The sequence below is a fragment of the Nocardia aurea genome, assembly GCF_003123685.1.
Taxonomy (GTDB): Bacteria; Actinomycetota; Actinomycetes; order Mycobacteriales; family Mycobacteriaceae; genus Nocardia; species Nocardia aurea.
Genome location: NZ_QCYJ01000020.1, coordinates 1 through 57,671 on the forward strand (window position 1 = coordinate 1; position 57,671 = coordinate 57,671).

The window sequence follows — 57,671 nt, forward strand, 5'->3', positions numbered from 1 at the left end:
AGATTCGACAAACTCGCCGTCCGCTACCTCGCCACGATCCACATCGCGGCCATCAACCAGTGGCTACGCTGACCGACTTTCAAAACACGACCTAGGCGACGAAGTCTCGGATCTGGCTGATCACCCCGACCGCGCCGAGCAGTGAGACGTGGCCGATGCAGCCGGTGATGGTGTTGGTCGCGCCGTCGAGAAGGACGCTGTTGTTCGGCGTGATGATCTCGTCGCAGGGCGACCACCAGGTGCCGTACTTCACGTCACCGGGGGTCTCGTCGCCGTTGTTCAACTGCTGGAGCATATTCGAACCGGGGCGCATGTCCTCGCAGCCGTCGTCGTAGCAGCCGAGGGCGACGGTGGTGCCGTGGTTGGGCCCGCCGATGGAGACCCAGTCGTCGACATAGCGGGCGCCGTCGAGGAATTTCAGGTACCAGCGAGTGTTCAGGCCGCCCATCGAGTGGCTGATGATGTCGATCTTCTCCGCGCCGGTGGAGGCTCGCAGCGCGTCGGCCTCGGCTTTGACCTCCTCGGCGGTCAGCCTGTTCGATTGCGCGGTATTGTAACTGAAGGCTCGCAATTCGTTGGCGCCGTATCCCGCGGCTCTGAAGCGGGAGATCATGAAGTCCCAATTCGAGTCGGATCCCTGCCATCCGTGCACGAAGAGGATCGGATTTCGGGCCGGCGCGGCGGCGGCTCGCTGTGGCGTGAACATCAGGACAGCCGCGGCCGTCGCGACGAAAGTGATTGCGATGATGCCGATTCGGCGCATCGTTGATCGAATTGGCATGCTCGGGTCTCCTTGTCCGTCCGCCGTCTGGGACGGACGCAGAGCCACGGTAACAAACACCGCCTTGTGTCTCATATGCCTTCCGCCGTCCGATTGTTCAACTTTTCGAACTGCGATAATCAACGTATCGATAGCGTTGAGACAGAACACATCTGGCCGCTAACCGGCCGCGATCAGCGGGCTACATCGAGGGCAGCGGACCCGATCGCACCGCAGTCGACGACGGCTGTATCGAGCCGGTACTGCGGGAACTCAGCCGACGTCGCGACGCAACCAGGTCACCTCGGCGCCGATCGGATCCACGCCGGAACGGTATAGCTCGAGGTCTTCGTCCCACGGGGTGCCGAGGGCGCGATCGATTTCGGCGGCCAGATCGTAGGTGGTGTACTTTCCGAGTTCGCGTGATGCCTGGAGCATGGCGCGCAACCGCATCTCACCGAGCGTGACGTCACCGCACGCCGAGGTGGAACCGTGCCAGAGACCGAGGGCGGGGACGAAACTGTAGCGCTCGCCGTCGATCCCGTCGCTCGGATCTTCGGTGACCTCGAAACGCAGCACCGGCCACGACCGCAAGGATTGAGCAATGCGCGCGGCGGTCCCGACGGGGCCGATCCAATCGCTGGTTGCGCGCAGTTGGCCGTCGGCCGGCTGAGTGGTCCACCGCAACTTCGCGGGGGACCCGAGGGCCGAGGTCAGCGCCCACTCCACATGCGGGCACAGCGCGGCAGGCGACGAGTGGATCCACACCACACCCGCCGACACGTCCGCGAACTGACTCGATGCGCGCACCCTGATACCTCCAGCTTCGACGAGGACCGTCTTCCCCAACGAACCCGTCTACAGCTGGCGTTGCCTGAGTGTACTGGAGTGCCCGATGTTACGCGTGTTACTTCGCGAGCGTGTTGCCTTCGTGTGTCGACTCGGCGATGATCGCGTCACTGAGGGTCGGCCACGCGGTTCGCGCCCAGTCGCCGAAATTCTCGTCCGCCAGGGCGATACTCGCCACCCCAATCACCGGATCGACCCAGAGAAATGTTCCGGATTGACCGAAATGGCCATAGGTTCGAGGGGAATTCGCCGCACCGGTCCAGTGCGGTGACTTGCCGTCGCGGATCTCGAAGCCCAGGCCCCAGTCGTTCGGGCGCTGCGATCCGTAACCGGGCAGCACGCCGTTGACCCCGGGGAATTGCACCGATATCGCCTCGGCGTGGGTCTGCTCGGAGATCAGCCGTGGCGAGAGCAATTCCGACGCGAACCGGACGAGGTCGGCGACGGTGGAACGGCAGGCGTGACCGGCCGGACCCGCAAGCACCGAACCCGTCATCCCGAGCGGGGCGAAGACCGCCTCGCGCAGATATTCGTCGAACGCGATGCCGGTCTGCTCGGTGAGGAACCCGGCGAGGACTTCATAGCCCGCGCTGGAGTAGATCCGTTTGGCGCCGGGCGCGGCGAGGACTTCGGTGGTGTCGAAGGCGATGCCGGAGGTGTGCGCGAGCAGGTGACGGACGGTCGCGCCGGGCGGTCCGGCGGGCTGGTCCAGTTCGATCGCGCCCTCTTCGACCGCGACCAGCACCGCGTAGGCAACCAGCGGTTTGGTCACCGAGGCGAGGGGGAAGACGCGGTCGATGTCACCTTCGGTCGTCACGCCGGACGTGGTGAGCACTCCCGCCGCCGCGTGGCGCACCGGCCATTCCCTGATCTGCTCGAGTGAACGCACCCTGCGAGCCTACGCAGTGCGCGAGGGGGTGTTTCGTCGCGGGCGGCGCACACGGCCCCGGCGGACATTCGCGCACGGAACGAACAGATTCCCGCGAGTTCGGCTGGAGAATGTCCGCGTGGACCGGGCAGGCCAACACCCGGTACCGCCGGTACCATCGACTCATCATGACTGAACAGCCCACGATCCACGGTGATGTGGCGGCCGGTTTCGGCCCCGTCGCCGACGCTTTCCGCCGCAATTTCGCCCAGCACGGCGAAATCGGCGCGGCCGTGGCCGTTTACGCGGGTGATCGTCCGGTCGTCGACCTGTGGGCGGGATACCGTGACCGGCGGCGGACGCTGCCGTGGGAGCGCGACACCATCGTGCCGGTGTTCTCCTCGACCAAGGGGATGGCGGCGTTCGTCGTCGCGTCGGCGGTATCGAAGGGGCTGCTGGATTACGAGGAGCCGGTCGCGACCTACTGGCCCGAGTTCGCGGCGCAGGGCAAGGACGCGGTGACCGTTCGGCAACTGATCGACCACCAGGCGGGGCTGTCCGGTCTCGACACGGTGGTGCGACTCGCGCAGATCGCCGATCTCGACGGTCTCGCACCGATTCTGGCCGCACAGAAACCCGCGTGGAAGCCCGGCACCCGCCACGGCTACCACGCCATCACGCTCGGGTTGTACCAGGGTGAACTGGTACGGCGCGTCGATCCGGGACACCGCACACTCGGCCGGATCTTCGCCGAGGATTTCGCCGGACCGCTCGGCCTCGACTTCTTCATCGGCCTGCCCGCCGCCGAACCGATGGAGCGCATCGCCACGCTGGCCGCGGCGCGCGGCCTGGATCTGCTGCGCTACGAACGCGATATCCCGCTGCGGATCGGCGCGGAGATCTACGCCAAACGCGGCTATTCGCACGCGGCGCTGACCAATCCGCGCTGCGGCGCGCCCGCGCGGGCGACGCGGCGCGAATTCCTCGAGGTCGAACTGCCCGGATCGAACGGTGTCGGCAATGCCCGTGCCCTGGCCAGGGTCTACGGCGCCGCGGCCGCGAGCACCGGCGCGCTCCCCGTCGACGACGCGCTGCTGGAGCGGCTGGCGGCCGCCGACACCGCCGACGACGTTCCCGCCGACGACCTGGTGCTGAAGACCAAGAGCCGTTACCACCTGGGTTTCCGTAAATCACGCGGCACGTTCCGATTCGGCTCGGACAAACGCGCCTACGGCACCACCGGCCTCGGCGGCTCCTTCGGTTTCGCCGATCCTGCGACGGGACTCGGCTTCGGCTATTCGATGAACCGGCTCGGCATGGCGGTCCTCGACGACGTCCGCAGTCGCAATCTGCGCGAGGCGCTGCTGCGCTGCCACATCTGAGCCCGGAACGAAAGCGTCATCCACGCGAGCGCCGGGATCCACCGACCAAGGAACAGATCCCGACGCTCGCGCGGGCGACGCCGCCGGTGCCCCGCGATCTCGTCGCCGAGATCGCGGCCCGGCTCGCCGCGCGAACTACCAGTCGGCTTCGGTGTAACGGATGATGCCGCGAATGTTCTTGCCGTCCAGCATGTCCTTGTAGCCCTGGTTGATCTCCTCGAGCGAGTAGCTGCGGGTGACCATGTCGTCGAGATTCAACTGCCCCGCCTTGTACAGCGCGAGCAGACGCGGCGCGTCCTGCCTGGCGTTGCCGCCGCCGAAGATGCAGCCCTTGATCGTCTTCTGCAACATCGACAGCAGGAAGCTGTTGAGTTTGACGTCGCTCTCGTCCATGCGCCCCATCGAGGTGACGACCAGCGTCCCGGCCTTGCCGGTGAGGATCAGTCCCTCTTCGATGTATTCGCCGTGCATCTCGCCCATGGTCAGGATGACGTTCTCCGCCATCCGGCCCTCGGTGGCCTCGAGCAGCGGCATGATCGCCTCGGCCATGGAGGCGTAGGCGTGGGTGGCGCCGAATTTCTGTGCCTGCTCGCGCTTCCACGGATTCGGGTCGATGGCGACGACCTTGGACGCGCCCGCGAGCACCGCGCCCTGCAACGCGCTCATGCCGACGCCGCCGATGCCGACGATGACGGCGGTCTCACCCGGCTGCACCTGCGCGACATGGGTGGACGACCCGAAACCGGTCGGCACGCCGCAGCCGACGAGGCAGGCGACCTCGAACGGGATCGTCGGATCGATCTTGACGACCGAGGTGTGGTGCACCGTCATATACGGCGCGAACGTGCCGAGCAGGCACATCGGGATGACGTTCTGACCGCGCGCCTGGATCCGGTAGGTGCCGTCGCTGATCGCCTGTCCCATCAGCAGACCCGCGCCGAGGTCGCACAGCGCCATATTGCCGCTCACGCACGCCGGACAGCGTCCGCAGGCGGGGATGAACGACAGGATCACGTGATCACCGACCTGCAGGTCGGCCGGGCAGTTCGGTCCCAGTTTGGTGATCACGCCCGCGCCCTCGTGGCCGCCCATGACCGGGTAGCCGGGCATCGGTGTCGCGCCGGTGACGATGTGATGATCGGAATGGCACATACCGGCGGTTTCCATCCGGATCTGCACCTCGCCCGTGACGGGATCGCCGACCTCGATCTCCTCCACCGACCACGGCTCTTCGATCCCCCACAGGATCGCGCCCTTCGTCTTCATTCCTGTCGACCCTCTCGAATGCACGTGCTTATATGTGACTGCACCCACAGTACGAGAAAAGTGGAACGCGTTCTAGTAGTGACACGGAAATTCCGCGACAACGCCTTCAGGTCGAAGGGAACACGTTCCAGAAACGCCCTTTCAGCCCCGCACGTCGTGCACGTGATGGATCACGTCGTGCACGAAATACCGGGCCAGCGATTCGACCGTGAAAGCCGAGCCGTCACCGCGTCGCACATGCCGCCCACGATCGGCCGGGGGCACCGATTCGATGGCGTGCGCGACGATCTCGGCCGCGTCGACCAATTCCCGCGCCACCGTCGCCGGATCCTGCTCGCCGTAGCGATCAGCGATCGCGGTGGCGTCCTGATCCCAATCCGAGAACACCGGAACACCGTCGGCGGCCTCCGCGGCACTCACCCCGCGCGCGTCGAACGCGGGCACGCGCGGATCGGACGCGACCGCGCGGGCGGCGATCGCCGTGCGGTAGGCGAAGATCCGGCACACATCGCGCACGTGCGCGGCGTACTCCAGCGGCGACCACACCGAATCGGTCGGCCGCAGTGCCGCTTCGGGGCGGGTCAGCGTCGCCGCCAGCCGTCCCGCGTACTCGCGAGCGAGCGGCGGCACCGCGCCGAAGGCGGTGTCGGCCGCCGCGAATCCACATTCGGGACAGGTCTCGTCGAGCACCCAGGTCCAGTTCTTGACATCGGGAACGATCGGCATGAACCAATGCTAGGTTTGACTGTATCTATTCGGCCACAGATATTCAGCCAACCAGCGCCGAGATCCGGACGCTCATTCCATGAGCTCGCGCGCCTTCTCGAACAGTTCCAACGTGACCGCGTGCAGGAAGTCGCCGACCTGCTTGGGCGCCTTGCCCGCGAAGGCACGCGCGTGCGTCCCCTCGAGCACGATGCCGAGTTTGAAGCACGCCAGCACCGTGTACCAGGGGACCGCGCTCAGGTCCCGATCGGAGAACCGGCCGTAGTGCTCGATCATCTCCTCCGGCGTCGGCAGTCCGCCCGCCGCGCCGAGTCTGCCGACCAGCGCCGAACCCGTAGTTCCCGGCACCGGCCGGGTGGCGAGCTGCCAACCGAGATCGAGCAGCGGGTCGCCGATGGTCGACATCTCCCAGTCGACCAGCGCGGCGACCTCGGGGCCGTCGTAGGTGAACATGATGTTGGCCAGATGGCAGTCGCCGTGCAGGATTCCCGGCGTCCACCGCGCGGGCCGGTTGCGCTCGAGCCACTCGCCCACCTGCGTCACGCCGGGGATCTCCGGGCCGGGATAGCCCGCGTTGGCCGAATAGGATTCGAGTTCGCCCAGCCAGCGCGGCACCTGCCGCTCCAGGAACCCGTCGGGCTTTCCGTAGTCCGACAGACCGATCGCCCGATAGTCGATGGCGCCGAGCCGTGCGATGGCCTCCACCGCCGACAGCCCCATCTGCCGCCTGATCTCCGGATCGCCCGCGTGCAGTTCGGGCAGTTCGTTCTGCGGGTTGAAGCCGACGATCGGCTCCATCAGATAGAAGACCGCGCCGATCACCGATTCGTCGGCGCACGCGGCGATCACCCTGGGCGCGCGGACCTCGGTGCCGTCCAGCGCGCGCAACAGCACCGATTCCCTGCGGATGACATCGTTGCTCTTGGCCCGCAGATGTCGGGGTCCGCGACGCAGTACATACGAGCGACCGCCGCGGTCGAACCGGAGCATGATGTTCTGGGTGCCGCCGCCCAGCGAGGTCACCCCCTCGAAATCACCGGCGGGCAACTCCTGCTCATCCATCCACTTCCCGACGAGCGAGAAGTCGACGACCTCGCGATCCACTTCCACCGGCTGCGCAACAGACATGTCCCTTATTGTGCACGACACCTCCACCTAAACTGAAGGCATCCGACAACAGTTGCCCATGACCGGTCAGGCGTAGGGTTTTGCACACCATGCGCACGTTGCTCATCGACAACTACGACTCGTTCACCTATAACCTGTTCCAGCTGATCAGCGAGGTGAACGGGATCGAGCCGACGGTCGTGCGCAACGACGAGGTTCGCGATATCGCCCGGCTGGACCTGGCCGCTCACGACAACATCGTCATCTCCCCCGGGCCCGGCCGCCCCGACATCGCGCGCGATATCGGCATCTCCGCGGCTCTGATCGCCGAGGCGGACCTGCCGTTGCTCGGCGTCTGCCTCGGCCACCAGGGCATCGTCATCGGCGCGGGCGGCATCGTCGATCTCGCAGCCGCCGCCCGGCACGGATACCTGGACCGGATCTCACACAACGGACGCGACCTCTTCGCCGGACTCCCCCAGGATTTCACCGCCGTGCGCTACCACTCGCTGTGCGCCAGGCGGCCGCTGCCCGACGCCCTGGAGGTCACCGCGGCGACCGCCGACGGCGTCGTCATGGGCGTGCGGCACCGCGCACGTCCGCAATGGGGCGTGCAGTTCCATCCGGAATCCATCGCGGGCGAATACGGGGCGGCCCTGCTGCGCAACTTCGCCGAACTCACCGCACGCCATCACGGTGATCTGCGCTCGGCCCGGGTGACGGCCCGGGAGTCCGAACGCCTGGTCGAGGCCGTGGCGCGATCCGGACCGGCGAGCCGGTCCGGGCGCGCGGTACCCGACGCGGCCCGATTCGTCCGCGACGGCGCCGGAACCGGTGGCGCGCGACCGGAACGACTCGACGACACCACGGTCCGGGTGGGCGAACTGGGCCGCCCCTGGCAGCTGCGGCACCGGGTGATCGAGCGGGCGATCGATACCGAGGCCGCCTTCGTCCGGCTCTACGGTGATTCCGCCACGGCGTTCTGGCTCGACAGCGAACACGTCGAGCCGGGACTCGACCGCTTCTCCTTCCTCGGCGACGCGAGCGGACCGCTCGCCGAGGTGGTCCGCTACCGGGTCGAGACCGCCGAGGTGATCGTGGAGACTTCCGGGGGCGGCCGACGGGTCTTCGCGGGCGACGTCCTGGAATACCTCGCCACCGAATTGCGCTGGCGCTGCGCCGATATCCCCGACCTTCCCTTCGATTTCGCCTGCGGTTACGTCGGCTATCTGGGCTACGAGGTGAAGGCCGACTGCGGCGCGGCGGCGGCGCACCGCTCGTCCACCCCGGACGCGCAGTGGATCTTCGCCGACCGGCTCGTCGTCGTCGACCACGTCACCGGACACACCCACCTGCTCGCCCTCACCGACACGGCGGCCGAGAGCACGCGGGCGGCGCTGGATTGGCTGCGCGATACCGGCGAAGTGCTGGAATCGCTTCCCACATGGGTGAATCCGACCACCATCGAGGTCACCGCCGATACCGGAGCGGTCGCCGGACTCTTCGCGCGCGGAAGTGACAGGTACCTGGCCGATATCGCGGTGTGCATGGACAAATTGCGCGTCGGCGAATCCTACGAGATCTGCCTCACCGACAGCCTGACCTTCCCTGCCGACGAATCCGACGACTCCGACGGACTCGACTTCTACCGTGCCCTTCGTCGCTGCAATCCCGCACCGTACGCGGCCTATCTGCGCTTCGACGATCTCGAAATCGCGTGCTCCTCACCGGAACGCTTCCTCAAGGTCGACCGCGCCCGCACCGTGGAGAGCAAACCGATCAAGGGCACCGCGCCGCGCGGGAGCACCCCGGCCGAGGACGAACGGTTGCGCCGGGAACTCGCCGACAGTCCCAAGACCCGCGCCGAGAACCTGATGATCGTCGACCTGCTGCGCAACGACCTCGGCAGGGTCTGCCGCATCGGCAGCGTGCACGTCCCGGAACTGATGGCCACCGAGACCTATACGACACTGCACCAACTGGTCTCGACCGTGCGCGGAACATTGCGTCCCGATGTCGACGTGATCGACTGCGTGCGCGCCTGCTTCCCCGGCGGCTCGATGACAGGCGCTCCCAAGCTGCGCACCATGGAGATCATCGACGAACTCGAAACCGAAGCCAGGGGGGTCTATTCGGGCACCATCGGTTTCCTCGGGCTCGGCGGCACGGCCGACCTCAATATCGTCATCCGCACGGCGGTACGCCACGACGGACAGTGGCGGATCGGGGCGGGCGGAGCCATCGTGCTCGACTCCGATCCCGCCGAGGAGTACCGCGAGATGCTGCTCAAGGCGGCAGCCACCTATCGCGCCGACACCGCACGGCGGGCAGGACCCGAACTCACCGACGCCGCTTCGGCGCGGCGGGCGGGGGCGGCTCGGCCTGCCCCGATTTCGCGCCGATCCCGGTGACCCTGCCCAGGATCGACACGCCGGGCAGCCGCGCGAGCGCGCCGAAGACGTCCTCGCCGAGCGCGATCACCGCTTCCAGCCGGGGCAGCAACCGGTCGTAGGCGGCGAACGCGGGATCGGCCAGGGCCAGGGTGCGATCGAGGCGGTCGATGGTGGAGTTGAGACGGTCGACGGCGATCGTGAGATTGTCGATGAGACCGGGCAGTTGCGCGGCCAACTGCGCGGAGGCGGGCGGTAGACGCACCGCCGCGTCGAAGGCGTGGCCCGCGGTGAGCTGCGCGGATTCCAGCGCCTGACCGGCCGCCGACTGCGCGGCTTCGACTGCGGCCGTCGCGGCGGCGAGCAGGTCGGCGGGGCGTATCCGAGCACCCGGCGCTCTCGCGGTGGTCCCTTCGTCGTCCGGCCCTTTCGGCGTGGTCATGGACAACACTGTGCCCGAGTTCGGCGGGAACTTCCGGACCGTGCGCTGTGTGTCGCGCACGGATCTGCCTGCGGTTTCACCGCGGGGCACGGGTGCCGGTCGCTCGGCCCGCACGGGGGTCGCGGCGGCGACGGCGGCCGAGCCGTCGGGCGTGTCGGAGGGGCGTGGCAATATTCGAGCACGATGAAACTCAGCAAGGGCGCGAACGCGCCGGTACCGACATCTCTTCTAGCCGTGGTTGTTTCATGGCGATCCGAGCATGTCGTCGACGCGCACGCACTGTTGCTGGCGGAATCGGGCACCGTGCGCTCGGATCGCGATCTCGTCTTCTTCAACGCGCCCCGCCACGTCTCCCAGGCGGTGACGATCGATCAGGAACCGGCGCCCGGCACGGCACGGCTGAGCGTGTCGCTGCCGCGTACCGAATCCGAGGTGGCGCGGATCGTGGTGAGCGGTTCCCTCGACGACGGGACCTTCGGGGAGGTCGGAGACCTGGCGGTGACGGTGTTCGACGCCCGGGGGCCGGTGGCGCGTTTCGACATCGAGGATCCCGACGCGGTCGACGCGATGATGTTCGGTGAGTTCTACCGTCGCGACGAGCAATGGCGTTTCCGCGCGATCGGTCAGGGGTGGACCACCGGCCTGGCCGGGATGGTCACCGAGTTCGGTGTCACCGTCGACGACAGCGACGGGCAGGCCGGATCGAAACGCGGGTCGAATCCGTTCGCCAGTCCCGGCCGGACCGACTCCTATCCCGCTGCCCGGTGGACCGACCCGCCCTCGCCCGGCGCGCCGACCGCCGCGCGCGCCCAGCACTCCCGGTCCCCCGAGGGCTCGTCGGACCGGGTCCCGACCGGGGTCTCCGCCGCATCCGGGGTCGATCCCGCCACGACCGACGACCCTCGCGTCTCCAGCGACGCGCACCGCGGTCCGGTGCCGCCGACACACGCGGCGACCCGTCCACACCCGTATCACCGCGCGGTCGATCTCACCCGCCGCTCCACCGAGCGTCTGCCCGCTCCCCCGCCACCGCCGCCCGACCCGGAACGGGCCGACTGGCATCGCGATCCCCAGGACGGGACGCGCATGCGCTGGTGGGACGGCACGCAGTGGTCGACGGCCACCCACCCGAGACGGCCCGTCGACGCAAGACACTGCACACGGTGCGGAAACCCGTTGCGCCGCAAACTGTTCGGTGGACACTCCGGGTGCGATCGGTGCGCCGTCGAAATCGAGGAATTCCTGACCCACTGGGGCACGAGGGCACGGCGGACGCTCACCGCCTCCGGCCCTACCGGCCCCGAATGGTCGCAGCTGTGGGCGACGCTGCGGTATCAGCGCATCGACGAGAACATCGGCCGGACGATGCTGCGGGACCCCGGTCTCGGCTATGTCGAGCGACTGGCGACCTTCGCCTTCGCCGACGGGGAGATCGCCCAGCCGGAATTGGACGCCTTCGAAGCCGCCGTCGACGAGTTGAGGTTGACCGGTCCGCTGATCGAGGATCTGCGCAGGCGGATGCACCGCGGGCGGGCGCTGTCGCGATTGCGCGAAGGAGAACTGCCGGTGGTGCGCACGCCCGGACTGCACCTGGACCCGGAGGAACGGGTGCATCTCGACCTGCCCGCCACCCACGTGCGCCACCTGGCTCGCGGCCCGAAGGTCACCACCGGACGACTGATCGCGAGCAATAAGAAACTCCGGTTCGTCGGCGCGGGCGCGGGCACCGAAATGCCGTGGAACCGGGTGGTTTCGGTGCATGTCGAACATGACTCGGTGATCATCGCGGCGACCTCGGCGCGCGGCGGCGCGATCTTCGACGTCGCCGACCCCGACTACGTGGCCGCCGCCCTGGAGGGTGCGCTGCGGGTGGCGAAACGCCTGGTCCTGACCCCGGGCCAACGCGATTCGCGCAGTATCCCGCAGGAGGTGAAAGCCGAGGTCTGGCAGCGCGACGGCGGCAAATGCGTGGAATGCGGCAGCGGGCACTACCTGGAGTTCGACCACATCATCCCGCTCAGCCGGGGCGGAGCGACCAGCGCGTCGAATCTGCAGATCTTGTGCCGGTCGTGCAACCGCACCAAGGGCGCGCGGATCTGAGGTCAGCGCGCGTACGGATTCCCCTCGTTCGCGGCGACGTACCGCGCGAAGGTCACGGTGCCGTCACGATGGTCCGGGCAGGTGTTCACCCCGCGACGGAACGCGCTCGCGACTCGGCCCGGCAGGGGCAGCCGGACGGTACGTCGCGGGACACCGTGGGCGGCGCGCCATACCCGGACCGCCTCCTCGAGCGTGAGCACCTCCGGGCCGCCGAAATCGGCGGCCCTGCCCACCGGTTCGCCGTCGGCGAGTTCCGCGACCCGGGCCGCCACCTCGGGAGTGGCGACGGGTTGGAATCGGAAATCCAGGGGTAGCGGGGCGATAGGCAGTTTCGCGGCCAAGCTCAGCGCGGCGGCGAGCAGTTCGTGGAATTGCGTCGCCCGCAGGATCGTGTGCGGCACACCGCTGTCGACGATCAACTTCTCGCAGGCCAGTTTGCTGCGGTAGTACGGGAAGGGAATGTCATCGATCCCGACTATCGACGTGTAGAGCAGGTGCCGCGCCTGCCCAGCGACCCCCAGCAGTTGTTCGGTCTGCCGCGGATCGGGACTGCGCAGGCTGCGGGAATCGGTGGCCGCGTGCACGATCACCTCGGCACCGGCCACGGCCTCGGCAAGGCCCGCACCGGTGCTCAGATCGCCGACGTGCGTTCCGGCGCCCGCGCGACGCGACAGCACCCGCACCTCGTGGCCGCGTGCCCGAAGATTGTCGACGATATGCCTACCGAGAGCTCCGGTGCCGCCGGTGACCAGGACAGTGCTCATCACCCACACTTACCGCAGGCCGCGACCACGGACGAGGTCGGCACGCGGACATTGGGGGAACAATCCGCCATCGACGTCATAGGTTTCGGTCGGCACGCGGACATTCGGGAGACAATCCACCATCGATATCACGGGTTGCGGTCGCCACGCGGATATGCGGGCGGCAATCCGCGACGTCACGGGTTTCTGTCGGCCGCGGCCACGCACCTGCCGCGCCCGGTCGGCCGCGGCAACCGTCGGCCGGGTTCGGGCTCAGCCCGAGACCAGCCCCGCCGTGCGCCCCAGATCGGCGAGCATCGCGTCGAACAGGAATTCCGGATTCGACAGCGGGATCGGATAGTTGCCGAATACCTCGAGGGTCACGTGCCCGTACAGGCGCGCCCAGATCTGGATCATCAGGTAGGTGACGCCCAGATCCAGTTTCTCGGCGGGAAATTTCTGCCCGGCTTCGGACAAGGCCCCCAACAGTTCGGTCTGGAACAGGACGAGATCCTCGCGCAGTTCCCCCGGGATGACGTCGGTCGGCGGCGTCACGATGTCGTAGGTCGCGAGCAGCCGGCCCGCCGCGGCCAGGAACACCCGGCCGAACGGCTCGTCGAAACGCCGCATCAGTGCCGTCCGCCCGGTGCCGGGCGAGGCGAATACCAGGGTGTATTCCGAGGTATGGGCCAGCGCCCAGCGCCGGAAACCCCGGCAGATGGCGAAGAACTGGACCGCGCCGTCGTCGGGCAGGGTGGCGATCTCGGCGGTCAACTCGTCGGCGAGATCGGCACAGAACTCGAGTCGCAGACTTTCCAGCAGGTCGTCGCGGCTCTTGTAATACCGATACAGCGCGGGCGCGGTAATTCCGAGATCGCGCGCGATGGCACGCAGGCTCAGCGCGTCGGGGCCGTGCTCGACGAGTAGCGCGCGGGCCACCCGACGGATATCGGCGTCGGTGACGACCGGCGCGCGGCCTCGCGGTTTGGGTTGTGTCTGTCCCACGGCATCCCGCCTCGAATGTCGCCCGGGCACCGTTGCGCGGGCTCACCCTCGATTCAAGCGTATTCGACTTCCCACCGCTTGATTCCGTTGAGCCAACCCGAACGCAATCGCACCGGATCGGCGATCTGGCGGATATTCGGCATCGCGTCGGCGATGGCGTTGAACATCAGATCGATCTGCAAGCGTGCCAGATTCGCGCCGACGCAGTAGTGGGTCCCGGTACCGCCGAATCCGACGTGCGGATTGGGATCGCGCAGCACATCGAAGGTGAACGGATCGGCGAATCCGTCCTCGTCGAAATTGGCCGAACTGTAGAACAATCCGACCCGCTGCCCCTGCCTGATCGCCTGACCGCCGATCTCGGTGTCCTGGGTGGCGGTGCGCTGGAACGCGGTGACGGGGGTCGCCCACCGGACGATCTCGTCCGGGGCGGTGCGCGGGCGCTGCTGTTTGTACAGTTCCCACTGCGCCGGATTGTCGATGAAGGCCTTCATGCCGTGGGTGATCGAGTTGCGGGTGGTCTCGTTGCCCGCGACCGACAACAGGATCACGAAGAAGGCGAATTCGTCCGAACCGAGCTGTTCACCGTTGATATCGGCGTTGATGAGCTGGGTGACGATATCGTCGGCCGGACACCTGCGCCGCTCCTCGGCCATATTCCAGGCGTAGCCCATCACCTCGGCGGTGGCGACGTGGTGATTGCCGTCGAACTCCGGATCGTCGTAGGAGATCATCTGGTTGGTCCAGTCGAAGAGTTTCTTGCGATCCTCCTGCGGAATGCCGATGAGTTCGGCGATGGCCTGCAACGGCAGTTCGCAGGCGATCTGTTCGACGAAATCGCCGCGGCCGCTCTTCTTGGCCTCGTGCACGATCCGCGCGGCGCGTTCGGTGAGCGCGGCACGCAGACTCTCCACCGCGCGCGGGGTGAACCCCTTGGAGATGATGCGCCGGACCTTGGTGTGCTGCGGCGGGTCCAGATTCAGCAGCAGCATGTCGCCGAGCATGTCGATCTGTTCGCGTGTGGTCTCCTCGTTGAACCTGATGATCGCGGTGTTCTCGTGCGAGGAGAAGATCTCGGGTTTCTTCGAGATCTCCTTGATGTCGGCGAGTTTGGATACCACCCAGTAGCCGCCGTCGTCGAATCCGCTGGCCCGGTCGGGTTGGGCGCACCACCACACCGGCGCCGTCCTGCGCAGTTCGGCGAATTCCTCGATAGGCAGGCGGGTGGCGAGCAGGTCGGGGTCGGTGAAATCGAATCCTTCGGGAATCGAGGTAACGGTCACGGCAATCTCCCTACCGGTCTGGTCTACAGACCTCACAGCGCTGTGTCGGCCGGACGGTGCAGCCGGGAGCCCACGCTCGAATGGGTCCGATCACGCGGCGGGCAGGTCGCTCGCACCGCCGTGTATACGCCGTCCAAGGAGATGGAACCACACTCCGGATAGTTTGTGAACAGTATTTAGTAAATCATGTTCACTTTTCTCGGCGCGTGGGTTTACCGTCGGTTTACACCGAAGCGAAGGGAGCGACAGGGCGACTCCGTCAGGCGCCGATCACCGCGTTCATGATGGTGCCAGCACTGGTCGCGACCACTCCGCCGATCATGGCTCCTGCCACCATCTTCGGCGATTCCAGACCGCTGCCCTGCCACTTCTCCCAGGCGAACTTGCCTCCGGCGTAGACGATCGCGAGGATTCCGGACAGCATGGCGAACCAGGTGATGTAGCGAACGAACTGCATGATCTTGTCCGACAGGGGCGGCGGCTCGGGAGTCGGGTTGCCGATCTGGGCCAGCGTTCCGACACTGTCGCCGAATGTTGTCAGCACGATACTCACCGCGAGATCCTCCCTGTATCCCCCGAAGGGCGAAAGCTGCTCGGGTGCCGACGCATTCGCCGACGACACCGCCGGGCGGAACCACCGGCCACGACGAACCGATGACCGGCCGCCGCGCAGTACCCATCATCCAGAGCGACCCGGTCTCGTGCAACCAGGCGCCTGCGTCGCCCTCGAGAACCCGATACCATCCATAGGGACGCCCCACCGGTCCCGAGCCCGCCCGAATCAGAATGAGCAGCACGCCAATGATACTGGTCTCCACCTATGACGTTCTTGCCCAGATCGGCAACCCCTCGCCCGAGGCGCCGCCCGTGGCCGACAAGATCCTCCAGCTCGTCCAGTACCTGACCTGGTTCGTCCTGCTGTCGGGCATCATCGCCATCGTCTACGCGGGCGGTCGATTCGCCTGGGAGAAGTGGTCCGGCGGCGGTCTGGAATCACCGAAGATGGTGGCCGGAGCGATGATCGGCGGGGTGGTCGCGACCAGTGCGGGCACCATCATGAATGCCGTGATCGGCTGATCAGCCGGTGATTCCGGCCGCGCGGGCGGCGCGAAGCCAGTCCGGGAACTCGCCGAGCATCCTGGCGTAGAGTTCGCCGTCGTCGACCTTGTCGATGTCGTCGAGTGCGAAGAAGCCCGCGTTGTCGATGATTCGGCCTTCCAGTTCATCGAGGCTGCGCAACAGACCGTAATTGGCCTTACCCAGTCCGACGAACTGCCAGAACGCGGGCAGATGCGAGGCTTCGCGCATCAATTCGGCGATTTCGCGTTTCTTCGCGAATCCGCCGTCGGTGAAGAACAGCACCAGCGTCGGCAGGTCGCCGGGGCGCAGCGAGTCGATGATGTCGCGCATGATCGGCACTTCCTCGTTGCGCGCGCCGAGCGCGTCGTAGTCGATGCCCTCGTGCGTTCCGCCCAGGTGCAGGAAGGTCTGCGCCCACTGCTCGCCGTGCTGCACAGCGATATCGGGCAGTTTGACGAACATGCGAGCGTAGAGATACGCCTCCAGGGTGCCGTCGTTGTCGAGTTGGGTGGCGATCGGGATCATCCGCTCGACCACCCGGTGCACCACCCGGTTGCGGTACTGCGCGAGCATGCTTCCGGTCTTGTCGATGACGAGCACCACCCTGGCACGGACACCCGACGCGGACTTCTGATCCAACACCTCGGCGACGGCGCGTTTGCGCAGGTCGAGTTTCGCGCGCTTCTCCAGCGACAGCGCCGCCTCGCCCGGGACGGAGCGCACCACCGGTGCGGCGGCAGCGGGCGGCGTCGCGACCGCGTTCGTGGCGGCGGGTTCGGCGGCCTCGTCGTCCACGCTCACACCGTGATCGGTGACCAGCGCCGCGAAGCCGCCCGCGTACCCCTGCCCCACCGCCCGCACCTTCCAGTCGGCGCCACGGCGATAGAGTTCCAGCGCGATGACGACCGATTCGCTGCCGAGCCCGTCGATCGAGTACTCGTAGAGCAGGTTTCCGGTGGCGTCGGCGACGGTCGCGACGGGGGCGGCGAACTGTCCGAAGGTGGCCCGCTGATCGTCGAGGGTGATCACGACTCGGACCTGCGCGATATCGGTGGGAATCTCCGCCGGTGACAGCGCGAGCGAGGCGGGCGTCCCCGGTCGCAGTCGCACCCCGGGCGCGTCGGGCTGATTGAAGAAGACGAAATCGGCGTCCGAGCGGACCTTGCCGGATTCCGTGACGAGCAGCGCGGAGACATCGGCGGGGGCGGCGAGCCGGACCGACACCTCGGCGCGCGGCACCGATAACGGGCCGTTCTGCCCTTTGACCAGCGAATGAACCACCGAGACTCCTGTTTTCGACGCGTCGGAGCTCAGCGTACGGCAGCGAGCATCCGGCTACTCGTGAAGTGCCGCGCGCAGGACCGGCCACGAATTGTGCAGATCCTCCTGCCAGTACCCCCACGAATGGGTGCCGTTCTCCCGGAAATCGAAGGTGGCCGCGATCCCCAATTCCTGGAAACGGTCGCGCAACTGCTGGGTGCAGGACCACGTCATCGCGTCGAGCGCACCACCGATGAGCAACTGGTCCAGCAGTTTTCGGGAATCCGAATCGATGCCCGGACCGTCCATGGTGTCGAGCGGGCCCGGCTGCCCGGTGCCGGTCGACACGTAGATGACGGTGCCGCGCAACCGTTCGGCATGCAGATACGGGTCGTTGGCGGCCCACGCCGGATCCGACGGCGGCCCCCACATATTCGCCGGATTGCCGCGTTTACCGGTCACGATGGCGCTGACCATCGCCTGCCCGAGCGGATCACTGGTCCGCACGCAACCGCTGTAGGAGCCGATCGCGCGATAGAGCCCCGGCGCGGCCAACGCCAAGCGGAACACCGCCGAACTCGCCATCGACAGTCCCGCGATGGCGTTCACACCGTTGCCGCCGAACGCCGAATCGATGATCGGCGGCAGCTCGCCGGTGAGGAAGGTGGTCCAGCGCTGCTTGCCCATGACCGGATCCTCGGCCCGCCAGTCCGCGAAGAACGTGCCGGCGCCGCCGACCGGCATCACCACATTCACCCGCTCACCGGTGAAGAACTGTTCCGCGTCGGTCTTGGTGAGCCAGTTGCTCCCGTCGCGCCACCGCCCCGTCTCGCTACCGCCGTCGACCCCGTTGAGCAGATACAGACTCGGCGCGGCCGTCGAATCGTCGGCTGCCGGGAGCACCGCGACCCGCACCTCGCTGCCCATCGCCTCCGAACGCACCGTCAGATTCACGACCCGCCCCGGCCCCGCCTCCGCCGCCGTCAATCGGGAACCGTCGGGCGCGGGCCGTGCCGTCGCCATGGCCCGCGCCGCGACCGATGTCCGCGGCTCGGCCGCCGCCGACCAGCACACCGCGTCGACCCCCACGACAACGGCGACGAGAAGGACCGCGCCGCGCACAGCGGCCAGTCCACACCGGACACCCACGCGGCACCTCCATCGACGCGGCATCTTTCGGCCCGACCCTAACCCCGTCGGATCCGCCGCGACGACGCCCGGCGCGCCTTTGGCTCATCTCGTCAACCCGAGCGTCCGCCATTGGCACAGAACACAATCGCGCTCCGGGTCACCCCGACGCCGAGGACGGTTCGGCATGATCGCGACGCAGATACGCACCGAGCAGAACGACCAATTCGTCCTCGAGTTGCCCGGACTCCACCGGCGCCCGCGCGGTGATGAGCCGATGCACGAGCGACTCCACCGCCGCCACGACTATCCGCGCACTGAGCGTGTTGTTCGCGACCGCCACCTCCGGATGACCGTCGAGCAGATGCGCGACCGCGCCGACCGCCAGATTCTCGCTGTCGTGCAACCGCGCCAGCAGCTCCGCCGAACGCGGCGCCTCCTCGAACAACACCCGGTGCAATCCCGGATCGGCGCGATGATTGTCGATCGTCGCACCGATGAACAGCCGGAGGATGTCATCGAGCCCCGCGGGCAGACCGCCCGCGAGCCGTTCCCGCAGAATCCGGCCACCCGCGTCGATATGCTCCTCCATCAGCGCGCGCAGTATCGCGTCCTTGTTCGGGAAATATTGGTACAGCGATCCGATCGACACCCCGGCCCGCTCCGCGATCCGATTGGTCGTCCCCGCCGCGTACCCGTGCTCGGAGAAAACGTGAGCCGCCGCATCGAGGATCCACCGCCTCGTCTGGGCGGCACGCTGCTGTTTGGGCTGCTTACGCGGCCGAAACCGGTCCGTCGGCGCGATGGCGGCCTCCCCTGTCGAAAGCGAGTAGTCGGCCCATCCATGATCACACAGAATTAGGCAACCCTAACTATCCACCTGCGGGAGTCCACGATGCGAACCATTCGAGTACAGACCGAACTACCGACCGACGCCGACCGGGTCTGGCAGGCGATGCGCTCACCGGCGACATTCCTGTACCTGTGCCGCGGACTGTTCGGCGTGCCCGCCCTCGCCGGCCGCGTCGAACCGTTCCGCGTCGGCGAACGCGGCACCGCATGGCTGTTCGCGTTCCACATCATTCCCGCGTACCGGCACACCATCGGCATCGTCGACATCGATGACGCCACCACGACGATTCGCACCAACGAACACGGCGGCATCATCAGGACCTGGAACCACACCCTGCACGTCGAGCGACTCGGCCCGGACCTGTGCCGCTACACCGACACCGTCGAGATCGACGCGGGATTCGCGACGCCCGTCGTGACCCTGGCGGCGGTCGGGATCTTCCGCTATCGGCAGCGGCGGTGGCGGAAACTGGTCGATCAGCATCTGCTGCGGCAGGGGCCCGCTTACGAGAGATGAGCGCTGGGATCCCGCTGCGTATTTCGGTCGGTCGTCGTCGGGGTGTGCCGAGGCCGGTATTCGAGTACGCGAATTTCATCAGCATGGCGGCGGGCGGCTGCGAATTCACATACCCGCATCGAGCGCGACCGCCGAGCCGCTCCCCTGAACCGTGCGTCCCTTCGCCGTCGACAGCTGTCGGGGCGCGCTACAGGATCAGCGGCATCTCGAATTCGGTGCGGGGATCCATCGGGTGCGACCGTGCTCCGACTACCTGCACGGCGGAACCCGTGAGACCGCGGAGGGCAGCCGCGGTCAGTCCACGCGGAACTCGATCGTGCCCGGCTCCGGCAGATGCGCGGTGCCGACGGTCAGGGTGGCGGTGAAATTGCCGACGCCGCCGGGGCGGAACATGGCCGAGCGGCCGATTCCCCAAGACCCCGGGCCCGGCACCGTGACGGTGCGCGAACCGGTCTCACCGGTGTCGAGATTGCGCCAGTCGAGCGTGATCGGCACCGAGCAGGCGCCGACCCCGTAGGTATTCGACCGAACCAGGAAACTGGCCAGGCCTCGACTTTCCGGACCGACACCCGCGTCGATCTGCGCGAGGCAGAGACCGCCCTCGGCGAGGGCATAGACGGTCGGGAAGTTGCGTACGTCGTACACCGCGGAGGCCGGTGCGGCAGTGGCGCACAGACCCGCCGCCGCGACAGAAGCGACGCCGATCGTCAATGCTGACCTTGTTGCATTCATCGATATCCTTTCGGGTGAATCCGTGCTGACCGCGCCGGGAAGGGTCTCACGAAGGACTACCCGTGTATCGACATAGCGAACAATTCGGTACACCAATGGGATTGGGGTCGTGTGAGCGGCGGTACCGGCGTGGTATCGGGCTGTCGGCAGGTCAGCACCGGGAACTTGCCGGTGTCAGAGGCACGTCGTATTCAAGGCAGAATCGGCCCGGATTCGGGTTCCGCTGCTTCCACTGCGGACCGGAAGCGTCGACGAACCGGCAGCAGAAAGCGAGGGCTTGCGCCGCCGGACATAGCGTCAGAGGACCAACCAACACGTTTGCAGATCATCGCTGTACCGAACCGGTCACCCACGTCCGCACGCGCGGGCTGCTCGCGTAGTCGGGTCCGCCCCGGGCATCGACCTCAGCCATGCAGGGTAGGGCGGTAGACGAGCTCTTGGATATTGCCGTCCAGTGTCCGGCTCTCGATCAGCTCCAGGTCGAAGTCGGCCGCGCCTCGGAAGATCGGGTCGGAACCGGTCCGACCTGTGATGACAGGGAAGATCGTCACCTGGACGCGGTCGACCAGGCCCGCGGCCATCAACGCCCGATTCATCGACAAACTGCCGTGCGAGCGCAACGGCACGTCGGACTCCTGCTTCAGCCGGGCGACGACATCGACGGCATCACCGCTGACGACGGTCGCGTCCGGCCAGTCGAGAGGCCCCTCCAGGGTGGTCGACACCACCGTCGCCGGGAGACTCCTCATCCGGGTGACCCAGGGGTCACGCACCGACTCCTCGGTAGCGTCGGCCAGTATCTGCGTGAACGCCCGATAGGTGTTGGCCCCGAACACCATCCGCTGCTCCGCCGCGTACAGGTCGAGTCGGTGGTCGAGCAGTTCGGGGCCTTGTTTTCCCCAGTAGCCGCCCCAGTCGCCACTGCTGGCGGTGCCGTACCCGTCGAGGCTGGAAAAGACATCGAAGGTGTAGGTGACGGTCATGACGCTCTCCTCGGGTGCGGTTGATCCTGTCTACGGGTAGAGACCGGGGACCACGGCGAAACTCATCGCCGGTGGCCGCTCGAGCCCAATCGTCCCGGATGCGGCGCAGAACTCGACCGGCAGTGACAGTGGTTTGCGGCCCACGCCGGATGCGTCTTGATGGCTCAACCTCGCGGGCAGGCGAGCGTGTGTCCGCGGTTCGACCTCTGGTCGATATCCGAGCGACCGGCCATCTTCACAAGCAGGCGCGGACCGTGCAGCCTACGGCCGACGCGGTGTCCGGCCTCCCACCAGCACGAGCCGTGCTCCGATACTCAGGCAATCACCCGGGAACCGAATGCGGCGAGTCTGAGAGAGAATGTAGGGGTGAGTGCAATCGGCAATGAGATCAGATATGAACTCGATGAACCGACAATCGGTGCATCGATGGCCGAAACCGAACTCGGCGGCGGCTGACCCATGTCTGATCAGGAAGTACCGGGACGGCATTCCGCGCCACGGGTCGAAGGGAAGAGATCCGACGCGCGGGATCAGCTACGCCGGGAACTCGAAGGAATGAGGTCTGCCGAAACCGATTCGGCGGGGACCGGAGAAGGCGGGTCGAAAGTCGTCCGGCTACCGCGTCGCCCGCGTCGCGTGACAGATGACGCCGACGGTCGTCCCCACAAGACCTGGCGTTCGGAAGGTGACAGCCTCTCCGATCCGCCACCGACCAGGCCCGTGCTCCGCTCGGAACTACAGCGCGAGACAGGGTGGTGGCCGGTCGACCCGGGCCCGCCCCGCCCCGCCGCCCCGACGGCTGATCCTGGCGATGCGGACCACGAGGCGACTGTCTTCGACCTGGACGTACTGCGACGCAAACGCGCCGGTGGCGATGCCGCGACCGTTAATATCCGCCCCCGCCGAGTCGACAACAGCCCCGGCAACAGGTCCGACACCGACGGTGACCGTGGCCGCAGCGGTGGCCCCGAATCTCCACCGACGGACGGACCTGCCGGGCAGCGATGATTTCCCGTGACGCCGTCACCTGCGTACCCGGGAATCACCCTGACATCATGTGAAACAGAGCGGAAGAACGTGTCCTCGCCATCCGAATCCCGGAAATGCGCGGTGCCGATTCCGTCCACCGAATCGGTAGTGACATCCGGCCCGCACGCGACCTATGCCTGGATGACCTCGATCTGCACCAACGCATTGAGCGAATCGCAACTGGCCCACGACTGATTCTGGCCGTACTGCACCGGGCCGTACTTCCAATAGACGAACGGGACCGGCCACGCGACGCACGTGAGCTTCACCTGATGCCAGGTCGGCAACTCACAATTCGCCATCCCCCCGGTATTGAAGACGTTGTAGAGGTGACAGTTCGCCTGCCACACCGGCACGTCGGCCTGGGCCACGCCGCCACCAGCGAGCACAGAGGCAGCGGTTGCGGCGACGACGACGACGCCTGCGGCGAATCGCTTCGCAGAGAGCATTTCGAAACCTCCTGAATCGATGTTGTCTGAAAGATCGCCAGCGGGTCGCAGATGTTACTCGGACCTTCATCGATGGTGCGTCGCGCGGCATTCGAGAGCCTTGCATACACCTGGTCCTCACTGGATAACACCACTACCTCGGGCCATGGCCGAGGTAGGTCAACGACCTCCACCTACGGGCGTTCGTGAGTTGCTCAGGATGAGCCGCGCTACACCAACTGGTTGCCTGGAGATCCCGAACTTCGATACCCGCAGGAGATCCCCTGCTGACCACCACCACCGCAGGCGGCATCGGAGACATCGCTGGTATCGGCAAATCACGGCACCGCCTGGGCAGCCAGAGTGGACGACTCCACCCACAGGTCCGCACTTCAACGCGGAGACCTCCTACGACCAGCCCCCGATTCACGAAACCGCCACTGTCGAAGGATATTTCATTCTCGACACAGGAATCGTCGTTGATCAACTCGATCACCGGACAGTCGTCTACCGTCACGAACCGCGCAACTGCGGCGATCACCCTTCCGGTGCCCGCAGCGCGCGTTCTCGCAGAATCTATTCGCGGAGGAGCGCTGTTCTAGATCGAAACCTCTCCAGAAAAACAAAAGCCCGCTGGTCAGCGGGTGTTTGCGGGGCGGGCGGGGCTCGAACCTGAGTTTGTTCAGGTCAACGGGTTTCGGCTGACTGCACCGCGCTGACCAGGCATGACGGTTGTGGGGATGGTGGATTTCACGCACTAACCGGCCGGTAGAGTCGGGGTTCGTGGCGTTCATCCGGCGGGTCCGCACAGCGTCCGGCGCGACTGCGGTCCAGGTCGCCGAATACACCAGCGGCCGCCGTCAACGCATCATCGCCCACATCGGGTCCGCCCACACCGACGCCGAACTCGGCATCCTGCTCGCCCGCGCCCGGGAACTGGTCGAAGACCGTGACCAGGGCCAACTCGACCTCGGTCTGGAACCGGTTCAGCCGCGTACGGCCCTGATCGGCGTACCAGCGGCACCGACGGACACCCTGCTCGAGACCACGCCGACCACCGCGTCGCCGGCTGGACCCGTCAGCCCGGGGCGGGTCACGGGCACCAGTTCCCGACTGCTGTTCGGTTCTCTGGCAACGGTTTACGACTCACTCGGCTTCACCACCGCCGTCGCCGACGACGTGTTCCGCGACCTCGTCATCGCGCGGCTGGTCGAGCCGACCTCGCTGGCCGACACCGGCCGGGTCCTCACCGAGATGGGCCGCGAACCCGCCTCCTACTCCACCCTGCGCCGCACGCTGGGCCGCGCCGTCAGCGCCGCCGATGGCTATCGCGACCGGATCGCCGAGGCGTGCTTCACCCACGCCACGACCAGCGGTGACGTGTCGCTGTGCCTCTACGACGTGACGACCCTGTATTTCGAGGCGGAGAAAGAAGACCAGCTCCGCAAGGTCGGCTACAGCAAGGAACGCCGCGTCGACCCGCAGATCGTGGTCGGATTGCTGGTCGACCGGAACGGATTCCCTTTGGAGATAGGCTGTTTCGAGGGCAACAAGGCCGAGAAACACACGGTCGTGCCGATCGTGCGGCAGTTCCAGGCACGGCACCGGCTCGCCTCGTTCGTGATCGTCGCTGACGCCGGCATGCTGTCAGCGGAGAACCTGACCGCTCTCGACGACGCCGATCTGCGGTTCATCGTCGGATCCCGCGTCACCAAAGCCCCGATCGATCTGGAATCCCACTTCCACTGGCATGGAGAGATATTCACCGACGGGCAGGTCATCGACACCGTCACCCCCAAACGCGGCGCGAACCTCGACAACAGTCCCTCGGTTCGCGCCGAACCGGTCTGGGACCCCGGCACCTATCCCGGATCGTGGCGGGCGGTCTGGGCCTACTCGACCAAACGCTGCCTCCGCGACAACCGCACCCTCAACGTCCAGGAAACCCGGGCGCGCGAGGTGATCGCGGGCGAGAAGGCCGACCGGGCACCGCGGTTCGTGAAAAACAGCAAGGCCGGCAAGACCCTCGACGAGGCCGCGCTCGCTCGGGCCCGCCGCCTGGCGGGCTTGAAAGGCTATGTGACCAACCTGCCGGTCGACATGATGGGCGCGGGTGAGGTGATCGGCTCCTACCACGATCTTTGGCATGTCGAGCAGTCGTTTCGCATGTCGAAGACCGATCTCGCCGCGCGGCCCATGTTCGCGCGGACCAGGGACGCGATCGAAGCTCATTTGACGATCGTGTTCACCGCGTTGGCGGTCGCACGCACCGCGCAGGACCGGACCGGTGAGAGCATCCGGGCAAACGTGCGGCGGCTACGGGTCCTGCGGTCGGCGACGATCACGATCAACGGCGCCGAGCAGACCTTCGACCCGCACATCCCGGCCGATGAGCAGGCACTTCTGGCAGCGATGCGGGGCTGACGTCACGCACTAAGCCAAATGAACAAACTCGGGAGCGCGCGTTCTCGCAGAATCCATTGGTGGAGGAGCGCTGTTCTAGATCGAAACCTCTCCAGAAAAACAAAACCCGCTGGTCACCGGGTGTTTGTGGGGCGGGCGGGGCTCGAACCCGCGACCAATGGAGTACAAGTCCATAGCTGGCGGATAACTTCACCGAGACCGTTGTGTCTTCGGATAAGTAGTTCTATCAGCACAGATGCCGAGCGGCTGCGGACTCTTGAATACGTTGGTGTTCCACCATATTCGATCACGTCTTGTTGAAAAAGTAGAGTAAATGTAGACCTCGATGAGTCAATAGACGTCGACGCTCGGGTTCACAGCCAGACTCCTCGCGATCCCGTGTCTAATCGAGCAAACTTTCGACAGCCGAGACCACAGAGTGTCGGCTGCGAAACAACCGGTCGGCTTGCCCGTAGTCCGCGTCAGGTACTCCGATGACTGGGTGAGATGAACTCGGATCACGGAGAATCGTACGATGGCCGGTAAAGTGAGCGCGGTTCGCGCACGGGCACGTACGAAGGCGGCCACGCTGCGCGCGTGGGCGAGCAAAGACTCCCGCGCGGCATTGGGCCGCCGCATCGGACGGATCCGATTGTTCACCGCAGTCGCCCTCGCCCTGCTGACCGGACTAAGTGCCGCGTTCGTCGCGTACGGTTTCCTGCGCTGGACCATCTCGGTCGATACGAAGAAGGATGCCGCAGAGATCGACGTCACCCGCGTCGCATTGACAGTCGTCGCGGGCGTCGGTGGCGTCGTCGCGTTGGTCATCGCATATCGACGCCAACGAGATATGGAAGAGTCTCGGTTCGTCGAGCGCTTTGGCGCTGCGGCTTCACAACTCGGCGCGACCGATGTCGCGGTTCGCATCGCCGGGGTGTATGCGATGGCGGGTGTCGCCGACGGATCCGACGGCCTGCACCGCCAGCAATGTATCAACGTACTGTGCGGATACCTGCGAATGCCTTACCGCCCTGAGTTTGGCGCCAACCACCAGAGCAAACTGATCCTCAAACAGCACCGTGCGAGTTCGGATGGCACACGCTCCGACGATCAGGAATGTCACCTCGAATACCGACACAACGATCGCGAAGTCCGCGCTACCATCGTCCGCGTCGTCGCTGACCATCTCCGCCCCACTGCCGAATCAAACTGGTCGTCATGCGACTTCGATTTTCGCACTGCACATCTTGAGAACATCGACCTCAGCAATGTGAAATTCTCGGGCGCTGCCAAGTTCGGTCGTGTGACTTTCTCCGGCTACGCCGAATTCGGCGGCGCCACCTTCCTCGGCCCGGCCGGGTTCGGCGGCGCGACCTTCCTGGGCACCGCCGGATTCGGCGGCACGACCTTCTCCGGCACCACTGGCTTCGGCAGCACAACCTTCTCCGACACCGCCAGATTCGGCGGCGCGACCTTCCTCGGCGCCGCCGGATTCGGCGGCACGACCTTCTCCGACACCGCCAGATTCGGCGGCGCGACCTTCCTCGGCGCCGCAGAGTTCGGTGGTACGACCTTCTCTGGCATAGCCGAGTTTCACAACGTGAGATTCGCCAGCACCGCCGAGTTCGGTGATGCAAAATTCTCCGGCGATGCCTCGTTTGTACAGGTAGATTTCGGCACTGAGGCCATCTCCTTTGTCAGGCCAAAGCAGTGGGGTCCTCCGGCACCGGCATTCGACTGGGACCAGGATCTCAGCCAGAAACCCACCAATGTCGAGCCACAAGATTGGCCGCCGATTGTCGTACCGGCCGCGTAGTCGAGGTAGCGGGAACAGCGGTGAGGTGGAAGATTTTTCAGTTGAGTTGAGCCAGTCCAGCGGTGACTTACGATGCGGGGAGGTTGCATGAGTGCGGGGCAAAGTTCGTTCTTGCCGGTAGCGGTGCCGATCGCGGTGGCGGGGGTATCGAGTACTGGGCTAGCAGTGGTGGTGAACCTGGCAACAGGCGGCGGTCCGTTGTGGATGTGGACGCTCGTCGCAGCATTGACCGTGGCTGGCATCGCGACCTCGGTATGGCAGTTCCAAAGGCAGCAGTCCACCACAACGCCACCCGAGCCTTCACGCTCGATAGAAGCCTCCGGTGACCGCAGCGCTGCGGTAGGCGGTGACGCAGCGTTGGTCAGCACCGGTGACAACGTCCCTACGTTGCCGATAGCGCCACCGTCGGGCTCATCGGCTGCGCCTGCGTCAGGGACTGTGACAGCGGGGGGAACACGTTCGGTCGCAATCGGCGGGAATGCTGGCAGCATCTCCACTGGTGATCAGCCCGGACCGCCCTCACCGTGAAAAATGACGATCCAGGCCAGCAGCAGCCCGCCATCCCGTCCGAGACGGTTTCTGCTTGCGGTGTGCACGCGGAAGGCCCCCGTTCGGTTGCTGTTGGAGGAGACGCTCGGCTAATCCAGACCGGGGACAATGCCAGCGTCCAGGTTGTAGAGCTTTCGGTGGGGGCATTCCCGCCCATCGCTGAAGTCGACGCCCCACCCGGGATCGACAAGCCGCCAGCCTGGCCAGGGCCGTTTGTCGGGCGCGAAGTCGAGCTCGGCCAGCTCGACACCGTTCTCGGCGAGCCCGGGCCGGTAGTAGTAGCTGTGCATGGGCTGGGCGGGATCGGCAAGAGCACCCTGATCGCGCGGTGGGCCTACGATCGACCGCACGGATACTCCCCGATCCTGTGGATCGGAGCGGACACTGCGGCCGAGATCACGCAGGGTCTGGCGGATTTCGCAACCGCGTTGCAGCCCGTGCTGGCGAAGGTGCTGGATATCGAGCAACTGGCCGAGCGCGGTTCGCAGTGGCTGGCAACCCACACTGGGTGGCTGCTGATCCTTGACAACGTCCACAGCCTCACCGACATCGAACCGCTGCTTGCGCGTGCCAAAGCTGGCGGTCGAATCATCATCACCAGTCGTCGAGCGACCGGGTGGCCGTCGGGCATTGCGGTCGTGCGCTTGGATGTCCTCGCCCCTGAGAAGTCCCGGCAGTTGCTTATCAGTCTGCTTACGATGGCCGGTCCTCGCGATGAGAGCGGTGCCGCCGAATTGTGCAGCGCGCTGGGGCATCTGCCGCTGGCGATCGAACAGGCTGGCGCGTATCTGGCACAGAACCCGTTCATCACCCCGCGGACTTACCTGACAATGCTCACCGATTATCCCGCCGACATGTTCGGGCGGGCCGCCGTCGATTCCGATCCCGATCGCGCCATCGCACGGATCTGGCGGGTGACCTTGGACCGGATCACCGCCATCCAACCAGCGGCGGGTGACCTACTGCGCACACTGGCCTGGTACGGCCCAGATGCTATCCCCCTCACTTTATGCCAAGCTCTGGCGGATCCGCCCACGCTCAACACCGCGATCGGCATCCTCACCGCCTACAGCATGATCACCCCGGACCCTGAACGCGCACGGCTGTCGATACACCGACTTGTGCAGGCAGTGGCCCGCACCCCAGATCTTAACGACCCCCACCGCAATCCCGCAGTGATCGAGCTAGCCCGCGACCGTGCGGCACGCAACTTGAGTGCCGAGTTACCTGACCACTTGGACCCGGCCACTTGGCCGAGCTGGCGAGCGCTGTTGCCCCACATCGACGCCCTCAGTAGTCACGTACGCAGCCTCCCGCCAACAATCACTGTCGCTGCGGTCCTCAGTGCTACCGGACATTTTCTGCTCGGCCAGGGCCTACACACCAGCGCGCTGGTCTACCTCCACCAAGCCCTCACCGACCAAGAGCAGATGCTGGGAATCGATTATCCCGACACCCTGACCACACGCAACAACCTCGCCTATACCTACAGAGGGGTGGGACGAGTCCTTGAGGCGATCGAACTGTTCGAGCAGACCCTCACCGACCGCGAACGAATACTGGGAGACCAGCACCCCGACACCCTGACCACACGCCACTACCTGGCCCACACCTACAGTTCGATCGGTCGGCTGGACGACGCGATCGAGCTGTACGAGCAGACCCTCACCGACCGCGAACGAACACTGGGAGACCAGCACCCCGACACCCTGCACTCCCGCCACAGCCTCGCCTATAGCTACAGGGCAGTAGGGCGGCTCGCCGAGACGATCGAGTTGTTCGAGCGGAACCTCACCGACCGCGAACAAACACTGGGAAGCCTGCACCCCGACACTTTGCACTCCCGCCACAGCCTCAGCGGTGCATACAGGGCTGTGGGACGGCTCGACGAGGCAATCGACTTGTTCCAGAGAACCCTCACCGACCGCGAACGAACACTAGGCGACGAACACCCCGACACCCTGCACTCCCGCCACAACCTCGCCTACACCTACGAAGCGGTGGGACGGCTCGACGAGGCAATCGACTTGTTCCAGAGAACCCTCACCGACCGCGAGGGGATCCTCGGCGACGAACACCCCGACACTCTGAATTCACGCAATAACCTCGGAAGTGCATACACGTCGATGGGACGAGCCACCGACGCGATCGAATTGCTCAAGCAGACCCTCACCGACCGCGAACGAATACTGGGAGACCAGCACCCCGACACGCTGACCACTCGCAACAACCTTGGCATCGCCTACAGATCGGCGGGACAAGTCACGGCGGCGATCGAGTTGCTCGAGCAGATCCTCACCGACCGCGAACGGGTTCTCCTCACCAATCACCCCGACGTACTGACCTCACGCAACCACCTCGCCTACACCTATTTGTTGGCAGGACGGCTGGACGAGGCGATCGAGTTGTTCGCGCGGACTCTCTCAGATCGCGAGCGGCTACTGGGTCACGAGCACCCGCACACCTTGACCACCCGCCACAACCTCGCTGACGCCTACGTCGCGGCGGGAAGGTCGAATGACGCGATCAACTTATACGAGCAGACCCTCGCTGACAGCGAACGAATCCTCGGGCCTGAACATCCGAGCATCAGAATGATCCGCGATCACCTCGCTGTCGCACGGAAGCAACAGCCGTCTGATTGATAGGGCACCCTGGTTCCTGGCTCGCAGCGCGTGAGGTCGGTGGTGTGGATGGTGAATCGTGTTCCGTGCCGGGGCTTGTGGGGGTTAGGGTGATCATCCACGCGGTCACCGCTACGCTTCGTGTTCAATTTCGTGTGGACAATGCCGAGGAGGGGAACTCGATATGCCGAATCTCGATGAGCAGGTGCAGATCCACACCGACGGCGGGCCCGAGGCTGCCGAGCAGCTAATGGACTGGCTGCGTGACGAGGACGCACTGCGTGGCCTGGTCCGGCTGACTCGCGCACCGATCCGCGAAGGCGATCTCGGAGGAGTCGCCGAGATCCTCACCGTCGTTGTCACCGGAGGTGCCACCGTCACCGCGCTGGCACGAACCCTGACCACCTGGCTGACCCACCGCCGCTCCGACCTCAATCTCACCATCACCCGCGGAGAAGTCTCGGTGAAGATCGACGGCAAACGCCTCGACGCCAAAACCGTACTGCGACAGATCCAGGAACTGACCGGCCCCGCCACTCCGCCGCAGTGACCACCCGCCAACCACAGCGTGAGCACTCTCGCGCGGTGCTGATCGGCGCCGGTACCTACGACCGGCCCGATCAGCTACACCCGATTCCGGCAGCCGCCAACAACCTCGATGACCTCCATCGGCTGCTCAGTGGCCCCGGTGGTGTCCTGGACCCGGACAACTGCCGCAGAGTGTTGAATCCGGCAAGTCTTGCAGAGATCGGCAACCTGATCGAGCATGCCGCCGAACAAGCCGCAGACACCCTGATCGTTTATTACACCGGCCACGGGATTCTCGATTCCCGCGGACGGTTACATCTGGCCTTGACCAACACCGACCCTGAACGTACCCGCTGGACCGCGCTATCGATCGCCACAATCCGTGAAGCAATCGCCGAAAGCAGTGCCAGCACCCGTATTCTGCTCCTGGACTGCTGCTTCTCCGGGCGCGCTCTCGACGCGTTGACGGATGGGCCCGACGCCGTCCTCGGCCAAGCCGACATCGCAGGCACTTACACAATCACCTCGTCCTCCCGCACCGAAACCTCCTACGCCCCACCTGGACACCGCAACACCGCCTTCACTGCCGCACTCCTCGCCGCCGCGACCCAGCACCCCGGCGTCGCTCTCGACGACCTCTACCTCCATACTCAGCAGCATCTGCGCCGCCACGCACACCCCGAACCTCGACGTCGAGCAGACAACAACGCTGGTCGGATCGTTCTCTTCCCTCGCACGACCTCGATCCCTGGCCCCTCCGAGCCTGCCGCCCAAGTCGTCTCGGGCATCGAGGGAACCGAGAACACAGCAGACAAGGCCGCAGCGACCAGTAGCGAAACGCTGGGTCCCGCCGAAGCGCAACGATCTGCGGGCGATGCATTCTCTCCGGCAGCAGAGACCGTTCCGTCGCTCGAAGACATACGCGCGGGGCTTCTTAGCAGGCAAGAGCAGGAACACAAAACCAAGCTAGGTGTCTACGAACGCATCCTCACTGACGCCTCCCGTGGCGCGCTCTTCGCTGCTCTGAGGCTGGCGATCGAGGAAGAGGTCATCAGCGCACACGGCGTCCGATCGGTCGTGTGGGATACCGATCTGTACTACCGATTCCTTGTCGACCCTGACGAGGACAAATTGACGGTCCTCCTCGAAAAGCAGGACGGTGCGCTCATCTCCACACAGGTCTGGGAGCCTGACGAAGCTATCACCAGTTTCTATCTGGAGCTCGTCGAGGCTGTGCGTGCCGCAGGTGAGGATCGTGGCGTACTTCTGAACGATCCCACCGAATCAGTTATCCGTCTGAGCAAACTGCTCGTCGAGGTCGCCAATCTACGCGCGCAATCCCCGATGGGATATCGCGACACGATACGAAAGGTGTTCCAGAAGGCAGAGTTCGGTGGGCCCGAGGATGCGTGGTTCTTCACCGAAAGAGCATTGATACCCGCACACCGACCCCACTACGAGGTCCTCTACAGCCGACTCGACGAGATGGACTGGAGCGATCACCTGCGGGGAAAGGGCTGGTATAGCGCTGATCAGGCACTGCACCTTGCCCGCTTGCTGGCACCGAAGCTCGCAGCTGATCAGGCTGAATCAACTGGGTTCGGATCCGCTCCGTCGCCTTCACCCCAACCCTCGCCGCCCGCGCCGGTGTTAGCAGTGGGGCCGCGCAGTGTCGCGGTGGGTCGTGACGCGGTCTCGATAAGCACCGGTGACAACACTGCTGCCACTCTGATGCCTCCGTTCCTAGCACCGGTTTCGCAGGATCCCGCTCCGCAGGATGAGTCTGCACCGCAGTCGGTGTCGGCAATCGGTCAGCGTTCGGTCGCGGTAGGGCGCGACGCGGGCACTATCTCCACCGGCGACCAGCCGCCCAGACCGGCCGCGCCGTGACAGCGCCTGGGCAAGATGGAACGTCCGGCCTTCCGCTGGCGGGCGGTGATGTCGCAGGTCGGGTGCAGGCTACAGCTGAGCGTTCGGTCGCGGTCGGCCGGGACGCCAATCTGATCCAGACCGGTGACCATGCCACCGCACGGGTGATCCAAGTGCCAGCCGATGCCTTCCGGCCTATGGCCGAGGTCGAAGCGCCACCAGGCATAGACAATCCGGAGCCGCCACCGGGATGGTTCGTAGGGCGCGAAACCGAACTGGCCCGGCTAAATACCGCACTGGCCGGTGGTGGCGGATCGGTGGTGATGGCCGCGGTGCACGGACTGGGCGGCGTCGGCAAGTCCAGCCTGGCAGCCCACTGGGTGCACACCCACGCTCATGGGTGCGCACCGATCGTGTGGATCCATGCCGACTCCCCGGCCGGTGTCGAGCGGGGGCTGGCGGAGTTCGCATCCCGGTTGCAGCCCGCGCTGACCGAGGTGCTGACCGTGCAGGATCTGGCCGAGCGGGGAATGCAGTGGCTGGCCACCCATACCGGGTGGCTGCTGATCCTGGACAACGTCGAGAACCCAGCCGACGTCAGCTCGTTACTTGGCCGTGCCCGCACGGGGCGGGTGCTGATCACCGGACGGTTGTCACCGCCCTGGCAGCCCGGCACGACGGTGATCTCCCTCGACGTTCTCACCGCCGAGGAAGCAGAGCAGCTGCTGATCGGGTCGGCCACCGCAGGTGGGCCACGTGATCTGGACGGGGTCACCGAATTGTGTGCGGCACTGGGGTATCTGCCGCTAGCCGTCGAACAGGTCGGGGCATACCTGGCCCATCAGCGGTTCACCACCCCACGCGCCTATCTGCAACTACTCACCGTCATGCCTGGACCCACCTTCGACCGCGCCGCCGCTGGCACTGATCCGCAGCGCACGATCGCCCGGATCTGGCGGGTCACCCTTGACCGCATCACCGAGACCGAACCCGCCGCAGTGGATTTGCTGCGCATCCTGGCCTGGTATGGGCCCGACAACATCCCGATCACCCTCTGCCGCAACCCGGCCGATCAAGCAGCTGTCGATGCCGCGCTCGGGACCTTGGCGGCTTACAGCATGATCACCCTCGACCCGGGCGGGGCCACACTGTCGATCCACCGACTCGTGCAAGCCGTCGCCCGCACCCCCGACCTCACTAACCCGGACCACCCACCGGACGCGATCGAACGCGCCCGCACCCGCGCCGCTGAGACCCTACACTCTGTCCTGCCCGACTGGCGAGACCCGGCCACCTGGTCGGCCTGGCGAGCGCTGCTGCCCCATATCGACGCCCTCACCAGTCACACAACCGTCAGCAGCGAAGTGAACGCTATCGTTCGGATCCGCAGTCATACTGGGCTATTCCTGAGCGGTCAGGGCCTGCATACTCGCGCCCTTACTCACCTTCACCACACCCTCGCCGACCGCGAGCGGATCCTCGGGCCCGAGCACCCCGACACCCTGACTGCCCGCGGTAACCTCGCCAACGCCTACCGGTCGGCAGGCAGGTTCGCTGAGGCGATCCTTGTGATCGAGCAGAACCTCACCGACTGTGCGCGGATCCTCGGCCTTGAGCACCCCGACACCCTGGCCTCGCGTAGTAACCTCGCCAGCGCCTACCAATCGGCAGGCCGCACCGTCGAGGCGATCCCCTTATTCGAGCAGAACCTCACCGACTGCACGCGGATCCTCGGCCTTGAGCACCCCGACACCCTGATCTCGCGTGGCAACCTCGCCAGCGCCTACCAGTCGGCGGGCCGCATCACCGAGGCCACCACCCTGATCGAGCACAATCTCACAGACTCCGAGCGAGTGCTCGGGCCCGAGCACCCCGACACCTTGACCTCGCGCGGCAACCTCGCCAGCGCCTACCAATCGGCGGGCCGCATCACCGAGGCTATTCCCCTCTACGAGCACACCTTCGCCGACCGGGAACGGATCCTCGGGCCCGAGCATCCCAGCACCTTGACCTCGTGTCACAACCTCGCCAGCGCCTATCGGTCGGCGGGCCGCATCGCCGAGGCGATCCCCCTGATCGAACAGAACCTCGCCAACTGCGAGCGGATCCTCGGCCCCGAGCACCCCGACACCCTGACCTACCGCGGCAACCTCGCTGGCGCCTATCGGTCGGCGGGCCGCATCGCCGAGGCGATCCCCCTGATCGAACAGAACCTCACAGACTTCGAGCGAGTGCTCGGGCCCGAGCACCCCGACACCTTGGTCTCACGTGGCAACCTCGCTAACGCCTACCAATCGGCAGGCCGCGTCGGCGAGGCCATCCCTCTGATCGAACGGAACCTCGCCGATTGCGAGCGGATCCTCGGGCCCGAGCACCCCGACACCCTCACCTCGCGCGGCAACCTCGCTGGCGCCTACCAATCGGCGGGCCGCATCGCCGAGGCCATCGTAATGTTCGAGCAGAACCTAACAGACCGCGAGCGAGTGCACGGGCCCGCGCACCCAAACACTCTGACCGCTGGCGGCAACCTCGCTGGCGCGTATTGGTCAGCGGGCCGCATCGGCGAAGCCATCCCCCTGATCGAACAGAACCTCGCCAACTGCGAGCGGATCCTCGGCCCCGAGCACCCCGACACCCTGACCTACCGCGGCAACCTCGCTGGCGCCTATCGGTCGGCGGGCCGCATCGGCGAAGCCATCCCTCTGATCGAACGGAACCTCGCCGATTGCGAGCGGATCCTCGGGCCCGAGCACCCCAACACCCTGACCTCGCGTGGCAACCTCGCCGCTGCGCGGCAGCGGCAGGCTTCTCGCTGACCAGCACCAGGCGCTTCTGCTGTATATTCATTTGTCCAGTTGGGGCAGAGCCCAGTCTGACACGACCGACCGGAAACAAGCTGCGTCAGAATAGAGTTCGATATTTCGTTGCTTGGCACTTGTCCGCTGGGATCTCAGAGTCCAATCTGACATAGCCGGTGCCGGACTTCGGCGATGAGCGATGGCCAAATCAGGACCCCACCGTCGACGAGGATGCCGTCCGCCAACCCGACGGCATCGACCTCGACGCACCTTCACCGACAAGGCATCCGGGAAAGGCACCGCGCAACTCGACGAACTGCTCGGGGTCGTCCGCGACGGCAACACCGCAGAGGACCTCGACGCCTTCACCGCCGTCGCAACAGCGGCCTGAAGTCGGCTGCGTCCCGGCAGTCTCTTCCGATCCAGGCGCTGAGGGTTGCGCGGATCCGGTCAGCGGCACGGCACGCTATTGCCTCGTCGAGGACAAGGTGGGCTCGTCGGTACCGCTGAATCAGGGGCAAAGCGACGCAGTTAAACGCGGGCCGATGTAGTTCAATGGTAGAACTTCTGCTTCTGCCCCAACACAATTCGGCTCTCTGCGACTGACTTCGATTAGATGCTCCCATCAGGCCAGATAGCATTTCGCTATCGAAATGTGGATCGTGCTTTGTTGCATCATATTCGGGCGGATTCTGCTGAAAGTATGGAGTAAATGATGACCTCTTGAGGCAGGTGAGTTCACTCGCGTAGCCGGAGTCCGGGGGCTTGAGCAGTCCATCCCGCGTACGGTCCGCAGATCCACCAGGCCACCCGCTCGCACGTTCCGGCGATCGTGCAGCACCCTCATACATGAGATCGCACGTACGAAGATGCCTAGTGCGCCAGAATCTCTGGGGTGCCCCTTATCCCCTATCGAATGCAGGGTTTTCCACATCGCCCGCCAACTGGTCACATGGATGCCACAATAGCGATGCTGCAATGGGCGGCAGTTACTGTTGGCGTGTCCGCAACCTCCGCGTCGACCGGCAGTCGCCCGCTAGCCGAACTCTGCTGGCGCTCGGCCCTCATGGAAGCGAGCCTTGAGGAGCAAAGTAACCATTGGCTGAAGACAGTCGCTTACACAAGACTGGACGCCAGCGAGAAGTCCGCCGTCAGCTACTTCCTCGGCATGGCCCAGGCACAGCTGAGCAGCGACCTACTCCTGGGAGTGCCCACCCTCGTTCACCTCGACGTATACTTGCGAACCATCGGACGAAGCACCCGCAAAAGTCGTCCGGACTTCCTTGGGTATGACCCGATTACACGCGGTGCGGTTGTGCTGGAGGCAAAGGGCCGCACTCACGGATACACCGACGCGCTAGTTGCTCACGCGAAAGCTCAAGCGGGCAAATTGCCCTCGCTCGGCGGCGTCACCGCAACCGCCGAGATCGCCTCGGTCGCATGGTTCAACACCGATCGTGTGTGGCACGCGCTCCTCGTCGACCCACCGCGCAAGCGTCAGGCCGCCGTGTATCCTGCCTTAGCCGTCCTCGCGACACACTATGTGCCAGTGGTGCGGGCCGCGATCGCCAGCAGATCCGTGGAAGACGACGGCGAACGTGTCCGGTTCGACGTCCGGGCCGCAGATATTGAAGTCAGCCTTCCCTCCCGCATCTTCCATTCACTCAATACCGAAAACAGTGATGAACGAGAATCTTGGTCCGAGCAAGCGCTTAACGATGCTGGACACACCATCGCTGGCCTCTTCCGGCAACAAGCCGCGGCTGCCGAGACCTCGGTGCGACCAAAACGCCTTGAGCGACAACGGATCTCGACTGACTATCAGGGTGGCGACCTCATCGGCATTCACCTCGGTGACTCCTGGATGGATCGCCCAGCCCGGCGCCCGACATCGTGAACGATACGACCACCGTCTCCACGTTGAACTTCCGAAATGAGAGCCCGTCTACATCTTCCGCGCCGTAGACCTATATTTGCGGCACACCTAGCGCGCGGCCTCGTCTGGTGTTCAAGGGACAGGGCTCCGGTTCCTGCGACGCCGTGACTGCCCCCTATCCGCGGATGATGATTTCGATCGCGTCGGGTTGCACCCCGTATGTGGCAGTCAGCCCGGCTCTTGCCTGGGCGATCGTCAGGTCCACTGCGGCTATCGGCGGTTCTGCCGCGATCGGGCGCACCGAAACAGTCGGCTCGGGCATCTTCTCGAACTGCATGTCATCGACGCTGATTCGCAGTTCTTCGAGAGTCGCGTACTTGACGGGGTTCCGCCATCCACCCCAAGCATGCGGGATGTGGATTCGCGCGTACTCGCTGACCTGAATCATCCACCGATCGGGCAGCGGCTCGTACACGGCGGGAATGATCCGCGCGATGCGCCCCAGAAGGAACCCAGACCCGTGCGGCTGGTTCGCATCGAACTGCCCGCCCGGATTGTGCTGGTTCTGCGTGACGCGACAGCCAGGTCCTCGATCGGTTGTGGATACCCCACTTTCGATCGAGGATCCGGGGTCGACATATCGACCAACTCACGTAGCAGCATGACCCGAGCCACTACCCTGGCAACGCCGGACGATTCATGCGGTACTCATCGCCGTGTACCGCGGCGGCTCAACAAGCCGACTCGCGGCAAGCCAGATCGATGCCGCGGCCCGTTCAGGGCGGTGGTACCGGCAGGATGTTCGAAACAGTTGTTGTCGTGGGGAAGGTGGGGCTGGTTATGGGTTCTGTTCACGAGGTCATCGAGGCGTTCCGGCGGGCGCCGTCGAACTCTGAGCGGGGCACCAAGTTCGAGCAGCTGATGGTCCGCTATTTCGAGCTCGACCCGATGCTGGCCCAGCAGTACGACAAGGTGTGGCGGTGGAGTGACTGGCCGGGCCGCGACGGCAAGCCAGACACCGGTATCGATCTCGTCGCCCGTGAACGCGATACGGGGGAGCTAACGGCGATCCAGTGCAAGTTCTACGAACCCACCCAGGTCCTGGCCAAGGGCGATATCGATTCGTTCTTCACCGCGTCAGGCAAGAAGCCGTTCACCAACCGGGTGATAATCTCCACCACCGACCGCTGGGGTCGCAACGCCGAGGACGCTCTCGAGGGCCAGACGACCCCCGTGCAGCGGATCGGACTCGCAGAGATCGCGGAGTCCCCGATCGACTGGGCCATCGCCTGGCCAGCGGGTGAGTTGCAGGTCGACCTGTCCGAAGCCAAACGGCACGAACCGAGACCGCATCAGGCTCAAGCCATCGATGCCGTGTTCGCGGGCTACGCCGCGGGCAACGAGCGCGGCAAGCTGATCATGGCGTGTGGCACGGGTAAGACGTTCACGGCGTTGAAGATCGCCGAACGCACGGCTGTCGTGAATGGCGGTAGCGCGCGGATCCTTTTCGCGGTCCCGTCGATCTCGCTGCTGTCGCAGACGTTGCGAGAGTGGACCGCCCAGACCCAGCTGAGTCTGCGGGCGTTCGCGGTGTGCTCGGACAAGAAGGTCTCCCGCTCGGCCGAAGACGTCGCCGTCCACGATGTCGCGATCCCTGTCACGACCACTGCGGCCACCCTCGCCGGGGAGATGGAGCATCGTAAGCGTGCAGCAGGGCTGACGGTAGTGTTCACCACCTATCAGTCCCTGCCCGTCGTGGCAGCCGCCCAAGCACAGCACGGGGTCGAGCCGTTCGATCTGGTGATCTGCGACGAAGCGCACCGCACCACCGGTGTCACCCTGTTCGGCGCGGACGAGTCGAACTTCGTGCGCGTCCACGACGGCGACTACCTCAAGGCCCAACGCCGCCTGTATATGACGGCCACACCTAAGATCTTCGGCGAGAAGGTCAAGGAAAAAGCTGTCGAACATTCCGCCCAGCTGACCTCGATGGACAACGAAGACGATTTCGGCCCCGAGTTCCACCGCCTGTCCTTCGGCGCCGCCGTCGACCGTGGCCTGCTCACCGATTACAAGGTGATCGTGCTGACCGTCGATGCCGACCTCGTGGCCGCACCGCTGCAACAACAGCTGGCCGGGAAGTTCAGCGAACTGCGCCTCGATGACGCGTCCAAGATCGTCGGTTGCTGGAACGGCCTGGCCAAACGCGCCGGGAAAACCCCCGACGGTGTCGGGTTCCCTCCCGGGCAGCCGCCGATGAAACGGGCCGTGGTGTTCGCCAAGGACATCGCCGCCTCCAAACAGGTCGCCGACGTTTTTCCGTCCGTGGTCGACGCCTACCGAGACCTTCTCGCCGACAGCGAAACCGACGGCCACGAGATCGCTTCGACGAACCTGGACCTGTCGTGCTCGGTGCGCCACGTCGACGGCACCTTCAACGCCCTGCAACGCAACGCCGAACTCGCCTGGCTCAAAGCACCCGTGCCGGAGGGCGAATGCCGGATCCTCACCAACGCCCGCTGCCTGTCCGAAGGCGTTGACGTGCCGTCATTGGACGCGGTGATCTTCCTCAACCCCCGCAACTCGGTAGTGGACGTGGTGCAGTCGGTCGGGCGAGTGATGCGCAAGCCTACCGACAAGACCGACGGCAAGGACTACGGCTACATCATCCTCCCCGTCGCCGTTCCCGCCGGGGTCTCACCGTCGCAGGCACTGTCGGACAACCAGCGCTTCAAAGTGGTCTGGCAGGTCCTCAACGCATTGCGCGCACACGATGACCGCTTCAAGGCAATGGTCAACTCCATCGCGCTCAACGCCACCGGCACAGCCGACCAGAAGGCCGGCAAGGGCAGCGACATGCTGATGGGCGACCACATCGGACCGGTCAGCGATACCCACAACGAATCCATCGCTGACACTGAAGTCGCCGACGGCACTAGGGCCGAGACCGACGCAGACGCCGGTCGGATAGCGCAGCAGATGGCGTTGTTCTCCCTGTCGGAATGGCAGGAAGCGATCGTGGCGCGCATCGTCGACAAGGTCGGCACCCGCGCCTACTGGGAAGACTGGGCATCCGATGTCGCCGACATCGCCGCCGCGCAAATCACCCGCATCCGCGCCTTGCTCGACGACGCTTCCCCCAGTATTGCCGCCCAGTTCGGAAAGTTCGTGGATGGCCTCCGCGACAACCTCAACGATTCCATCACTCGCGAGGACGCGATCAGCATGCTGTCCCAGCATCTGATCACCAAACCAGTGTTCGATGCCCTATTCGCCGACCACGACTTCGCCTCCCACAACCCCGTCTCCCGCGTGATGCAGTCGATGGTCGACGCCCTCGGGGACTCCGGGCTCGAAGCCGAGACCACCAAGCTCGAAGACTTCTACGCCTCCGTACGGGTGCGCGCCGCCGAGGTCACCACCGCCGATGGCAAACAAAAAGTGATCGCCGAACTCTACGAGAAGTTCTTCCGCCTCGGTTTTCGCAAGCAATCCGAAGCACTCGGCATCGTCTATACCCCCGTCGAGGTCGTCGACTTCATTCTCCGCGCCGCCGACCATGCATCACGCGACGCCTTCGGCCGCGGCCTGACTGACGAGGGCGTCCACATCCTCGACCCCTTCACCGGGACCGGCACGTTCCTGACTCGGCTACTGCAATCCGGGCTCATCACCACCGTAGACCTGACTCGCAAGTACACCTGCGAGCTGCACGCCAACGAGATCATGCTCTTGGCTTACTACATCGCCGCAGTCAACATCGAATCCACCTACCACGCGCTCATCGGCAGGCAAAGCGCAACGGAGTACAGCCCGTTCGAGGGCATCGTTCTCGCCGACACGTTCCAGATCACCGAAGACGGCGACAGCCTCGACGCGATCATGTTCCCGCAGAACAACCAACGCATCGTTCGCCAGCTCGCCACCCCCATCAACGTCGTCATCGGCAACCCGCCCTACTCCGCTGGACAGAACTCGGCGAACGACCTCAACGCCAACCTCGCCTACCCGACCCTCGACAAACGGATCGCCGACACCTACGCCCTGCGCTCGACAGCGCAGCTGAAGAACAGCCTCTATAACTCCTACCTGCGCGCCTTCCGGTGGGCCACCGACCGCATCGGCGACACAGGCATCGTCGCGTTCGTATCCAACGGTGGATGGATCAATGACAACTCCGCGAACGGCATTCGACTGTCTCTCGCCGACGAGTACTCCCGCATCTACGCCTACAACCTCCGCGGAAACCAGCGCACCGCAGGCGAGATCTCTCGAAAAGAGGGCGGCAAGATCTTCGGCTCCGGCAGCCGCAACACCGTCGCCATCCTCATCGGCATCAAGAACCCCAACCACACTGGCCCATGCGAGATCTACTACCGCGACATCGGTGACTACCTGACCCGCGAGGACAAACTTCACATCGTCAACGAGGGCACCCTCACCAGCGTCGACTGGCGGACCATCGCACCCGACATCCATGGCGACTGGACGAACCAACGCAGTGAAGAGTTCGAGACGTGGCCCGCGCTGGGAGGTAAGAAGGCTGACGGGGCGCAGGTGACACTGTTCGGCTCGTATTCGGCGGGCTTGAAAACGAGCCGTGACGCTTGGTGCTACAACTTCTCGCATCGTGCACTGATTTCCAACATCAGTCGAACAATCGACTTCTACAACTCTGAGACCGATCGGTTCCAGGAAATCCGCAGAGCCACCTCGAACCTCCCCAACGCGGAAGAGTTCATAACCGCTGACTCGAAACAGTTCAGTTGGGATCAGATCAACAAGAAACAAGTCGTACAAGGCCAGCGAATTTCATATGTGGACGAGAACGTCCGACTGAGCGCATACCGGCCGTTTACGAAAATGCACTCGTACTTCGATCGTCGACAGCAGCTCAACAACCGCACCTACCAGCTTACGTCAATGTTCCCGACCCCGAATCACAAGAATCTCGGCTTCTATGTGGTAGGAACCGGGTCCGACAAACCATTCTCTACCCTGATGGTCGATGCGATCCCAGACCTGTCCTTCTGGGGATCCGGCGGCGGTCAGTTCTTCCCCCGCTGGACTTACCTCAAAGTTGAGGCAGCTGATGGTGAGTTAGATTTCGCCTCAGCGGACTCCATGGAAGCGGACGAGTACGGCTACAGGCGGATCGATAACGTCACCGACGGGATACTCGCCGTCTACCGCGCGGCGGTCGGTGAGCAGGTTATGAAGGACGACGTCTTCTACTACGCCTACGGCCAGCTACACGATCCGACCTACCGGCAGACCTACGCGGCGGATCTGAAGAAGATGCTGCCACACATTCCCCTCCCGTCGTCACGAGAGCAATTCGAGCAGCTCACTGAGGCTGGCCGCCAGCTAGCTGATTTGCACACCGGCTACGACGATGTCGAACCATACCCGCTGGATGTGCAAACCAAGGCCGCTGCCCCGGATAACTGGGAGACGTGGCAGATGTCGAAGATGAGGTGGGGCAGGAAGCGAGATCCCGACACCGGCAAGAACATCGATGACCGCACAACCATTGTGTACAACGCAAAAGTCACGATCACCAGCATCCCGGAGAGCGCGGAACGCTACCTGCTCGGATCCCGGTCGGCGTTGGCGTGGATCATTGAACGGTACCGAGTCAAGATCGACCCGGCGTCGGGAATAGCGAATGACCCCAACGACTGGTGCGACGAACGTAACGACCCCACCTATGTCATCGACCTGATCAAGCGGGTGACGACGGTCGCGGTCGAGACGATGAAAATCGTGGACTCGCTCGGCTGAATGGCGCCGCGTGGAGTTGGCACGCTTGAGAAAGTTCTGACAGGACCTCCGATCCGGGTGCTGACCGACCGAACTGTCTGACCTTGAGGTTCGCAGCGGCAAGGATTTGGATCTGCGATAGCTGGGTTATCACGGACCACGATGCACCTGCCTTCGACCAGCTTCGGATCCATGCCTCTATCAGGCGCGATGCTTCCCCCGGTGATGCGATGGGATGCGTCCGTATTCGGATGAATTCGGGACAAAAGAGCAACTTAAAGTCCACTGGAGATGTTGTCTCCGTAACCCTCCGGTCCAAGGGGTAGCAAACCACCATCCTGGCCGACATAGCGCGGAGGTAAGGGTGCCGAACAGGTCGGCTCGACGGGCGCGACCGCAGTAGTTCCCGGCGGTCGAGGCGCCCGAGCTCGGGCGATGCGTGACGGAGTCGATAGCCTGGTCATCAGGTAACAACCATCAGGTGGATGCGAGCGAACATTGCGGTCTGATTTCCCCCTACTCTAATGCCCAATAAGGCTAATAGAATATGCCTATGGCAACGGAAAATTCGTGTTGCGAATGGAATGGCTGCACGCAGCCTGCAACACATCAAGTTCGGGCCGACTATCCCGACGCCAAGAGCAATATATGGCATCTTTGCCGCGACCATGAAAAGGAGATCAAGAAGCAGATAACCCGCAGCCGTCGCCCAGCGCCGACGCCTCCTGAGCAGCCTGCGGAGCATCAGTGCGGAAACTGTGGAGAGCCGGTGTCTATCGACAGCCCCGAGTGTCCCCGTTGCGGATCTCGCGACCGCGTGGTGCAGGTGGGTGAACAGGTGACGATACGCGAGAAGTTGAAGGTCAAAGGCCGGAAATCTGGAGCGACGGGTAGGCCGTACTTCGAGGCCAAGGCGGAAGACAGTTTCACGCGCGATCTTGCTGCTGAGAGTGAAATCGTGCGTCACGTGAACCGAGAGGACGACACTTACATGGAGAATATCCGGCTCTATGACGGCACATGCATCACGAGTACATCGTGCCTTTCGGACCATTAGCGCGGTGTGGTGATGACCGGCACCGGCAAGCGTATCTCGATGCGGCGGTGGTATTCACAGCGTGCAGTCGCGCTGCTGTAAGGTGATCGGCCGCGATCCGCGTCTCCACAGTGACGCAAACGAAGGTTGCAGTGCAATCCGCACCGACTTCATCCCGGTACGGGTCCGTACTTCCAGCCGTGCGCCAGCGCCCGTCTCAACAGCGTTTTTGCTGCGAACTCGTGAGCCCCTTTGTCACTGGGTGGGACGCCGTTGTAGTCAATGTGCCCGTGGTCGTCTGGGACGTCGTCATTCATGGAGTCGTCCCATACGGTGAGGGGCTGTCGGACTAGGTCGCCGTCGGACGATTTGATTTCGATGGACTCGACTTCATCGACGGTTACCGCATAGACACCCACGGGCGGCATGTAGGGCCTACCGTTGGCGTTGCATCGGGTTTGAATGAATTTTGCGCGGTCGTGGTACGCCTGTTCAGGAGTCATCGCCGAGCCTCGACCGATCGACAGATGATTGGAGTCTTTCTTGTCGGCGGCGCTGAGCTTAAAGGCGTCCGGAACAACCACTCCATTGACGCACCATCGAGCGATGATCGGTCGCAACAGTTGCTCATTGCCGTCGGTCATGCGCTCACGTCGGCGGTTCTTGGGTTCACTCATCGAAGTGCTCCTCAGCAAGCCAAGAGTTGAGGCGGTCGGTCAAGTCGTCGGCGTCAGGAGGAACCCTGGCATCGGCGAACGTGCCCGCAGACAGGTCTGCCGTGTGTATGTAGAGAGCGCGGCTTGGCTCCACTTCGATCGACAGTTGGTTTTCGGTTTCGTGCCAGTAGAACCGGACGCCGCCTTCCTCAGTCGGGGAGACGACGCGGGTGATGTTGCCCAGTTCGATCATTGCCAGAACCACCGCGTGCCCGCGTTCGATGACCTCCGGTGAGATAGGTTCACCCGAATCGCCATCGATCCAGCCTTCTTCCAAGTCGGCAAGGTCGTTGAGCAACTGTCGGACCGCGCGGGCATCCTCGGTCACGTCGTTGAGATCCAGCGAACTGATGCTTTCCAGCCTGACCAGCCGTCCGTTGGCTTTGAACTCGCCGATGCCTTCCGCAACGCACTCGAAATGCTGTTCCTCATCGGAGCCGATGTTGGCGTTGACGCCCGTATGGAGGTAGGGCACAACGACTTCGTTCCCTCGCTCCCGATCTCGCACCGTAAGCCTGCCGCGCTCTGTGTCGAACTTGGTGACACGACCCTCAACAGTGACCTGCTCGGTGTACACGCCGAGAAGTTGCCCAAGCGCGTGAGCACGCGTTGCAGGTGTGTACCGGATGACCGTCTTCCACTCGATCTGATCTGTGTGAGCGATCTGGATCGCATCGTCACGATGGAGGGTTTGGCCGAATTTCTTGATCTTGGCGGAAGGGACGCTGCGCATCTCCGGCGGTATCGACCCGCTACCGGTCTCGGCGTACTCGATGAATTGTCCGACGATATCGAGTGCCCTGGCGTAGTCGTCCTTGACCTCCCCCTCGCGGAATAGTTCGTCTTTTCCGAGCTCGCGGTCGTGCTCAAGTACGGGCACGGAGGACCCTTCACCGATGCGGGTGAGCCTCAGTGTGATCTCAGAGTCGTAGCCTGCTGGAACACGTTGCCGAGAGGGGTTACGGTCCAGCCAGAACTGACGGACCAGCGTCCGTAGGATGTCCTCAAGGGCAGCGACCTCGGCGAGCGAGTCCGCAGGCATCCCGTTGGATTTGAAGCGTTGGCCGGACAGACGCATGGCCGCGATGATGCGGGACTCAGAATCGTCGCTGGGCACGTTCGAGGAGGCTAGTCGAGTTCGCCTGTAACGGTGCTGAACTCGCCCAAGAAGCAACACTTTTCCGGTTCGATACGCTCCGAGACCTGCTACTGGTGTGCTCTTGCATAGAACCGCCAAGGATCGTCCGAGGTATCCGTTCTACGTGCTCAATCATCGCGTACGACCGGTCCCCGGAACCAGCAGTAGGGCAGGCGGCCGTCGGGGTAGTTGAGGTACAGGTTGTAGGCGGCGCGTGTGCGGTGTCCGATCTCGGCGGTATGGTCCGGTTCGATCAGGTATTCCACAGCGGCCGGGCCGGTGGTGGCGGGGTGCCAGGTGGTGAGGAGTTCGTCGTCGGTGTCGTAGATGTCGAGCCAGGAGGTCGTGCCGTCGGGTAGTGGTTCGCCTACGACCTCGAAGCGTTGGACGAAGGCCGCGCCGCGGGTAAGCAGGATGGTGTACCGGTTGGGCCGGTATCCGAGGTAGTCGACCATGTGATCCCTCCCAACGAGCCGAGCGCCAGAGTCGTGGCGCTCGGCCCGACACGGGTTCAGTCGGCGGGTACCCAGGTGGTGCGGCCAGTGGTGAGGTCGCGGTGCACGCGCCCGAAGGGCACATCCGCGAAATGGATACCGAACGCCAGATCCCCGCTCGAGGCGAGGTCGGCGACGAGCTGCTCGCGGTGGGCGATGGCCTCGGCCTGGTCGTAGTCGGCGCCGACCGCCCACTCCGGGTGCGTGATCTGGATCGGCGAGTGGAACACGTCCCCGAATACGAGCATCCGTTTGCCGCAGGAGCGTAGTTCGTAGCCGGTGTGTCCGGTGGTGTGGCCGGGCAGGGTGACCGCGCGCACGCCGGGGAAGATCCGCGTGCCGTGGTGCACCACCTTCACCCGTGGGGCGATGGTGTCCAGGATCGGTCGGGTCAAGATACTCGGTTTCGCCCAGGCGGGCAGGGTGTCGATCATGGCCGGGGTCAGGGATCGCCACCAGGCCCATTCGACTTCGCCGAGGTAGATCGGCGCGGTCGCGAACGGCGTCCGGCCAGGAACCGGGGTCAATGTCCAGCCCAGGTGGTCGAAGTGCAGGTGGGTGACTGCGATGCCTTCGATCCGGTCCAGGCCGTCGATCTGGGAGAGGCTGTCCAGCAGCGCGCCCGACCGCATCTCGCCGGTCATCGGGTTCTCGTGCACATCCGGGAGGACAACCGGTCCGGCTCCGGCGTCGATGAGTATGGCGCGGCGGCCGCGCTGCACGAGTAAGCCGCCGAGTCCGGCGACGAGGTGCCCGTCGGGGTTGAAGTAGTCGGCGTGGGCGGTCCAGTCGGCTTCGGTCGCGCCGGTGATCCAGCCGCGGGGCTTGAGGGCGACGTAGCCGTCGGGGATGTAGGTGAGGCGGAAGCGGCCGAACCGCAGGGTGCGTAGCCGGGGCGGGGTGGATAGTCGCTCGCGCACGGTGAGGGGTGCGGGTGTTGCGGGCATGACGAATCAGGGCCTTTCGGGATGCAGGGAACCGGCGCGGTGCGTCGGCGGGGGCTGGTGTCAGCCGAGGAGGAACCAGGGCCACCAGTGGTTGGTGCCGACGTGGTCGGCACGCAGATACGAAGGCGGGGAGGGGAAGCCGGGGCCTTTCCCGGTGCCGTCGCCGCCGCGGCTCCAGTAATAGGGCTGCCGCGGTTGGGTGCCGCCGGGTTGTTCGATGACCCAGCGCGGGACAGTGGCGAGTTTGTAGCCGATGCCCAGGTAGTTCGACAGGAACCCGACCCCGTACACATCGCCCTGGCGGGCGGCGATGGTGGGCAGGTCGAACCGGTACTGGGTACTCGCGTTGGTAAGGACGGGGCGGATGTCGCCGGTGTCGAAGATCAGATGCAGGTCACCGGTGTCCTCGGCGAACCGGTACACCATGACGTAGGCGTTGTTGACCATCGACCACCCCGCCGGACCGATCAAGAGTCCGACTTGCCGGTACTCGCGGTCGCGCAGGGTGCGGATCATGCCGATTTCCACGGCGCCGGAGGCGGGCTGGTAGAACGGGGCCTGAGTCAGCGACCCGTTCGCATCGGGCTGACGAGCCAGCAACGCCAGCGGGAAAGTCGTGTCGTCGGTGGCGGTGAGGTTGGCCCACAACGGGATATCGGTCGGGACCTGTTCGTAGGTGGGTCGTTGGTAGATGGGTTGGCGGACCTCGCGGCGGTGTGCGTTCTGCGCCCCTGTGTAGGCCCCGATGACCCCGGCGCGGATCGCGGCTTTGGCGTCCTCGACCGACTGGTTTTGGAAGTGCCGGAATGCGCCGAGGTTCCAGGACCTGTCCGGGATCTCCCTGTTCGGGGATGTCACAGGTCACCGATGAGCCAATCTGGGATCGGCGGGGCATCGGGCACTTTCACGGTCGGGTCCTTCCGCCCCACGACCACGGCGAGGTCGTCGCGCTGGCGCTGGAACTGCCTGACGAGGCGCACGAGGGTGCTGTAGCGGTCGGCGTCGGTGAGGTCTTGGCCCTCCAACTCGGTGACACGGGCCTGGAGTTGACGGACCTGACCGGCCTGGCGCGCGGTGATCGCGCCGATCACCGTCGCCAAGGCGACGCCGAAAGCTTGGACGATGTCGGCGTTGAGCCACCCGAGGTTCACTGGCTAACCTCCGGCTTGCGGTGCCGACCCGTCGAAGCGTCGTTGACCAGGTGTTCCAGGATGATCTGGATCTTGTCCTGCACTCCGGCCAGGGTCGCGGTGACAGCGTCGATCTTCTGGTGGGCCGAGGCGACCGAGTCCACCACCGACTTGTCGTCGAGTTGAGGCCAGCCGGTGGGGTCGAGGGCGGGGCCGGGTTGGTGGCGGGAGTCGGGTCCGGCGAGCTGGTCGACGACCCAGGACGCGTGCATGTCGATGGAGGCGAGGAGGTCTGCGAGGGTGACGGGGTTGCCGTCTTTGTTGATGACGATGTCGGTGAGCTGCATATCGTTCCTTCCAAACAAGGCGGCGACCTCGGTTCGGCCGCCGCGGATGGCGTTGACGTCGATGAGTTGGCCGCCGATCGCGGCCCGATCGGAGAACTGGAGAATCGCGACCTCCTTGCCGCCGAACGGCTCCCACCCCCGATACCCGTCACCGGGATAGAGCCGATCCGGTGCGCCGATGCCGGGAACGTAGGAGCTGTTCCACAACGGCACCGGCAGGCCCGACAGATCCGGGGAGCCCATGAAGTCACGCCAGTACCAGCACGGCAGATAGATCGGCAACAGCGAGAACCCCCGCGCGGTAATCGCGTTCACCCGCGCCCACAGATCCCCGACGCTCGGGAAACCGCGCAGGTCCTCGTAGTCGATCTGGACCGGAACGCTGGTGTCGGCGAACCGCGCGAGCGCGTCGGCTTCGGCCTCGGGGTGGGTGTGCAGGTCGCAGTAGACGTAGCCGCCCCAGAACTCGAAGAACTCGCCCATCTGCTCGCGGGCCCGCGGCCACTGCGGGTCCTGCCACGTCCCTTGACTGACCTTGTGGGTCACGAAGGACATGCCTTCGGCGGCGGCACGCGCGAAGTCGAACGCGCCCTGGTGGTTACTGACGTCGATGCCGAATTCGGGCATCGCGAATCCTCCCTCCGGGAATGCCGCGCCGTCCAGGAGCGGTAGCGGGTCGAGGCGATCGGGGCCGGGTGGGTTGTAGAGGGCGCGGTGCCACTCCAGGTGCAGGTGCGGGGCTACCCCGGCGTTTCGGGAGCGGTCGGGTTCGATGACCGCGATCCGCTGCCCGGCCTCCACTCGTTGTCCGACAGAGACTTCCGGCCGGATGTGTCCGTAGACGGTGGTGCCGCCGCCGTCGCCGTCGGGGTGGTCGATGACCACCCAGGAGCCGAACCCTTGGGCGGGTCCGGCGCGGGTGACGATGCCGCCCTGGCAGGCGTGCACCGGCCGGTCGCCTGCGCCGCCGGGGTAGCCGAAGTCGACTCCGAAGTGCCAGCCGTCCTCACGTGGACCGAATGCTGACGTGATCCAGAACCCCACCGCGACCGGCCAGAAACGTGCAGACATGACGAAACCTCCTCGGTGATAGCTGATTTCAGGACTGGGCGTCCTCGTAGCGCGACAGGATCGCCGGTCGCGCTTTGCCCAAGTGGCGCTCGATCGCCAGGACCCGTTCGCGCTCGGCCGGATCGGCACGCCGCAGATACGCGAGCACGGCTTTCACTCCGCGTCGGGTCGGGTCGAACTGTGGCGGTGGGTCGTTGGTGGCGCGGGCCTCGACACTGACCGGGCAGGTGACCGGCAGCATCGGTGGCGGTGGTTCGGCGGGCTGGTCGGGCACGGTGCCGGTCAGCCCCAGCGCGGCTGCCAACTGCTGACGCTGGCGTAGCGGGAGTTCGGCGACGAATTTGCGGACGTCGAAGACTTCCTCAAGCTCGGGTTCATCGGCGTCGGACCAGGTTCCGGGTGAGAGCAGCCAGTGCGGGTCACCCGCGCGCGGGGGGCGGTACTTGATGACCGGCTCCTCGACCGGGCGCGCCCCGCAGTCCCACAGCCGCCGCGACACCGCCCGCAGGTGCTGGATCGGCAAAAGCAGCGGTGCGCCCTTGAGCCCTGGGAGTCCGACGAGCATCCACAGGAACGCTTCCTCGGGATCGGTGCGATCGCAGTTGTCGCGGGTTGGAAACTGGCCGTTGGATGACACGATAAGTCACCTGATCTCAGTGGTTGAAATATCCGTCTTGGTGGCGTCGTGAAACCAGCTCGCGATGCGCGGGGATGCTGACAGAATCAGCCGGTGGCGATCTGGCGGAACCGTGAACTCGAAGACATCCTCGGCGGACAACTTGAGCAAGGAACGATCACCGAGGCAGCAATCACGAAGCTCGCGGAGGAGATACCTGCGGAGTCCGAGTATGTCGACTACAAGAGCAAGGGCGAGTTCAAGAAGCCTCGCGACAACCCAAAGTGGAACGTGGGACAGGAACGCGGACGTGACGTCTCAGCATTCGCGAACGGACGCGGCGGAGTTCTGATCTACGGCGTAGAGGAATTCAAGAAAATATCCACCATTCCAGAGCGATTGAACCCGTTTGATGGGTCCGAGCATCGCTACGAACTCATTGATCAGTTCCGCAAAGACGTACGGCAGTACACAACCCCGAACCCGCAGTTCGACATGTTCGCAGTCGATGCAACAAGCGGCGGCTTCTATTTGGTCGTCGTAATTCCTGCCAGCCTCCGAGCCCCGCATGCAGTAACGGTGCAATCGGGAGATGACCGTCGCGCGCTTCATTACTGCGTGCGAGCGTCGGGGGAAACAAATACCCGGTATCTCTCCGAACATGAGATCGCCGAGAGCTATCAACGCCGAAGCCGAAGCCACGAGGAGCGCCAGCGCCACAACGCGCATATTTGGACTGAGGGGGTCGAGGAACTCGTCGTGCGCGGTGTCCCGGTCTGGCTAGCGCTCGCGGCTGTGCCGGACATGCCAACCGATTCACTCCTGACCCCGACCGCACTCCGCGAGATAACTGATTGGGCGGATGATCAGTACTTTCCAAATTCGATTCTCAGGCAGGGTTACCAGGCCACGGATCATCCCTTCCCTGCGCCAGGCAAGGTCGTGTACACCAGGCTGCTCGTCACCGATGACGGAGACAAGACTCCGGGTGCGGATGAGACCTACCGTGAGTTGCACGCCGACGGCTCAGCCTTCGCTGGGTTGATGCTTGAGCAACGCAGCGCAAGCGGCAGAGTCGTGAAACTTGATGTCGACCTCCTTGTCGCCGATGTGTGTGCGCTGATGATTCACGCCCTGGACTGGGTGTGCGCACGGGCTGGCCGATGGGGCAACGCAACGGTCACAATCGGCTTGGCTACGGGGAAAGATCCTGGCGGCGCTCCCACGGTAGCTCTGAAGTCCAGCGGAGGAGCGTCCACTTTTGGCCTCCGGCGAGCCGACCGCAAGATGCCAACCGCGACGACTGTTGTGGACTTAAGCGGTCTAGACACTATGCAGGACAAGCTCCGTGCCACCTACAACGTCGCGGCACCAATGGTGCAAGCGTTCGGTGTTCCGGAACCAGACTGGATTACCGAAACCGGGGCGATCAGAACATCTATGATCCTCAGAGACTCTCGATCACACGCACTCAACTGGACACGCGAGTACGGCGTCGAGACGGTCAAGTAAACCACGCCTTGAACTACACTGCGAAATAATACTACCTGCTCACACGGGTGACGCGAGACCCAAGGCCGTATTCTCAAGCGGCGAAGTTGGTTCGCCTGGATCTCAGTCATTGTTTTGGTTTGTTCAAACGCGCTCGACCGGAAGCTGCCAAGTGAAACGTCATGCCAAGACACCCAGTTCCTGTACGCCGGAGACCAAGTCGGAGACGATGTCGAGGGTACGTTGTGCGCGGTCGCGGTTGCTGGTCGGATCACCGATCACTGGTTGCCATTCCGGGAACTGGTCGCGGTCCCAGGCCAGGGTGAGTTCGCGGACGCGGTCGATGCGGATGGTATAGGTGTCATCGCCCGGCGCGGTCGCACCGATGCGGTCGCCGAGCCACCAGTGCCCGTTCTCACCGATGACGAACGGGGCACCGTCGCGGACGGTGAGGGTGTGGGTGAACCAGGATCGGGTGTCGTGGAAGCCCTCGCGTAGGGCTGCCATCGCCGAGATGGTGTAAGCCCTGCCTGGTGAGTCGGCGAAGTACTCGAACAGTCGTGACCAGCCGGAGTTGTGTTCACGGGCTTGGGATTTGACGGCGTGCCAGGCCAATAGCGTCCCCTGATACAGCGGCCGGATCAGCGCGTCGGCCACCCCGCCCAGCGGCGGGACGCCCACGATGGCGGCCGCGAGGTCGCCAGCCATCTGGACACCGGCGGAGAGGCTTTCGTCGGCTGGTTCGGGTCGCGGGTGCCCCACCCGAGTGATGGGGTGGGGCACCCGCGACCCCCGGCATCGAGGACCCTCCGGTCACGATCTGCACCGCCGTGGAGGCGGTCTCGGTGAACTTGCTGGTCTCGACCCCGCTGGTGGGGCTGTCGAAGTACACCGCGAACGGCGTCGACACCTGGGTCCGGCGCTGACCGACTTCCAGGTACTCCGCGGGCGTGACCGGGTCGATGATGGCTTCCTCGACGCTGTCGATGAAGTCCTCGGAGAACCGCGCCACAGTGCGGACGAGGCCGTCGAAGGGGTTGCCGCCGTTGCTGGTGTCGCTGTAGTAGCCGCTGGTGTTGACGATGTCGATGACGAGCGTGCCGTGGCGTAGTTTCGGGGCGCCGGGCCACGGGGGTGGGTCGCCTTCGAGCCAGCGTCGGCACCGCACCGACAGTTCCGCGTCCTCGAGGATGTCGCGGGCCATGTCGTACCAGTACTTGAACCGTGAATGCGGTGTCGCCCACAAGGTTCCGGCGGCGAGGTCTTCGGCAAAGGATGTTGGTGCGACGACCACGGACCACTGCGACATGTCCAAACCGACCGCACCCAGCCACGACGCCGGGTCGAGGGGATCGTCGGGGAGCTGCCAGCCGTGGGCCTGGGACTGCTCACGCATCACGTTCAGAAACAGCGGCAGCTTCAACGCCCACCGCGCCGGACCTGGGACGGGACCGAAGGTGCGCGGGATCTGGACCGAGGCGTCGAAGAACGGGTTGGACCAGATCAGATACGACTTGCAGTGCTGGAAATCGTCGACGAACCGCAATGTGAGGACTTGGGTGCCGTCGGCGCGGCGCTCGATGGAGTGGTCGATCAACCGTCCGGACCAGCGTGAGCCGGGGGCTTTGTCGCAGGTGATGTGGATATTGCGGCCTTCACCCGCTTCGACGCGGGCACGGGTCTGCCACACCCACTTCGCCAACGGGTCATCCAACGGCAACTCGATGAGGGCGGTGCCGGTGTCGTTGTCGATCCAGGTGAACTCCGCGCGGTACTCCGAACACACCAATCCAGCGAGTCGCCAGTGCCCGTCCCAGAGCCGGACGAGGGGTTCGGCGCGGCGGTCGAGGTGGTCGGCTGCGTCGGCGGCCAGGGTGGCGTCCCAGATCGCTTCGCACTGCTCGGCGAGGGTCATCGAGTCCAGGTCGAGGGGCGCTGTCATCGCAACCCCCATGCTCTGGACCACAACCGCGGCTGACGAAGCTCGGCTCGCGCGCCTCCGGCCGGGGCATCGGTGACGCTGATGGGCAGCAGGGTGGGCGGGGTGCGGGGTGGGATGCGGTGCATGAAGTGCAGGCCGCCGAGGCGTCCGATGAGGTTGGTGCCGTTGAGATCGCGGACGTAGAGGCGGTCGGGGTCGAGGCTGATGCGTGCGCCGCCTTCGCGGTTGCCGAGCATCGGTAGGTCGATCATGCGGTTGCCGTAGCGTCCGCCGGGGGTGCGCCGGTACTTCTTCCCGGTCCATGACACGTCAGGTATGCGCCATTTTCCGCGGGTGAGCAGCCACTTCTGGGCCATCTCGAGATCGGTGGGGTTGGAGACCTCGATGAACCCCTCACCCGGCCCGGCCCCGGTTTCCCAGAACGTGGTCTTGGTGGGTTCTTCCCACATCGGTTGCGCGGCGGTGACCGCCATCGGCACCAGGGATTTGCGCAGCAGGTGGGGGTCGCGTTCGGACTCGAACTCGACACTCTTGTCCAGGGCGAGCCAGAGCCAGCGGGTGGAGCGGTCGGTGCTGATCTGGAGTTTGGTGAGGGTGGCGTCGGGGTCCCAGGCGTCGAGTTCGTAGTCCCAGGCGTTGCGCCAGTCCGAATCGCGTTTCTCCCATTCCTCTTCGTCGCGGCCGTGGATGTTGACCCCGAAGGTGATGTCGCGCTTGAGATACCGTTTGCCCTGGAACGTGGCACCGCGCTGGTAGACCGAGGACTTGTAGGTGGTGGTGACCGGCGCGTCCCCGATCCCCTTCGGCGACGTCGCCAAGGTGATGACATCACGGTCGGCTTTGGGGCCGTTGATGATCCAATACGAGTCGTCGACGCCGAAGACCTCGATGGTGACCGACCCGGGATTCACATACACGAAGGCGGTCACCTCCTGGCGGTGAACTGCAACGCCCGCAGATCCGCGATCTGCAACGCGCGCCGATACCCCTCGTCCACATCTCTGGTTTGCACGGTGATGTGGGTGGAGTTATCCACAGTTGTCACAGGCCCGCCCGGAGCCGTCGGTGTTGGTAGCGGTGGTGGGGCGATCTGGTTCATCAGCGACTGGTAGTCGGCGTTCCCGGCGGTGCGGGCGGCCTTGGTCGCCTCGAACACCTCCAGGGCTTTGCCGTAGTCCTGCACCTGCCGCACCCGGTCGGACTCGAGAAGGTTCGGCGCACCGACCACCGAGAGCGCGTCATCGAGCTGCCCGGTGAAAAAGTCCTGTCCGGCGCTGGTGAACCGGTCGGAGAAGTTCCTCCCCAGCGACTCCCAGGTGTCCAAACCGAGGCCCTTGCGCGCCGGATCAGCTAGACCAGGCTTTTCCTGGTTGGGGACCGGGACGGCGATGGCGTCGACCAGGTCGCGCAGCCACTTGAACTCCTCGCCGGTGAGGACAGCTTCGGGCTTGCCCGAGGTGTTCCAGCCCAGCGTGCCCGGCTCCCAGACACCGCCCTGGTCGTAGCCGTGGCCCTTACCCCACATTTCTGACAGGTCCAGGCCGTAGCGGGATTTGTAGTAGCGCAGGGAGGCGACCATGTTGGCCAGGGGGTCACGGCGGTCGTTGGGCAGGGTGGGGTCGCGGTGGGCGGCGAAGGTGCCCGGAATGATCTGCAACAGGCCGACTCCGGCCTGTTCGCCGGTGCCGTTGATATCGGTGATCTGCTGGGCGATGTCGGGGTTGCCGCCGGATTCGGACTGGATCTGCGACAGCATGATCTCGACCTGGGCCGGGTCGAACCCTTCGCGTTTCAACGCTTCGATGGCCATGTCGCGCCACCGGGCCACCGCCTCCCCCGCAGGCACCATCGCCGTGCGGGCCACAGCCTGGCCCGAGATCACCTGCGCAGCGGACTCGCTGACCTGCTCGAGCACGGCCGCGGGTACCAGGCCGATGCCACCGCCGAAGTCGGGGATCTGATCGGCCAGCGCCTGGACCGGTTTCAGGAACAGTTCCGCGATCCGGCCGCGGAGCCCGCCGGTGACGGCCCGGAACTTGTCCTCGGCCCAGTCGGTGACCGACCCGAACAACCCGCCGCCCTCGCGGAAGCGCGGCAGCTGCCCAGCGCGCGCGGCGCGACGCAGTCGTACCACCGCGCTGTGTCCGCCTGCTCCGTCGACTTCGGCACCGGTCCAGACGTGCTCGTCACGCGACAGCAATGCCGGTACTGAGTCCGACACGCGTGAGCCAGGACCGTTGACCCGACCTTCGGTGGTGGCGGGGCCGCCGGTGGCTCGGCGGGTGAGCGGGATCAGTGAGACATCGCCGGTCCATTCCGGTAGCAGCGGTAGGACCGAGCGGATGGAGTTCCAGATGTTGCGGAATCCGCCGTTCACGACGCTCTCGATCACCCAATTGATCGGGGACGCGAGCCGATCCCGTAGCCCGTCCCAGGCATCGCCGATGCCGTTGACCAGGGTCGATACTCGGGTGCCGAGGCCTTCGAGGGCGTCGCCGAACCCGCCGAGGTCCAGGATGCCCATGGTCAGGGCGTCGGGTAGGCGTTCGCGTAGCCATTCCCGGACGTGGTCGAATGCTCCGGGGATCAGTTCGATCGCGTCGATCAGGGTGAACAAGGTGCCTTGGAAGATGTTGATACTGGTTAGGTCTCGGAAGGCGTCGAACAGTTCGTAGAGTCGGGTGGCGGCTTGGCCGATCCACACGGCGAGCTGTCCGAGGTTGGTGACGGTGGTGCGGACGTCTTCCCAGAACTCGCGCATCGCGGCCTGGCCCTCGGGCGAGTTCAACCACGCCGAGAACCGATCCAGATTCCGCACCAGCCAGTCGAGCATCGACTCACCCGACGGCTCGGCCGAGGTGACCAGCCCGCCGAGGGCTGTGCCGACCGACTTCGCCAGCTCCCAGATCTTGCCGAGCGCGTCGAGGGAGTCGCGTAGGAAGTCGCGGAACTTGTTCTGCCCGTCCGGGCTTTCGGCCCAGGCCCGGAAGTTCGCCATCGAGTCAGCGAAGCTTTGCGAGGCACCGGGTAGGAAATCCGACCCGACACCGGCGAGGGACAGCAGGCCCTGCATGAGGTCGTTCACCCCGGCCAGCAGCGGTCCGATGGCGGCCTTGGCGTTGACGAAGATCTTCTCGAGTTTGGCCCCGGTCTCCGGAGTCGACAGGTCAGCGAGGATGTCACGGACGCCGGTGTTGATGACCTCGGCGATCCCCGACAGCCCATCACGAACCCGATCGAGCTGCGCGTCAGCGAGGCCGACGACCGAGTCCCCGAGCCCGGTGAACAACGGCTCCTGAACCGCTATCCGGAACGCGGTCCAGCGATCACCCATGCCACGGATGGTGTTGACGAACTCCCGCGCCGACGGTGACAGCTTCGCCATCGCCCGCTCGAAAGCCTCAGCAGCACTCGACTGTTGCGAGGCAGCGTCGGAGACGGCGGTGCGGGCGTCGGCGAGGGCCCGTTCGGCGTCGGCGATACGCTCCCGTGCCGCGACCACGGCGTCGGCGTTGTCGATGCCTTTGGCTTCGGCGTCGGCGACGGCCTCGTCGATGTCGGTCCGGCGCGCCCGTGCTTCGGTCAGG

Annotated in this window: 46 protein-coding genes and 1 pseudogene (1 of these 47 running past the window's edge); 16 read left to right on the top strand and 31 right to left on the bottom strand. The window is 65.1% G+C overall.

Annotated features, from left to right (window positions below; all coding sequences use genetic code 11):
* Positions 1 to 91: 91 nt before the first annotated feature.
* From DAT37_RS05065 to DAT37_RS05075, 3 genes are all read right to left on the bottom strand, one after another.
* The gene (locus tag DAT37_RS05065; RefSeq protein ID WP_198654103.1) at positions 92 to 781 is read right to left on the bottom strand and encodes an esterase/lipase family protein; all 690 of its coding nucleotides are present in this window, start codon (positions 779 to 781) and stop codon (positions 92 to 94) included.
* Between the two features lie 252 nt (positions 782 to 1,033).
* Entirely contained in the window at positions 1,034 to 1,570 is a 537-nt protein-coding gene (locus DAT37_RS05070; protein WP_109523525.1) for a DUF3145 domain-containing protein, read from the bottom strand.
* A 97-nt stretch (positions 1,571 to 1,667) separates the two neighbouring features.
* The gene (locus tag DAT37_RS05075) at positions 1,668 to 2,498 is read right to left on the bottom strand and encodes a serine hydrolase domain-containing protein (RefSeq protein ID WP_109523526.1); all 831 of its coding nucleotides are present in this window, start codon (positions 2,496 to 2,498) and stop codon (positions 1,668 to 1,670) included.
* A gap of 167 nt (positions 2,499 to 2,665) precedes the next feature.
* Between DAT37_RS05075 and DAT37_RS05080 the strand changes: the two genes are divergently transcribed.
* A complete protein-coding gene (locus DAT37_RS05080; protein WP_109523945.1) occupies positions 2,666 to 3,859 on the top strand; it encodes a serine hydrolase domain-containing protein in 1,194 nt (397 codons plus the stop codon).
* A gap of 135 nt (positions 3,860 to 3,994) precedes the next feature.
* Here the strand turns inward: DAT37_RS05080 and DAT37_RS05085 are convergent, their stop codons facing one another.
* From DAT37_RS05085 to DAT37_RS05095, 3 genes are all read right to left on the bottom strand, one after another.
* Positions 3,995 to 5,125 carry an NDMA-dependent alcohol dehydrogenase gene (locus DAT37_RS05085; protein ID WP_109523527.1) on the bottom strand — a complete coding sequence of 377 codons (1,131 nt, stop codon included), beginning with the start codon at positions 5,123 to 5,125 and terminating at the stop codon, positions 3,995 to 3,997.
* 141 nt (positions 5,126 to 5,266) lie between these two features.
* Positions 5,267 to 5,851, bottom strand: coding sequence for a DinB family protein (locus tag DAT37_RS05090; RefSeq protein ID WP_109523528.1), 585 nt, complete (start codon positions 5,849 to 5,851; stop codon positions 5,267 to 5,269).
* A gap of 72 nt (positions 5,852 to 5,923) precedes the next feature.
* Positions 5,924 to 6,979: a phosphotransferase family protein gene (locus tag DAT37_RS05095; protein ID WP_109523529.1), complete on the bottom strand. Its 1,056-nt coding sequence runs from the start codon at positions 6,977 to 6,979 to the stop codon at positions 5,924 to 5,926.
* Between the two features lie 89 nt (positions 6,980 to 7,068).
* Between DAT37_RS05095 and pabB the strand changes: the two genes are divergently transcribed.
* Positions 7,069 to 9,369 (top strand): aminodeoxychorismate synthase component I, encoded by a 2,301-nt coding sequence (gene pabB / locus DAT37_RS05100; RefSeq protein WP_109523946.1) that lies wholly within the window; start codon positions 7,069 to 7,071, stop codon positions 9,367 to 9,369.
* Here pabB and DAT37_RS05105 read toward each other — a convergent pair.
* Positions 9,299 to 9,790: a hypothetical protein gene (locus tag DAT37_RS05105; RefSeq protein ID WP_198654104.1), complete on the bottom strand. Its 492-nt coding sequence runs from the start codon at positions 9,788 to 9,790 to the stop codon at positions 9,299 to 9,301. The genes pabB and DAT37_RS05105 overlap by 71 nt on opposite strands.
* A gap of 183 nt (positions 9,791 to 9,973) precedes the next feature.
* Here DAT37_RS05105 and DAT37_RS05110 point away from each other — a divergent pair, with 183 nt between their 5' ends.
* Positions 9,974 to 11,890: a TerD family protein gene (locus DAT37_RS05110; RefSeq protein WP_109523530.1), complete on the top strand. Its 1,917-nt coding sequence runs from the start codon at positions 9,974 to 9,976 to the stop codon at positions 11,888 to 11,890.
* Between the two features lie 2 nt (positions 11,891 to 11,892).
* Here the strand turns inward: DAT37_RS05110 and DAT37_RS05115 are convergent, their stop codons facing one another.
* The 4 genes from DAT37_RS05115 to DAT37_RS05130 form a co-directional block, all read right to left on the bottom strand.
* Positions 11,893 to 12,654, bottom strand: coding sequence for an SDR family oxidoreductase (locus tag DAT37_RS05115; protein WP_109523948.1), 762 nt, complete (start codon positions 12,652 to 12,654; stop codon positions 11,893 to 11,895).
* Between the two features lie 252 nt (positions 12,655 to 12,906).
* A complete protein-coding gene (locus tag DAT37_RS05120) occupies positions 12,907 to 13,638 on the bottom strand; it encodes a TetR/AcrR family transcriptional regulator (RefSeq protein WP_109523531.1) in 732 nt (243 codons plus the stop codon).
* A gap of 53 nt (positions 13,639 to 13,691) precedes the next feature.
* Positions 13,692 to 14,921: a cytochrome P450 gene (locus tag DAT37_RS05125; protein ID WP_109523532.1), complete on the bottom strand. Its 1,230-nt coding sequence runs from the start codon at positions 14,919 to 14,921 to the stop codon at positions 13,692 to 13,694.
* A 259-nt stretch (positions 14,922 to 15,180) separates the two neighbouring features.
* The gene (locus DAT37_RS05130) at positions 15,181 to 15,474 is read right to left on the bottom strand and encodes a hypothetical protein (RefSeq protein WP_109523949.1); all 294 of its coding nucleotides are present in this window, start codon (positions 15,472 to 15,474) and stop codon (positions 15,181 to 15,183) included.
* A gap of 233 nt (positions 15,475 to 15,707) precedes the next feature.
* Between DAT37_RS05130 and DAT37_RS05135 the strand changes: the two genes are divergently transcribed.
* The gene (locus tag DAT37_RS05135; protein WP_408637366.1) at positions 15,708 to 15,998 is read left to right on the top strand and encodes a hypothetical protein; all 291 of its coding nucleotides are present in this window, start codon (positions 15,708 to 15,710) and stop codon (positions 15,996 to 15,998) included.
* On the opposite strand, the gene DAT37_RS05140 is transcribed toward DAT37_RS05135, so the two are convergent.
* The 4 genes and pseudogenes from DAT37_RS05140 to DAT37_RS46340 form a co-directional block, all read right to left on the bottom strand.
* Positions 15,999 to 17,282 (bottom strand): vWA domain-containing protein, encoded by a 1,284-nt coding sequence (locus tag DAT37_RS05140; protein ID WP_109523534.1) that lies wholly within the window; start codon positions 17,280 to 17,282, stop codon positions 15,999 to 16,001.
* A 54-nt stretch (positions 17,283 to 17,336) separates the two neighbouring features.
* On the bottom strand, positions 17,337 to 18,410 hold the full coding sequence (locus tag DAT37_RS05145) for an alpha/beta hydrolase (RefSeq protein WP_232839527.1): 1,074 nt from the start codon (positions 18,408 to 18,410) through the stop codon (positions 17,337 to 17,339).
* A gap of 139 nt (positions 18,411 to 18,549) precedes the next feature.
* Positions 18,550 to 19,041, bottom strand: a complete 492-nt coding sequence (locus DAT37_RS05150; RefSeq protein ID WP_232839528.1) for a TetR/AcrR family transcriptional regulator — start codon at positions 19,039 to 19,041, stop codon at positions 18,550 to 18,552.
* A pseudogene (locus tag DAT37_RS46340) lies at positions 19,042 to 19,248 on the bottom strand (TetR family transcriptional regulator); the annotation flags it as partial.
* A 36-nt stretch (positions 19,249 to 19,284) separates the two neighbouring features.
* Here DAT37_RS46340 and DAT37_RS05155 point away from each other — a divergent pair.
* Entirely contained in the window at positions 19,285 to 19,758 is a 474-nt protein-coding gene (locus tag DAT37_RS05155) for a hypothetical protein (protein ID WP_109523537.1), read from the top strand.
* Between the two features lie 294 nt (positions 19,759 to 20,052).
* Here DAT37_RS05155 and DAT37_RS05160 read toward each other — a convergent pair whose 3' ends face one another.
* From DAT37_RS05160 to DAT37_RS05170, 3 genes are all read right to left on the bottom strand, one after another.
* Complete coding sequence (locus DAT37_RS05160; protein WP_109523538.1) at positions 20,053 to 20,490, bottom strand: hypothetical protein; 438 nt, start codon at positions 20,488 to 20,490, stop codon at positions 20,053 to 20,055.
* Between the two features lie 404 nt (positions 20,491 to 20,894).
* The gene (locus tag DAT37_RS05165) at positions 20,895 to 21,473 is read right to left on the bottom strand and encodes a dihydrofolate reductase family protein (RefSeq protein WP_109523539.1); all 579 of its coding nucleotides are present in this window, start codon (positions 21,471 to 21,473) and stop codon (positions 20,895 to 20,897) included.
* A gap of 1,160 nt (positions 21,474 to 22,633) precedes the next feature.
* Positions 22,634 to 22,951 carry a hypothetical protein gene (locus DAT37_RS05170; RefSeq protein ID WP_109523540.1) on the bottom strand — a complete coding sequence of 106 codons (318 nt, stop codon included), beginning with the start codon at positions 22,949 to 22,951 and terminating at the stop codon, positions 22,634 to 22,636.
* Between the two features lie 762 nt (positions 22,952 to 23,713).
* Between DAT37_RS05170 and DAT37_RS05175 the strand changes: the two genes are divergently transcribed.
* The 8 genes from DAT37_RS05175 to DAT37_RS05200 all read left to right on the top strand — a co-directional run bounded on the left by DAT37_RS05175 (position 23,714) and on the right by DAT37_RS05200 (position 37,414).
* Positions 23,714 to 25,354 (top strand): IS1634 family transposase, encoded by a 1,641-nt coding sequence (locus DAT37_RS05175; RefSeq protein ID WP_109523541.1) that lies wholly within the window; start codon positions 23,714 to 23,716, stop codon positions 25,352 to 25,354.
* A gap of 514 nt (positions 25,355 to 25,868) precedes the next feature.
* Positions 25,869 to 27,149: a pentapeptide repeat-containing protein gene (locus tag DAT37_RS05180; protein WP_109523542.1), complete on the top strand. Its 1,281-nt coding sequence runs from the start codon at positions 25,869 to 25,871 to the stop codon at positions 27,147 to 27,149.
* A 524-nt stretch (positions 27,150 to 27,673) separates the two neighbouring features.
* Positions 27,674 to 30,343, top strand: a complete 2,670-nt coding sequence (locus tag DAT37_RS05185) for a tetratricopeptide repeat protein (protein WP_232839529.1) — start codon at positions 27,674 to 27,676, stop codon at positions 30,341 to 30,343.
* A gap of 163 nt (positions 30,344 to 30,506) precedes the next feature.
* A complete protein-coding gene (locus DAT37_RS43835; RefSeq protein ID WP_157978280.1) occupies positions 30,507 to 30,872 on the top strand; it encodes an effector-associated constant component EACC1 in 366 nt (121 codons plus the stop codon).
* 35 nt (positions 30,873 to 30,907) lie between these two features.
* Positions 30,908 to 32,740, top strand: a complete 1,833-nt coding sequence (locus tag DAT37_RS05190) for a caspase family protein (RefSeq protein ID WP_157978281.1) — start codon at positions 30,908 to 30,910, stop codon at positions 32,738 to 32,740.
* A gap of 176 nt (positions 32,741 to 32,916) precedes the next feature.
* On the top strand, positions 32,917 to 35,535 hold the full coding sequence (locus DAT37_RS05195; protein WP_109523544.1) for a tetratricopeptide repeat protein: 2,619 nt from the start codon (positions 32,917 to 32,919) through the stop codon (positions 35,533 to 35,535).
* A 181-nt stretch (positions 35,536 to 35,716) separates the two neighbouring features.
* Positions 35,717 to 35,908, top strand: a complete 192-nt coding sequence (locus tag DAT37_RS43840) for a hypothetical protein (protein ID WP_157978282.1) — start codon at positions 35,717 to 35,719, stop codon at positions 35,906 to 35,908.
* A gap of 561 nt (positions 35,909 to 36,469) precedes the next feature.
* On the top strand, positions 36,470 to 37,414 hold the full coding sequence (locus DAT37_RS05200) for a hypothetical protein (protein WP_157978283.1): 945 nt from the start codon (positions 36,470 to 36,472) through the stop codon (positions 37,412 to 37,414).
* 154 nt (positions 37,415 to 37,568) lie between these two features.
* Here DAT37_RS05200 and DAT37_RS05205 read toward each other — a convergent pair whose 3' ends face one another.
* Positions 37,569 to 37,868 (bottom strand): hypothetical protein, encoded by a 300-nt coding sequence (locus DAT37_RS05205; RefSeq protein WP_109523546.1) that lies wholly within the window; start codon positions 37,866 to 37,868, stop codon positions 37,569 to 37,571.
* 365 nt (positions 37,869 to 38,233) lie between these two features.
* Between DAT37_RS05205 and DAT37_RS05210 the strand changes: the two genes are divergently transcribed.
* Entirely contained in the window at positions 38,234 to 43,177 is a 4,944-nt protein-coding gene (locus DAT37_RS05210) for a DEAD/DEAH box helicase (RefSeq protein ID WP_109523547.1), read from the top strand.
* Positions 43,178 to 43,709: 532 nt separating this feature from the next.
* A complete protein-coding gene (locus DAT37_RS43845) occupies positions 43,710 to 44,213 on the top strand; it encodes a hypothetical protein (protein WP_157978284.1) in 504 nt (167 codons plus the stop codon).
* A gap of 149 nt (positions 44,214 to 44,362) precedes the next feature.
* On the opposite strand, the gene DAT37_RS05220 is transcribed toward DAT37_RS43845, so the two are convergent.
* From DAT37_RS05220 to DAT37_RS05260, 8 genes are all read right to left on the bottom strand, one after another.
* On the bottom strand, positions 44,363 to 44,869 hold the full coding sequence (locus DAT37_RS05220; protein WP_109523549.1) for an endo-1,4-beta-xylanase: 507 nt from the start codon (positions 44,867 to 44,869) through the stop codon (positions 44,363 to 44,365).
* Positions 44,862 to 46,025: a hypothetical protein gene (locus DAT37_RS05225; protein WP_109523550.1), complete on the bottom strand. Its 1,164-nt coding sequence runs from the start codon at positions 46,023 to 46,025 to the stop codon at positions 44,862 to 44,864. The genes DAT37_RS05220 and DAT37_RS05225 overlap by 8 nt, the downstream gene beginning before the upstream one ends.
* A 149-nt stretch (positions 46,026 to 46,174) precedes the next feature.
* Positions 46,175 to 46,501: an LtfC-like domain-containing protein gene (locus tag DAT37_RS05230; RefSeq protein WP_109523551.1), complete on the bottom strand. Its 327-nt coding sequence runs from the start codon at positions 46,499 to 46,501 to the stop codon at positions 46,175 to 46,177.
* A 56-nt stretch (positions 46,502 to 46,557) separates the two neighbouring features.
* Complete coding sequence (locus DAT37_RS05235) at positions 46,558 to 47,487, bottom strand: MBL fold metallo-hydrolase (RefSeq protein WP_109523552.1); 930 nt, start codon at positions 47,485 to 47,487, stop codon at positions 46,558 to 46,560.
* 60 nt (positions 47,488 to 47,547) lie between these two features.
* Positions 47,548 to 48,345 carry a hypothetical protein gene (locus DAT37_RS05240; protein ID WP_109523553.1) on the bottom strand — a complete coding sequence of 266 codons (798 nt, stop codon included), beginning with the start codon at positions 48,343 to 48,345 and terminating at the stop codon, positions 47,548 to 47,550.
* Entirely contained in the window at positions 48,342 to 48,638 is a 297-nt protein-coding gene (locus DAT37_RS05245) for a hypothetical protein (RefSeq protein WP_109523554.1), read from the bottom strand. The genes DAT37_RS05240 and DAT37_RS05245 overlap by 4 nt, the downstream gene beginning before the upstream one ends.
* Complete coding sequence (locus DAT37_RS05250) at positions 48,635 to 50,035, bottom strand: peptidoglycan DD-metalloendopeptidase family protein (RefSeq protein ID WP_232839530.1); 1,401 nt, start codon at positions 50,033 to 50,035, stop codon at positions 48,635 to 48,637. The genes DAT37_RS05245 and DAT37_RS05250 overlap by 4 nt, the downstream gene beginning before the upstream one ends.
* Before the next feature lie 28 nt (positions 50,036 to 50,063).
* A complete protein-coding gene (locus DAT37_RS05260; RefSeq protein ID WP_109523555.1) occupies positions 50,064 to 50,672 on the bottom strand; it encodes a phage gene 29 protein family protein in 609 nt (202 codons plus the stop codon).
* A gap of 93 nt (positions 50,673 to 50,765) precedes the next feature.
* Here DAT37_RS05260 and DAT37_RS05265 point away from each other — a divergent pair, with 93 nt between their 5' ends.
* The gene (locus tag DAT37_RS05265; protein ID WP_109523556.1) at positions 50,766 to 52,163 is read left to right on the top strand and encodes an AlbA family DNA-binding domain-containing protein; all 1,398 of its coding nucleotides are present in this window, start codon (positions 50,766 to 50,768) and stop codon (positions 52,161 to 52,163) included.
* A gap of 159 nt (positions 52,164 to 52,322) precedes the next feature.
* Here DAT37_RS05265 and DAT37_RS44780 read toward each other — a convergent pair whose 3' ends face one another.
* The 4 genes in view from DAT37_RS44780 to DAT37_RS44785 are tightly spaced (each overlapping or abutting the next) and all read right to left on the bottom strand, a layout consistent with a single transcriptional unit that may run on beyond the window.
* A complete protein-coding gene (locus DAT37_RS44780; RefSeq protein WP_456320113.1) occupies positions 52,323 to 52,823 on the bottom strand; it encodes a Gp37-like protein in 501 nt (166 codons plus the stop codon).
* Positions 52,723 to 54,084, bottom strand: a complete 1,362-nt coding sequence (locus DAT37_RS05275) for a Gp37-like protein (protein WP_109523558.1) — start codon at positions 54,082 to 54,084, stop codon at positions 52,723 to 52,725. Before DAT37_RS05275 ends, DAT37_RS44780 begins: the two co-directional genes overlap by 101 nt.
* Positions 54,081 to 55,013: a phage tail family protein gene (locus tag DAT37_RS05280; protein ID WP_109523559.1), complete on the bottom strand. Its 933-nt coding sequence runs from the start codon at positions 55,011 to 55,013 to the stop codon at positions 54,081 to 54,083. Before DAT37_RS05280 ends, DAT37_RS05275 begins: the two co-directional genes overlap by 4 nt.
* On the bottom strand, positions 55,010 to 57,671 hold the 3' portion of the coding sequence (locus DAT37_RS44785; protein ID WP_198654106.1) for a transglycosylase SLT domain-containing protein. The gene runs 896 nt beyond the window's last position; the window shows 2,662 of its 3,558 coding nt (coding positions 897-3,558); the start codon falls outside the window, past its right edge — the gene reads right to left on this strand; its stop codon occupies positions 55,010 to 55,012. The genes DAT37_RS05280 and DAT37_RS44785 overlap by 4 nt, the downstream gene beginning before the upstream one ends.

Coding starts and splice junctions, on each gene's coding strand:
- DAT37_RS05065 (WP_198654103.1), bottom strand. CDS start 781: ATGCCAATTCGATCAACGATGCGCCGAATCGGCATCATCGCAATCACT.
- DAT37_RS05080 (WP_109523945.1), top strand. CDS start 2,666: ATGACTGAACAGCCCACGATCCACGGTGATGTGGCGGCCGGTTTCGGC.
- DAT37_RS05085 (WP_109523527.1), bottom strand. CDS start 5,125: ATGAAGACGAAGGGCGCGATCCTGTGGGGGATCGAAGAGCCGTGGTCG.
- DAT37_RS05090 (WP_109523528.1), bottom strand. CDS start 5,851: ATGCCGATCGTTCCCGATGTCAAGAACTGGACCTGGGTGCTCGACGAG.
- DAT37_RS05095 (WP_109523529.1), bottom strand. CDS start 6,979: ATGTCTGTTGCGCAGCCGGTGGAAGTGGATCGCGAGGTCGTCGACTTC.
- pabB (WP_109523946.1), top strand. CDS start 7,069: ATGCGCACGTTGCTCATCGACAACTACGACTCGTTCACCTATAACCTG.
- DAT37_RS05105 (WP_198654104.1), bottom strand. CDS start 9,790: ATGACCACGCCGAAAGGGCCGGACGACGAAGGGACCACCGCGAGAGCG.
- DAT37_RS05110 (WP_109523530.1), top strand. CDS start 9,974: ATGAAACTCAGCAAGGGCGCGAACGCGCCGGTACCGACATCTCTTCTA.
- DAT37_RS05115 (WP_109523948.1), bottom strand. CDS start 12,654: ATGAGCACTGTCCTGGTCACCGGCGGCACCGGAGCTCTCGGTAGGCAT.
- DAT37_RS05135 (WP_408637366.1), top strand. CDS start 15,708: ATGAGCAGCACGCCAATGATACTGGTCTCCACCTATGACGTTCTTGCC.
- DAT37_RS05155 (WP_109523537.1), top strand. CDS start 19,285: ATGCGAACCATTCGAGTACAGACCGAACTACCGACCGACGCCGACCGG.
- DAT37_RS05160 (WP_109523538.1), bottom strand. CDS start 20,490: ATGAATGCAACAAGGTCAGCATTGACGATCGGCGTCGCTTCTGTCGCG.
- DAT37_RS05165 (WP_109523539.1), bottom strand. CDS start 21,473: ATGACCGTCACCTACACCTTCGATGTCTTTTCCAGCCTCGACGGGTAC.
- DAT37_RS05170 (WP_109523540.1), bottom strand. CDS start 22,951: ATGCTCTCTGCGAAGCGATTCGCCGCAGGCGTCGTCGTCGTCGCCGCA.
- DAT37_RS05180 (WP_109523542.1), top strand. CDS start 25,869: ATGGCCGGTAAAGTGAGCGCGGTTCGCGCACGGGCACGTACGAAGGCG.
- DAT37_RS43835 (WP_157978280.1), top strand. CDS start 30,507: ATGCCGAATCTCGATGAGCAGGTGCAGATCCACACCGACGGCGGGCCC.
- DAT37_RS05195 (WP_109523544.1), top strand. CDS start 32,917: ATGGCCGAGGTCGAAGCGCCACCAGGCATAGACAATCCGGAGCCGCCA.
- DAT37_RS43840 (WP_157978282.1), top strand. CDS start 35,717: ATGGCCAAATCAGGACCCCACCGTCGACGAGGATGCCGTCCGCCAACC.
- DAT37_RS05200 (WP_157978283.1), top strand. CDS start 36,470: ATGGATGCCACAATAGCGATGCTGCAATGGGCGGCAGTTACTGTTGGC.
- DAT37_RS05210 (WP_109523547.1), top strand. CDS start 38,234: ATGGGTTCTGTTCACGAGGTCATCGAGGCGTTCCGGCGGGCGCCGTCG.
- DAT37_RS43845 (WP_157978284.1), top strand. CDS start 43,710: ATGGCAACGGAAAATTCGTGTTGCGAATGGAATGGCTGCACGCAGCCT.
- DAT37_RS05220 (WP_109523549.1), bottom strand. CDS start 44,869: ATGAGTGAACCCAAGAACCGCCGACGTGAGCGCATGACCGACGGCAAT.
- DAT37_RS05230 (WP_109523551.1), bottom strand. CDS start 46,501: ATGGTCGACTACCTCGGATACCGGCCCAACCGGTACACCATCCTGCTT.
- DAT37_RS05235 (WP_109523552.1), bottom strand. CDS start 47,487: ATGCCCGCAACACCCGCACCCCTCACCGTGCGCGAGCGACTATCCACC.
- DAT37_RS05250 (WP_232839530.1), bottom strand. CDS start 50,035: ATGTCTGCACGTTTCTGGCCGGTCGCGGTGGGGTTCTGGATCACGTCA.
- DAT37_RS05275 (WP_109523558.1), bottom strand. CDS start 54,084: ATGACAGCGCCCCTCGACCTGGACTCGATGACCCTCGCCGAGCAGTGC.